Origin of the sequence: Halobacillus ihumii (assembly GCF_902726645.1) — a bacterium.
Lineage (GTDB): Bacteria > Bacillota > Bacilli > Bacillales > Halobacillaceae > Halobacillus_A > Halobacillus_A ihumii.
Genome location: NZ_CACVAO010000001.1, coordinates 460,608 through 518,278 on the forward strand (window position 1 = coordinate 460,608; position 57,671 = coordinate 518,278).

At 40.5% G+C, this 57,671-nt stretch carries 57 protein-coding genes and 2 other annotated features (1 of these 59 only partly in view); of the genes, 5 read left to right on the plus strand and 52 right to left on the minus strand.

Translation table 11 applies throughout. The features are described from left to right. Positions 1-34: 34 nt before the first annotated feature. From G6R08_RS02460 to G6R08_RS02515, 12 genes are all read right to left on the minus strand, one after another. On the minus strand, positions 35-562 hold the full coding sequence (locus G6R08_RS02460) for a metallophosphoesterase family protein (protein ID WP_163526522.1): 528 nt from the start codon (positions 560-562) through the stop codon (positions 35-37). Positions 563-575: 13 nt separating this feature from the next. Continuing rightward, on the minus strand, positions 576-1,172 hold the full coding sequence (locus G6R08_RS02465) for an XTP/dITP diphosphatase (RefSeq protein ID WP_163526523.1): 597 nt from the start codon (positions 1,170-1,172) through the stop codon (positions 576-578). Between the two features lie 4 nt (positions 1,173-1,176). Next, the gene (rph, locus tag G6R08_RS02470; RefSeq protein ID WP_163526524.1) at positions 1,177-1,935 is read right to left on the minus strand and encodes a ribonuclease PH; all 759 of its coding nucleotides are present in this window, start codon (positions 1,933-1,935) and stop codon (positions 1,177-1,179) included. 142 nt (positions 1,936-2,077) lie between these two features. Next, positions 2,078-3,178, minus strand: coding sequence for a GerMN domain-containing protein (locus tag G6R08_RS02475; protein WP_163526525.1), 1,101 nt, complete (start codon positions 3,176-3,178; stop codon positions 2,078-2,080). A gap of 341 nt (positions 3,179-3,519) precedes the next feature. After that, entirely contained in the window at positions 3,520-4,341 is an 822-nt protein-coding gene (gene racE, locus G6R08_RS02480; RefSeq protein WP_163526526.1) for a glutamate racemase, read from the minus strand. A gap of 8 nt (positions 4,342-4,349) precedes the next feature. Further along, on the minus strand, positions 4,350-4,811 hold the full coding sequence (locus G6R08_RS02485; RefSeq protein ID WP_163526527.1) for a MarR family winged helix-turn-helix transcriptional regulator: 462 nt from the start codon (positions 4,809-4,811) through the stop codon (positions 4,350-4,352). 198 nt (positions 4,812-5,009) lie between these two features. Next, positions 5,010-5,234 carry a helix-turn-helix domain-containing protein gene (locus tag G6R08_RS02490; protein ID WP_079530455.1) on the minus strand — a complete coding sequence of 75 codons (225 nt, stop codon included), beginning with the start codon at positions 5,232-5,234 and terminating at the stop codon, positions 5,010-5,012. Between the two features lie 95 nt (positions 5,235-5,329). Continuing rightward, on the minus strand, positions 5,330-5,980 hold the full coding sequence (locus G6R08_RS02495; protein WP_163526528.1) for a response regulator transcription factor: 651 nt from the start codon (positions 5,978-5,980) through the stop codon (positions 5,330-5,332). After that, positions 5,977-8,298 carry an ATP-binding protein gene (locus G6R08_RS02500; RefSeq protein ID WP_163526529.1) on the minus strand — a complete coding sequence of 774 codons (2,322 nt, stop codon included), beginning with the start codon at positions 8,296-8,298 and terminating at the stop codon, positions 5,977-5,979. The genes G6R08_RS02495 and G6R08_RS02500 overlap by 4 nt, the downstream gene beginning before the upstream one ends. Positions 8,299-8,424: 126 nt before the next feature. Then, positions 8,425-9,189, minus strand: coding sequence for a succinate dehydrogenase iron-sulfur subunit (sdhB, locus tag G6R08_RS02505; protein WP_079530458.1), 765 nt, complete (start codon positions 9,187-9,189; stop codon positions 8,425-8,427). A 15-nt stretch (positions 9,190-9,204) separates the two neighbouring features. Next, positions 9,205-10,956 (minus strand): succinate dehydrogenase flavoprotein subunit, encoded by a 1,752-nt coding sequence (gene sdhA, locus G6R08_RS02510; protein ID WP_163526530.1) that lies wholly within the window; start codon positions 10,954-10,956, stop codon positions 9,205-9,207. Positions 10,957-11,013: 57 nt separating this feature from the next. Next, positions 11,014-11,634 carry a succinate dehydrogenase cytochrome b558 subunit gene (locus tag G6R08_RS02515; RefSeq protein WP_163526531.1) on the minus strand — a complete coding sequence of 207 codons (621 nt, stop codon included), beginning with the start codon at positions 11,632-11,634 and terminating at the stop codon, positions 11,014-11,016. Between the two features lie 287 nt (positions 11,635-11,921). Here G6R08_RS02515 and G6R08_RS02520 point away from each other — a divergent pair, with 287 nt between their 5' ends. After that, positions 11,922-12,356 carry a YslB family protein gene (locus G6R08_RS02520; protein ID WP_240339636.1) on the plus strand — a complete coding sequence of 145 codons (435 nt, stop codon included), beginning with the start codon at positions 11,922-11,924 and terminating at the stop codon, positions 12,354-12,356. An 11-nt stretch (positions 12,357-12,367) separates the two neighbouring features. Here G6R08_RS02520 and uvrC read toward each other — a convergent pair whose 3' ends face one another. The 12 genes from uvrC to zapA all read right to left on the minus strand — a co-directional run bounded on the left by uvrC (position 12,368) and on the right by zapA (position 25,498). Next, the gene (gene uvrC, locus G6R08_RS02525; RefSeq protein ID WP_163526533.1) at positions 12,368-14,155 is read right to left on the minus strand and encodes an excinuclease ABC subunit UvrC; all 1,788 of its coding nucleotides are present in this window, start codon (positions 14,153-14,155) and stop codon (positions 12,368-12,370) included. A gap of 138 nt (positions 14,156-14,293) precedes the next feature. Next, positions 14,294-14,608, minus strand: a complete 315-nt coding sequence (trxA, locus tag G6R08_RS02530; RefSeq protein WP_163526534.1) for a thioredoxin — start codon at positions 14,606-14,608, stop codon at positions 14,294-14,296. Positions 14,609-14,774: 166 nt separating this feature from the next. Then, on the minus strand, positions 14,775-15,755 hold the full coding sequence (locus tag G6R08_RS02535; protein WP_163526535.1) for an electron transfer flavoprotein subunit alpha/FixB family protein: 981 nt from the start codon (positions 15,753-15,755) through the stop codon (positions 14,775-14,777). A gap of 28 nt (positions 15,756-15,783) precedes the next feature. Continuing rightward, the gene (locus tag G6R08_RS02540) at positions 15,784-16,557 is read right to left on the minus strand and encodes an electron transfer flavoprotein subunit beta/FixA family protein (RefSeq protein ID WP_163526536.1); all 774 of its coding nucleotides are present in this window, start codon (positions 16,555-16,557) and stop codon (positions 15,784-15,786) included. A 16-nt stretch (positions 16,558-16,573) separates the two neighbouring features. Continuing rightward, positions 16,574-17,347 (minus strand): enoyl-CoA hydratase, encoded by a 774-nt coding sequence (locus G6R08_RS02545; protein ID WP_163526537.1) that lies wholly within the window; start codon positions 17,345-17,347, stop codon positions 16,574-16,576. A gap of 14 nt (positions 17,348-17,361) precedes the next feature. After that, a complete protein-coding gene (locus G6R08_RS02550; RefSeq protein WP_163526538.1) occupies positions 17,362-17,952 on the minus strand; it encodes a TetR/AcrR family transcriptional regulator in 591 nt (196 codons plus the stop codon). 91 nt (positions 17,953-18,043) lie between these two features. Further along, positions 18,044-19,750 (minus strand): long-chain-fatty-acid--CoA ligase, encoded by a 1,707-nt coding sequence (locus G6R08_RS02555; RefSeq protein WP_163526539.1) that lies wholly within the window; start codon positions 19,748-19,750, stop codon positions 18,044-18,046. A gap of 212 nt (positions 19,751-19,962) precedes the next feature. Then, the gene (locus tag G6R08_RS02560) at positions 19,963-20,370 is read right to left on the minus strand and encodes a DUF350 domain-containing protein (protein WP_163526540.1); all 408 of its coding nucleotides are present in this window, start codon (positions 20,368-20,370) and stop codon (positions 19,963-19,965) included. A 23-nt stretch (positions 20,371-20,393) separates the two neighbouring features. Next, complete coding sequence (locus G6R08_RS02565; RefSeq protein WP_163526541.1) at positions 20,394-22,742, minus strand: endonuclease MutS2; 2,349 nt, start codon at positions 22,740-22,742, stop codon at positions 20,394-20,396. Between the two features lie 24 nt (positions 22,743-22,766). Further along, on the minus strand, positions 22,767-24,482 hold the full coding sequence (gene polX, locus G6R08_RS02570) for a DNA polymerase/3'-5' exonuclease PolX (protein WP_163526542.1): 1,716 nt from the start codon (positions 24,480-24,482) through the stop codon (positions 22,767-22,769). Positions 24,483-24,660: 178 nt separating this feature from the next. Next, positions 24,661-25,212, minus strand: a complete 552-nt coding sequence (locus G6R08_RS02575; protein ID WP_163526543.1) for a CvpA family protein — start codon at positions 25,210-25,212, stop codon at positions 24,661-24,663. A gap of 1 nt (position 25,213) precedes the next feature. Further along, complete coding sequence (zapA, locus tag G6R08_RS02580; RefSeq protein ID WP_420810365.1) at positions 25,214-25,498, minus strand: cell division protein ZapA; 285 nt, start codon at positions 25,496-25,498, stop codon at positions 25,214-25,216. 146 nt (positions 25,499-25,644) lie between these two features. On the opposite strand from zapA, the gene rnhC reads away from it, so the two are divergent. Then, positions 25,645-26,571, plus strand: a complete 927-nt coding sequence (gene rnhC / locus G6R08_RS02585; RefSeq protein ID WP_163526545.1) for a ribonuclease HIII — start codon at positions 25,645-25,647, stop codon at positions 26,569-26,571. A gap of 60 nt (positions 26,572-26,631) precedes the next feature. Here the strand turns inward: rnhC and pheT are convergent, their stop codons facing one another. The 3 genes from pheT to G6R08_RS02600 all read right to left on the minus strand — a co-directional run bounded on the left by pheT (position 26,632) and on the right by G6R08_RS02600 (position 31,169). Then, complete coding sequence (gene pheT, locus G6R08_RS02590; RefSeq protein WP_163526546.1) at positions 26,632-29,058, minus strand: phenylalanine--tRNA ligase subunit beta; 2,427 nt, start codon at positions 29,056-29,058, stop codon at positions 26,632-26,634. Positions 29,059-29,071: 13 nt separating this feature from the next. After that, complete coding sequence (pheS, locus tag G6R08_RS02595; RefSeq protein WP_163526547.1) at positions 29,072-30,106, minus strand: phenylalanine--tRNA ligase subunit alpha; 1,035 nt, start codon at positions 30,104-30,106, stop codon at positions 29,072-29,074. Positions 30,107-30,434: 328 nt separating this feature from the next. Then, a complete protein-coding gene (locus tag G6R08_RS02600) occupies positions 30,435-31,169 on the minus strand; it encodes a TrmH family RNA methyltransferase (RefSeq protein ID WP_163526548.1) in 735 nt (244 codons plus the stop codon). A gap of 101 nt (positions 31,170-31,270) precedes the next feature. On the opposite strand from G6R08_RS02600, the gene sspI reads away from it, so the two are divergent. Further along, on the plus strand, positions 31,271-31,486 hold the full coding sequence (gene sspI, locus G6R08_RS02605) for a small acid-soluble spore protein SspI (protein WP_163526549.1): 216 nt from the start codon (positions 31,271-31,273) through the stop codon (positions 31,484-31,486). Between the two features lie 32 nt (positions 31,487-31,518). On the opposite strand, the gene G6R08_RS02610 is transcribed toward sspI, so the two are convergent. After that, a complete protein-coding gene (locus tag G6R08_RS02610) occupies positions 31,519-32,604 on the minus strand; it encodes a M42 family metallopeptidase (protein WP_163526550.1) in 1,086 nt (361 codons plus the stop codon). 73 nt (positions 32,605-32,677) lie between these two features. Continuing rightward, positions 32,678-33,160 (minus strand): dUTP diphosphatase, encoded by a 483-nt coding sequence (locus G6R08_RS02615; protein ID WP_163526551.1) that lies wholly within the window; start codon positions 33,158-33,160, stop codon positions 32,678-32,680. 108 nt (positions 33,161-33,268) lie between these two features. Here G6R08_RS02615 and G6R08_RS02620 point away from each other — a divergent pair, with 108 nt between their 5' ends. Next, a complete protein-coding gene (locus tag G6R08_RS02620) occupies positions 33,269-33,670 on the plus strand; it encodes a sigma-w pathway protein ysdB (RefSeq protein ID WP_163526552.1) in 402 nt (133 codons plus the stop codon). An 84-nt stretch (positions 33,671-33,754) separates the two neighbouring features. On the opposite strand, the gene G6R08_RS02625 is transcribed toward G6R08_RS02620, so the two are convergent. The 23 genes from G6R08_RS02625 to citZ all read right to left on the minus strand — a co-directional run bounded on the left by G6R08_RS02625 (position 33,755) and on the right by citZ (position 56,743). Next, on the minus strand, positions 33,755-34,324 hold the full coding sequence (locus G6R08_RS02625; protein ID WP_163526553.1) for a TVP38/TMEM64 family protein: 570 nt from the start codon (positions 34,322-34,324) through the stop codon (positions 33,755-33,757). A 35-nt stretch (positions 34,325-34,359) separates the two neighbouring features. Beyond that, entirely contained in the window at positions 34,360-34,644 is a 285-nt protein-coding gene (locus G6R08_RS02630) for a DUF1294 domain-containing protein (RefSeq protein ID WP_240339637.1), read from the minus strand. A gap of 74 nt (positions 34,645-34,718) precedes the next feature. Further along, positions 34,719-35,075 carry a 50S ribosomal protein L20 gene (gene rplT, locus G6R08_RS02635; RefSeq protein WP_079530482.1) on the minus strand — a complete coding sequence of 119 codons (357 nt, stop codon included), beginning with the start codon at positions 35,073-35,075 and terminating at the stop codon, positions 34,719-34,721. A gap of 35 nt (positions 35,076-35,110) precedes the next feature. Next, entirely contained in the window at positions 35,111-35,308 is a 198-nt protein-coding gene (gene rpmI / locus G6R08_RS02640; protein WP_079530483.1) for a 50S ribosomal protein L35, read from the minus strand. Positions 35,309-35,337: 29 nt separating this feature from the next. Then, positions 35,338-35,841: a translation initiation factor IF-3 gene (gene infC / locus G6R08_RS02645; RefSeq protein ID WP_163526554.1), complete on the minus strand. Its 504-nt coding sequence runs from the start codon at positions 35,839-35,841 to the stop codon at positions 35,338-35,340. A gap of 79 nt (positions 35,842-35,920) precedes the next feature. Then, positions 35,921-36,050 (minus strand) — a sequence feature (ribosomal protein L20 leader region). 570 nt (positions 36,051-36,620) lie between these two features. Beyond that, positions 36,621-38,567, minus strand: a complete 1,947-nt coding sequence (gene thrS / locus G6R08_RS02650; protein WP_163526555.1) for a threonine--tRNA ligase — start codon at positions 38,565-38,567, stop codon at positions 36,621-36,623. A gap of 58 nt (positions 38,568-38,625) precedes the next feature. After that, positions 38,626-38,853: a binding site (T-box leader), on the minus strand. A gap of 37 nt (positions 38,854-38,890) precedes the next feature. Next, positions 38,891-39,718, minus strand: a complete 828-nt coding sequence (gene ytxC, locus G6R08_RS02655; RefSeq protein WP_163526556.1) for a sporulation protein YtxC — start codon at positions 39,716-39,718, stop codon at positions 38,891-38,893. Between the two features lie 96 nt (positions 39,719-39,814). After that, positions 39,815-40,750 carry a primosomal protein DnaI gene (dnaI, locus tag G6R08_RS02660; RefSeq protein WP_163526557.1) on the minus strand — a complete coding sequence of 312 codons (936 nt, stop codon included), beginning with the start codon at positions 40,748-40,750 and terminating at the stop codon, positions 39,815-39,817. 13 nt (positions 40,751-40,763) lie between these two features. Then, entirely contained in the window at positions 40,764-42,110 is a 1,347-nt protein-coding gene (locus G6R08_RS02665; protein WP_163526558.1) for a replication initiation and membrane attachment family protein, read from the minus strand. Positions 42,111-42,159: 49 nt separating this feature from the next. Next, the gene (gene nrdR, locus G6R08_RS02670) at positions 42,160-42,624 is read right to left on the minus strand and encodes a transcriptional regulator NrdR (protein WP_163526559.1); all 465 of its coding nucleotides are present in this window, start codon (positions 42,622-42,624) and stop codon (positions 42,160-42,162) included. 33 nt (positions 42,625-42,657) lie between these two features. Beyond that, a complete protein-coding gene (locus G6R08_RS02675) occupies positions 42,658-43,038 on the minus strand; it encodes a cytosolic protein (protein WP_163526560.1) in 381 nt (126 codons plus the stop codon). A 171-nt stretch (positions 43,039-43,209) separates the two neighbouring features. After that, the gene (speD, locus tag G6R08_RS02680) at positions 43,210-43,587 is read right to left on the minus strand and encodes an adenosylmethionine decarboxylase (RefSeq protein WP_079530491.1); all 378 of its coding nucleotides are present in this window, start codon (positions 43,585-43,587) and stop codon (positions 43,210-43,212) included. A 234-nt stretch (positions 43,588-43,821) separates the two neighbouring features. Further along, positions 43,822-44,856: a glyceraldehyde-3-phosphate dehydrogenase gene (locus G6R08_RS02685; RefSeq protein ID WP_079530492.1), complete on the minus strand. Its 1,035-nt coding sequence runs from the start codon at positions 44,854-44,856 to the stop codon at positions 43,822-43,824. A 139-nt stretch (positions 44,857-44,995) separates the two neighbouring features. Beyond that, positions 44,996-45,598 carry a dephospho-CoA kinase gene (gene coaE / locus G6R08_RS02690; RefSeq protein ID WP_163526561.1) on the minus strand — a complete coding sequence of 201 codons (603 nt, stop codon included), beginning with the start codon at positions 45,596-45,598 and terminating at the stop codon, positions 44,996-44,998. A gap of 12 nt (positions 45,599-45,610) precedes the next feature. Continuing rightward, positions 45,611-46,213 (minus strand): manganese efflux pump, encoded by a 603-nt coding sequence (locus G6R08_RS02695; protein WP_163526562.1) that lies wholly within the window; start codon positions 46,211-46,213, stop codon positions 45,611-45,613. Positions 46,214-46,274: 61 nt separating this feature from the next. Continuing rightward, a complete protein-coding gene (gene mutM, locus G6R08_RS02700) occupies positions 46,275-47,099 on the minus strand; it encodes a DNA-formamidopyrimidine glycosylase (protein ID WP_163526563.1) in 825 nt (274 codons plus the stop codon). 14 nt (positions 47,100-47,113) lie between these two features. After that, positions 47,114-49,762: a DNA polymerase I gene (gene polA / locus G6R08_RS02705; RefSeq protein ID WP_163526564.1), complete on the minus strand. Its 2,649-nt coding sequence runs from the start codon at positions 49,760-49,762 to the stop codon at positions 47,114-47,116. A gap of 227 nt (positions 49,763-49,989) precedes the next feature. Continuing rightward, entirely contained in the window at positions 49,990-51,744 is a 1,755-nt protein-coding gene (gene pnpS, locus G6R08_RS02710) for a two-component system histidine kinase PnpS (protein ID WP_163526565.1), read from the minus strand. Next, on the minus strand, positions 51,745-52,440 hold the full coding sequence (locus tag G6R08_RS02715; RefSeq protein WP_163526566.1) for a response regulator transcription factor: 696 nt from the start codon (positions 52,438-52,440) through the stop codon (positions 51,745-51,747). A 183-nt stretch (positions 52,441-52,623) separates the two neighbouring features. Further along, positions 52,624-53,100 (minus strand): MaoC family dehydratase, encoded by a 477-nt coding sequence (locus G6R08_RS02720; protein WP_079530499.1) that lies wholly within the window; start codon positions 53,098-53,100, stop codon positions 52,624-52,626. Positions 53,101-53,175: 75 nt separating this feature from the next. Continuing rightward, positions 53,176-54,114, minus strand: a complete 939-nt coding sequence (gene mdh / locus G6R08_RS02725; protein ID WP_163526567.1) for a malate dehydrogenase — start codon at positions 54,112-54,114, stop codon at positions 53,176-53,178. A 14-nt stretch (positions 54,115-54,128) separates the two neighbouring features. After that, on the minus strand, positions 54,129-55,403 hold the full coding sequence (icd, locus tag G6R08_RS02730; protein WP_163526568.1) for an NADP-dependent isocitrate dehydrogenase: 1,275 nt from the start codon (positions 55,401-55,403) through the stop codon (positions 54,129-54,131). 224 nt (positions 55,404-55,627) lie between these two features. Further along, on the minus strand, positions 55,628-56,743 hold the full coding sequence (gene citZ, locus G6R08_RS02735) for a citrate synthase (RefSeq protein WP_163526569.1): 1,116 nt from the start codon (positions 56,741-56,743) through the stop codon (positions 55,628-55,630). A gap of 237 nt (positions 56,744-56,980) precedes the next feature. On the opposite strand from citZ, the gene ytvI reads away from it, so the two are divergent. Then, positions 56,981-57,671, plus strand: partial view of a sporulation integral membrane protein YtvI gene (gene ytvI, locus G6R08_RS02740; RefSeq protein ID WP_163526570.1) — the 5' portion only. Its footprint extends 422 nt past the window's final position; only the first 691 of its 1,113 coding nucleotides appear in the window; the start codon lies at positions 56,981-56,983; the stop codon falls past the right edge of the window.

Genomic DNA, 57,671 nt, shown 5'->3' on the forward strand with positions numbered 1-57,671 from the left:
ACTGTGTATTTGTCAACAACTCTGCAGCAAAGAGTTAATTCTTTGCTGCTAGAGATGTTTCCATTCTCAACGCTGGCATAGGCTGTCCAGTCACTTGATAATATTGAAGTTCGATCTTATCAAGTGTTTCCCATTCCAGAATTGCGTAAGTCGGTTCTTCTCGATCCCTCGGCAGTCTGGCACTCCCTGGATTAATGAACAGTTTGCCATTCACTTTTTCCGCTCCTGCCATATGCGAATGTCCAAAACAAGCTACTTGAGCTCCAAGTTCATCTGCCCGGTAAGATAGGGGCATTAAAGTTGACTTAATTTGATGTAAATGTCCATGTACAACCAAAATAGTTATATCCCCAACTTTAACAATTTGTTCGTTCTCCATGTCGGTGTCGAAATCACAATTTCCCTTGGCATAATGAAAATCCTCTAACTCTTCTGACTGGGAACTAAGTTCCGAATCACCACAATGAATGAGTTCATCTACTTCATGCTGGTGGTGCTGTTTAATCTCCATCACTTCATTAGTTAATCCATGAGTATCACTAATGATTAGTACTTTTGGCATTATAAACACCTCTTTATGATAAATCCTGCAACCATTGTTCTATTTTTAGGATAGCATGCTTTCGGTGACTAATTGAATTTTTTTCATCAGAAGTATACTCTGCCATTGTTAGAACAGATCCGCTTGGGATAAATATGGGGTCATATCCGAAACCGTTATCGCCTGCTGGTGCCATCGCAATCCGCCCTTCACAGGTACCTCTTTCCACAAAAGTTTTTTGGCCAGGACGTGCAACAGCAACTGCACAGACAAAACGAGCAGTACGATCTTGCTCAGGAACATTACTCAATTCATTCATAACCTTTTCCACGTTCTTGCGGTCATCCTTATCTTCACCTGCATAACGAGCAGAGTAAATACCAGGCGCACCGTTTAGAGCATCAATTTCAAGACCAGAATCATCTGCAACGACGGGAATTTGGAATTGTTCTGCAATTGTCTCGGCTTTGATGATTGCATTTTCTTCGAAAGATTCGCCATCTTCAACAATATCGGCAATCTTCTGATCAAAATCCAATAATGATTTTACTGTGATTCTATATTTCGCAAACATTTCTTTAAACTCGTCAACTTTTCCTTTATTCTTTGTAGCGACAACTAATTCGTTCATAGGGTTATTTCTCCGTAACAGCTGATGATGTTTCAATAACCTCAGCCCATTTTCCAATTGCATCTTTTTGCAGCTTAGTAAGCTCTGCTACCCCTTCTTGGGACAGGGATATCATCGTCTGAAGTTGTGCCATGGAGAATGTGGCTTCTTCTCCAGTTCCTTGAAGCTCTACAAATTCCCCTTGTCCTGTCATGACAATATTCATATCCACGTGGGCCTTGCTGTCCTCTTCATAACAAAGATCCAGAATTTCTTTCCCATCAGGAAGGACCCCGACTGAAATAGCTGTTAAAAAGTCATTAATCGGAAGCTTTTTCAATACTCCTTTTTCAACTAACTTCCCAAACGCCAGAACAACTGCAACGAAAGCACCTGTAATGGATGCCGTTCTGGTGCCCCCGTCCGCTTGAATTACATCACAATCCACCCATAGGGTACGTTCACCTATACTATCCAAGTCAACGACTGCGCGTAAGGCTCGACCAATAAGACGCTGAATCTCCATCGTTCTCCCGGAAACTTTTCCTTTTGAAGATTCACGAATATTTCGCTGTTCTGTAGCACGAGGCAGCATAGCATATTCTGCTGTAATCCAGCCTTTCCCCTGTCCGCGTAGAAATGGTGGAACTCGATCCTCTACACTTGCATTACAGATCACTTTAGTGTCTCCAAAACTTATTAATACAGATCCTTCTGGGTGTTTAACATAATCTGTTTCTATTGTAATATTTCTTAATTCATTGACTGCACGTCCGCTTCTCATGGGCATGTCCTCCCTTTCATTCTTTCCAACTATACCTAGCCCATCTTAACATAAAAAAAGGTCTATAGACAGGCTGCACTCTTTCCTGTCTTATGTAAAAAATGGGCCACTACGTCATTAAAGTGGCCCGTGATTTTCTTTTTTATAAGCTTCCAGGTTCATTCGCTCCATTGATATCTGAACGTGTAACAGGTTCAGCCAATGACTCTCCTGCTTCATTTAAGACTTGTTCGACCCCTTCAACTTTTACTTCTACCGCTTCCACATCATTCACGTTGGTTAAGCTCATAACAAGACTGGCAAGAGCTTGTTCAGACACAGCTTTAGGTTCTTGTCCATTTAACAAAGCCTTATTGAAAGTTACACTCAACACCCCTTCATTAAGTTTGGCACTTGTGACTTGAGCACCTTCATTGAAAGGCCGAAGCAGGGACGTTCCAAGAGCTGGTCCCTCGAGGAGGGTCTGTACTAAAGAAGTGTACAAATCACCTTCTGTACTTACTCTCGTTGTTACCGGGACTTGATATACTTCGCTGTCACCTTGTTGAGATGGGAAGTAAACCGTTACGGCTTTACTTCCCACCACATCAGTTTGGTCGCCAACATGGACATTGATCCCGTCTGAACGGGAAACTCCTCCATTAATTGGAGTCCCGTTCACAGGCATTTCCTTAAGTTCATGTCCATTTATCCAAAGCTTCATCCGGTCCACATTATCAAACTGTGTAACTGTATAAGTCATAGCTTGCAAAATCTTTTGTTCTTCACCAGGCTGGTAATTTTTAAATTCTTGTGAGACGTCGACTACCATCGTGCCATTATCCTTTAAATTCAACCCTAAAATTTCTGTTCCAGCAGGCAATACTGCCTTAAAGCCAGTTGGCAATAAACTTGAGATTGGTCCATCTTTAACTAAGTATTCTAGTGCTTGGGTAGCTACCTCCTTAGACGCTGGCAGTTCTACAGTCTGAGGAACAACCATTCCATTAGAATCAATTAAGAATAATTCTCTTGCCACTGTTTCTGCAGCTTCTTCCTGCCCTTCTTCTTCAGCACTTGCTTCTCCACTGCCCTTTTCTGGCGGTGACTCCTTTGTATTCGTTTCAGGAGTTGCTGCCGTCTCCTCTTCAGGAGGAGCATCCATCTCCTCTAGTGCTTGCTCCCCTTCAAATAAACAACCCGACAGCAATCCTGTACTTAATAGTACGGCAATCGATAAGGGTTTAATTCCGCATGTTTTCATGCTATTCCCTCCCATGATAGTTTGTACTACCATATATACGAGCCATAATGAAGTTTAGACCACTGATTTTATGTTGAAGGCAAGATTTTTAAGAGAGTTAGTTGTGTTCAGAATTGTACTTAGTAGACTAACGAAAATTTCATCAGCTCTGAACTCACGTAAATAACCTTCAAAGCTTTGAGACAAAACTTGAAGGTTATTTACGTGAGTTCTTAATGAAGATGTACTTAGACTAAGCTGCTTCGAGGGCAAAAACGGCATTAGCCGATCAGCCTGTCTATTTATTAACCAATTCTCCAGGAAAAATAACTACGATTACTAAGTACTTGCATAACTTCAAGTTATTTTGTCGTCTTTTCAAATTGTTCAAGTTCAATAAGCTTTAATACTTGGATCGGCTCTTCAAACCACCTATTGGCCACCAATCTGAATTTTTCCATATCCCCGGTGGTATAAAATTCATGCACAGAGTGATTATCTTCCTGCTCTAAAGCGTTATGATATGCCAGAATTAAACTAGTCTCGCTGGCGGTTTCCTCACCAGAGCTAATTACATTAATGTGGCTTCCCATTTCCTTCTGCACTAAGTCCTTAATAAGTGGGTAATGAGTACACCCGAGAATTAACGTATCAATATGGTTCATCTCTTTTAAAGGTAATAAAGTGGATTTTACGGTTCCTTCCGCTTCCGGCCCTTCTAAAATTCCATTCTCCACCATAGGGACAAATGGAGGGCAGGCGAGACCATTTACTCGTATAGATTGGTCAATTGCCTTGAGAGCTTCTGGGTATGCCTGGCTTTTTATCGTACCTTCTGTCCCGATTACACCTACTCGTTTATTTCTACTGCCTTTGATTGCGGCCCGAGCTCCCGGTTCAATCACACCAATTACCGGAATCGGCAATGAGGACTGAAGTTCATTTAATGTATACGCGGTCGCTGTATTGCAAGCAATTATAAGCATTTTAATATCGCGCCGCATTAGATAATGTACCATCTGCCAGGTGAATTCCTTTACCTGATCTTTAGGCCGTGGTCCATAAGGGCACCTTAACGTGTCACCCAAGTATATAAATTTTTCTTTAGGAAGTTGACGCATCAATTCGCGGGCAACGGTCAACCCTCCAACTCCGGAATCAATCACACCTATCGGCTGTCCCATGAAATCCCTCATTTCTGTTTTTCCTTAGATGTCTCACGCATATTTTCATGAAGTACATGTAATAAACGGGTTAGTTGGTTCATTTCATCTTCTGAAACATCCTTGAGAACTTCTTGTAAGTAGTGTTGGCGTTTTTCTATTACCTCATGAATAATGTGTGTACCTTTTTCTAAGAGATGTATACGGACAACCCGACGATCCTTAGAATCACGGATCCTCTCCACTAACTCATTCTTCTCTAGACGATCGACAAGGTCCGTCGTAGTGCTGCACGCTAAATGAAGATGACTTGAAAGCTCACCTATTGTCAAATCTCCTTTATCAAGCAGCCACTGTAAAGCTACAAACTGCGGAGTGGTAATCGGGTAATGATTTAAGATTTCACGCCCTTGCTGCTTTATGATACCTGATATGTATCGTAATTCTTTTTCAACATCAGCAATTGATGATGATGCATGCGATTCTGTCACGATCAGCACTCCCCACACAATAAAATGTATTTCTAATACTGCCGCTTTATTTTGAAAAATTCAAGAATTATTATCGAATTGTCTAAAAAAAGTCAGAAAATTGTCTTTTCTTGTTAAAAACCCTTTCAGGTATGGATTGAAATCATTCATCCATTACCTGAAAGGCCCTACCCATTCCTCATACCAACACATCTACCTTTAGAGTTCAAGTTCCCCCATCCGTAATAACTCGACTACGGCTTGGGATCTTCCTTTAACCCCAAGCTTCTGCATAGCATTCGAAATGTGATTCCGAACTGTTTTCTCAGAAATAAACAGTTCATTAGCAATTTCTTTCGTAGTTTTGTCTTGCACTAGAAGCTCGAAAACTTCTCGCTCTCGCTTGGTTAGAATTTGTGTTGGCCTGTAGCCGTCTTCCTTCACAAGCGTACCCCTCCCTTGTTGTCTAGCTATTATTTTGAGGGGAATTATTTAGTCATCATATCTTATGTGCGAAAACATGGCCTCGTGTCGGCCGTTTACGATTTAGATACCAGTCCAAGTTCTTGAGCTTTAAATAAGGCCTCAGTTCGCGATTTGACCGTCAACTTGTTAAAAATTCCTGTTAACGTATACTCCACACTTCGCTGAGACATATGCAGGGACTGAGCAATTTCACGATTTGTTAACCCTGAGGCCACTTCCTTAAGGATAGACTGCTCTTTTTCATTAAGAGATGGCCCTGCTCCTTCATTCTTATTCACAGAATGACTGATGCTTGCTTCTGACCTTCTCAACTGTTTAAACAGATGAAGAGGGATCACCACTTCATCTCGAAGTGCACATCGAATGGCTGTAATCAGTTGTTCACTTGTAGCTGTTTTACTGACAAACCCATTAATATTAGCTTCAACCATCATATTAAAGTGGGTGTTAAGATCAAAGCCTGTATAAATCAGAATGGTTAAATCCGGGGAAGACCTCTTCAGTTTCTTCGCAAGATCTACTCCGCTAATTCCCGGCATATATAAGTCAAGCAGCATAATATCGTATGAATGATTCTTTATTAGCTCTTCTACTTCGCTCGCCTGGTCTGTGACATCGACTTTCATATCTTCTTCTTGTTCAAGCATTGCTTTTGTCCCAGCTCCTACAGCTGGATGGTCATCGACAATCAATATACGGGTCATACTCCTACCTCCTTTGATAATTCATAAGGAAAGGTAATGATTGATTTAAAACCTTCTCCTGGTGCGGTTTCTATTTCAAGGTGACCGTTTAATCCGTTTACCCGCTGTTCTATGCCTGATAGACCGATGTGAGAAAATAGGTCTCTCTGTAGGGAGTAATCCATTCCTTGGCCATCATCAGAATATAACAGCATGATTTGATGTGGATTGCTGGATAAACTTAGCTTTACAATTTTTGCATTTGAATGTTTAGTTGCATTGGTTAGCAGTTCCTGAACCACCCGAAAAATAGCTAATACATATTCCTGATCAAGCTTTGCGTCAAACCCGTCACTTGTAAAATAGACCGTAAAGTTTGAGCGTAATTGATATTGTTCTATTAAATTCTCGAGGGAATGAACCAAGCCCATCTCTTCAATAAAAGCCGGACGCAATTCATTACATGTTTCACGTATGAGATGAATACTGTCTAAAAGTGATTCTTTATAAATAGAAAGCTCTGCTTCCAAGGTCTTCGGTAAATCCGGCCTTTTGTTAATTAAATCGTCCATCCTTCTGTACAAATATAACTGTTCTTGCAGGACTGTGTCATGAAGATCAATAGACAACTGTTTTCTCTGATTTTCTGCAATTGTAAATAACAATCTTGAGAGCCAGGTAGGAGATTTATGAGTTTGGTCACTTCGTAAAGTTCGTAACTCTTTTACCAAATCCTCAATTAAGTTCATGTTCTCAATGGCAATATTGGCGTTATGAGAGATAGTTTGTAAATACGTTTTTTCATCTCTGTTTAAATTCGTATAATCTTTCTTCCCCCTGCACCAAAGCATGGTTACTTTATCTAAAGTAAACCCTACAATTACGCCAAATCCTTTATCTGTTTCCAGAATTGAGCCGATATCATATTGTCGATTCGGAAAGTAGTCGTCAAAATGATCAAGTATGTCAGTAGGGATAGGATCATAAACACAATACATTTTCCGATGATTATGAATAGAATATATATACATCTCCCGTACTTTTAAAACATTTCCTATTTCCTTTCGCATTACTTTCATTAAGTCAACGGCATTTGACTGTTCTTTCATGTCTTTGGACATTCTGTGCATACTCTCTTGATAACTGTATTTAGCCACGAACAAGAACTTTTGCAAACGGAAGTCCAGTCCTTCTTTGACCGATAACAATAAAATGAGCAAAACATGTACAGCCAGATAGATTTGCAAATAATCAATCATTGCAAATTCTCCCTTTATATAAATAGAGAGAATGCAAGGTATTAATACACTTGGAAGTGCAGACAATAAGGCATAATAGCGAATACGACCTATGACAAAGGTGATGTCAATTAACCTTTCCCTCGTTACTAAATACATAAATGTAATGGGTAAGGCGATCAAAAATAAAGCAGCTATTTCCAGGGGAATAATTTTCTCCTTAATCGTCAGCGCAGGAGTTAAATATAAAAAAATGTATGGAAAGAAAGCTACCGACATCCCAACACTCATATACTTAAAAATAGTTCCAACAGAAGTATCCTTGTAACTGAACAATCCTTTATAAATAATGAAAAATAATATGATGTAAAGGCCTAACAGTGAAAAGGAGGGCACCTTGTAAAAATAACTAGGGTAATTAGTCGTTATCAAAAAGTAACATTCCAGTACTGTTACCAAACTGACAAGAACATACAAAATTTGATAAATTTTCTTAGAAAACCAATATACTTTTAACTCAGCAAAGTAATTATAAAGAAATTGAATGAGTACAACGGGTGATAGAATAAAGAGAATAGAATTAAGAAAAATACTGTACAAATCATCCCGAACTGCTCCACTATTACTTAAGTATCCTAAAGCAATGAGCAAAAAATAGAGAATTAATTGATTAGCTGAAAACCGCTTTGCCACTTTTCTCTGCACAATCCTTGAGATCCAAAATGCTGCAATTAAAAATAATAAAGGCAAAAGAATAAATAAAGTCCAATGCAGCAAGGTAGATTCATTAATCGAAGAATAAGTCACTTTTTTGCTTGATTTTTCAACAGTAAACGATTCAGCGTTTTCCAATTCGTGGAACATACGGACCGTATAGTAATCTTCAGGTGATTTCCCTTCAACCGCCGTTAATACAGCTCCTATTTCTATCCCATTTTCATCAGCCCAAGAGCCTTCTTTAATTTCAGAGATGACCAGGGCTCCATTGTGATTCCTTTCTAAATCAACTCCAATTAAGGGCTGAGACAGAGATATTAGGATAATATAACAAGCTGATAATAATATAAATGATACGAGTGCAGTTTGTTTCCAATTTGACATGCTCATTCTCACCTCTGCATGAATTCAATCCTATCTATTATACTATGACATTTCAATACTTTAAACAAAGAAGTGCCCCAGCCTAACATCGTAGTTAGGCTGGGGCACTTCAGTACATTTCATCAATTAAACTCGCTCATCACTTCCAAAGAAGCTCTTGAACGATTCAATGGCTGTGTCACGATTAAGTGCAGCAATTGAAGTTGTCAAAGGAATTCCTTTAGGACATGATTCCACACAGTTCTGCGCGTTTCCGCATCCCATCAGGCCTTCCTCGTCCATGATCGTTTGCAATCTTTCACTCTTATTCATTGCCCCTGTTGGGTGAGCGTTTTTCAGGCGGACCTGAGAAAGTGATGCTGGTCCAATAAAATCAGACTTGCTATTTACATTGGGACAAGCTTCTAAGCAGACCCCGCATGTCATACATTTAGATAGTTCATATGCCCACTGACGCTTGCTTTCCGGCATTTTTGGTCCTGGTCCAAGATCGTAAGTCCCATCGATTGGCACCCAGGCTTTTACCTTTTTCAAGGAGTCAAACATACGGCTTCTATCGACAGCTAAGTCACGGTTTACCGGAAATGTTGTCATCGGAGCTAATTTGATTGGCTGCTCTAACTGATCCACAAGTGCTGTACAAGATTGTCTTGGCGTTCCGTTTATCACCATAGAACATGCGCCGCAAACTTCCTCCAGACATCCCATTTCCCAAAATACTGGCGTTGTTTCTTTTCCATCAGCATTCACTGGATTTCTACGGATCTCCATTAATGCGGAAATAACGTTCATATTTTGACGATAGGGAATGTTAAACGTTTCTTCGTAAGGACTAGATTCGGGATCGTCTTGGCGCGTAATGACAAACGTAACCGTTTTATTTTCGCTCATGATCATTGTCCTCCTTTATTTACTTTTCGAGTAATCGCGTTTACGCGGCTCGAGTAAGGATGTGTCTACTTTCTCATAGCTAATTACAGGTTTATTATTTTCTCTATCGTAACTTGCTATTGTTGTTTTTAAAAATTCTTCGTCATTACGTTCAGGGTAGTCTGGTTTGTAGTGAGCCCCGCGGCTTTCGTTACGATTGTAGGCACCCTGTGTAATCACACGGGCTAATTGAAGCATGTTCCAAAGCTGACGTGTAAACATTGCTCCCTGGTTACTCCAGCGTGATGTATCATTAATATTAATTCGTTCATATCGTTCCATAAGTTCAACGATTTTTTCATCTGTTTTAAGCAGCTTGTCATTTTCCCGAACAACAGTCACGTTGTCTGTCATCCATTCACCAAGCTCTTTATGGATTTGGTAGGCATTTTCGTCGCCGTCCATGCTCATAATCTTTTCAAACTTCTCTTGCTCTTCTTTCAGTTTTGCATCAAATAGAGATGAGCTCATATCATCAGATATGGTTTCAAGCCCTTCTGTATATTTAACAGCGTTAGGTCCAGCTACCATTCCGCCATAAATGGCAGACAGCAATGAATTAGCTCCCAAGCGGTTTCCACCGTGTTGACTATAATCACACTCTCCTGCAGCAAAAATACCAGGAATATTCGTCATTTGATCAAAATCTACCCACATACCACCCATAGAATAATGCACGGCAGGGAAAATTTTCATCGGTACTTTCTTAGGATCGTCTCCTACAAACTTTTCGTAAATTTCAATTATTCCGCCTAACTTAACATCCAACTCTTTAGGATCTTTATGAGACAGATCAAGATAAACCATGTTTTCACCATTGATACCAAGCTTCTGATTTACACACACATCAAAAATTTCCCGTGTAGCGATATCACGAGGCACTAGGTTACCATATGCTGGGTACTTCTCCTCTAAGAAATACCACGGCTCACCGTCTTTATAAGTCCAGATTCGTCCACCTTCACCACGAGCTGACTCACTCATTAGGCGCAGCTTATCATCACCAGGAATAGCCGTTGGGTGAATCTGAATGAATTCACCATTCGCATATTTTACTCCCTGCTGATAAAGCGAACCCGCAGCAGAACCTGTATTAATTACAGAGTTCGTTGATTTACCAAAAATAATTCCAGGTCCTCCTGACGCCATGATAACGGCGTCTGCCGGGAATGCTTTGATTTCATGATCTTTAAGGTTTTGACCAACAACCCCGCGGCCAATACCATCCTCGTCAATAATGGCTGAAAGGAATTCCCAGTTCTCATATTTAGTCACCAGACCATTAACTTCATGGCGGCGAACTTGTTCATCAAGAGCGTACAACAACTGTTGTCCAGTTGTAGCTCCGGCAAATGCAGTACGGTGATGCTGTGTTCCGCCAAAGCGGCGGAAATCAAGCAAACCTTCGGGCGTACGGTTAAACATAACACCCATACGGTCCAACAGATGAATGATGCTTGGTGCTGCATCGCACATAGCCTTAACGGGCGGCTGGTTAGCTAAAAAGTCGCCACCATAAACCGTATCATCAAAGTGTTCCCAAGGTGAATCACCCTCACCTTTTGTATTAACAGCGCCGTTAATGCCGCCTTGAGCACAAACAGAGTGAGAACGCTTTACCGGCACTAGTGACAGCATATCGACATGTACACCCTGCTCTGCTGCCTTAATAGCTGCCATAAGTCCCGCAAGACCTCCACCAACTATAACAATATTTTTATTCGACATGATTGAACCTCACTCCCTTAACTTTCAATAGATCAACGTTCAAGTAAAATAAATGTTTTAAACACCATAAGCGAACTGAATTAAAGTACGAACACCTACATAGGAAATAGCTATGAAAATGATAATGCTCGCATAAGTCATAATACGCTGTGAACGCGGGGATACTGTAATACCCCAGCTGACAAAGAATGACCAAAGCCCATTAGAGAAGTGGAATGTAGTTGAGATGACACCTACTATGTAGAACCAGAAAAAGAATGGCTCACTAAGAATGCCTTCCATCAACTGATAGTTAAGGTCTGCCCATCCTAGTCCGATGGCAATTCGAGTCTCCCATACATGCCACGCAATAAAAATAAGCGTAATGATCCCAGTAATACGTTGTAACATGAACATCCAGTTTCTGAAAAAACCAAAGTTCGACAAATTACTCTTCGCTGTGAATGCAATATATACTCCGTAAATTGCATGGAATAATAGTGGTAAAAAGATAACAAATATCTCCAGTACGTAACGATAAGGCAAGCTCTCCATTACATGGGCTGCTGAGTTAAACGCCTCTGGTCCACGAGTTGCAAAAAAGTTCACAGTTAAGTGCTGGATCAGAAATATCCCGATTGGGAGTACCCCTAATAATGAATGTAATCTCCTGTTAACATATCCGCGTGTTCCTGCCATGTTTACCCCCCTCGAGATGATAACGATTAGTATATGTACATTTTTCAGAAAGTAAAGCGCTTTAAAAACGCATTTAAAATATAGGAAAACCCCTTTTCCTCGACAAAAACTGCCAAATGTACAATTTGTGACACGTTTATTGTACTTCTATCATTTCATAGCGTCAAGAAAAGGAACTACAATTTACTTAAATATACACATTTTTTCTAATTGATAAAATCTCAGATTACTGTTGCTACTTTTTTAAATTCAAGCGATAATAATTGTTGTAGAAAGGAATGAGCGTCATGAGAGAAACAGCTAAGCTATCCACCCTCAACATCTCATCGCTAGTGTCTACTGGCGCAGGGTTTGATTTGCTGCGTTACTATACGTTGCCCGATTTTCTTGGAAAAGATGCCCCTTACCTCTTATATTTTATGGGGAAAAACATCGCTCGCGAAACAACCCTTGAGACATGGGATGACCTTTATGAATTTTTTCAATATATGGGGTGGGGTGAACTCCAGCTGATCAAAGAAAAGAAAAAAGAAATTATATTTCATTTATCAGGCCACATCATTGAAAAGCGTTTAACACAGGAACTATACAACGTTGATTTCCGATTAGAGTGCGGATTTTTAGCTCAGATAATCCAAGTTATTACCAGTGATACATATGAATGCTTTGAACAAGTAAATAAGAAAGAAAATATGGTTGAAATAACCGCGATTAAAGGATAGAAGCCACCTGATTACTCAGCTGGCTTCTCTTCATTTAGATGACTTAATATTTGATCCGCTACCGGTTCCGGTATTCCTAAGCGAGTTAAGTCCATTGGCGCTGCCTCTTTAATCTCTTTGACAGACTTGAAATGACGTAACAGCAGTCTTCTGCGTTTTTGCCCGACACCAGGAATGTCATCAAGTTCGGATTGAATAGCGCCTTTACCACGCAGTTGTCTATGAAAAGAAATGGCAAAGCGGTGTACTTCGTCTTGAATTCGCTGCACTAAATAAAATTCCTGTGAATTTCTATCTAAATCAACCAACACCGGTGGGTCTCCATACAAAAGCTCACTCGTCTTATGCTGATCATCTTTTGCCAATCCACATAAAGGAATATCCAGCCCAAGCTCATTTTCGAGAATGTCCATAGCTGCACTCATCTGCCCTTTCCCTCCGTCTACTACAATAAGGTCGGGTAAGGGGAGTCCTTCTTTTAGTACACGAGTATACCTTCTGCGGATAACTTCCCGCATTGTGTCATAATCATCAGGACCCTTGACATCACGAACTTTATATTTTCGATAGTCCTTTTTACTTGGTTTTCCATCGATAAATGCAATCATAGCCGAAACAGGATCGGTCCCTTGGATATTTGAATTATCAAAGGCTTCAATACGGTGAGGAGTTTCTATATTCAAATGATTGCCGAGTGACTCCACAGCTTTAATCGTCCGCTCCTCATCTCGCTCAATTAAAGCAAACTTTTCTTCTAGAGCAATACTTGCATTCTTCTTAGCTAATTCTACTAACTCTTTTTTTCTCCCTCTCATAGGAATGAGAACCTTCGTATCGATTGCTCCTTCTAATACTTCTCTATTCGTCCCTACAGGCACGAGTATTTGTTTCGGGTAAGGGTGGTTCTGATGCAAATAGAACCGTCCAATATAACTAAGAAACGTCTCTTCTGGATCATCAAAGAATGGAAACAAAGCTACATCACGCTCAATCAATTTACCTTGTCTTATAAAAAATACCTGTACACACATCCACCCTTTATCATAAGAATAGCCGAATACATCACGGTCTACCTCATCATTTAAAGTCATTTTCTGCTGCTCCATGACTGATTCAATATGTTCAATTTGATCTCGTAATTCTTTTGCCCTTTCAAAATCTAGTTCTTCAGAAGCCACATACATTTGCCGCTGCAAATCTTTCTTAATTTCTTTATGGCCTCCGTTTAAAAAGGACGTAATATTCTGTACAATTTCCTGATTTGTTTCTTCAGACACGGGAAACTCACAAGGACCCAGACATTGATGCATATGATAATAAAGGCAAACACGATCGGGCATAGTGTTACACTTTCTTAGTGGATATAATCGGTCCAGCAGTTTTTTAGTTTCCCTAGCTGCAATCACATTAGGATAAGGGCCGTAATATTTTCCTTTATCTTTTTTAACTTTTCTCGTAACAATTAACCTCGGATGTCTTTCAGCCGTAACTTTTAGATAAGGGTAAGATTTATCATCTTTTAAGAGCACGTTGTATTTAGGATCATGCTTTTTTATTAAATTCATTTCCAAAATGAGAGCTTCCATATCTGAGGTTGTTACGATATATTCAAAATCATTAATTTCTCTTACAAGCCGTTGGGTTTTCCCATCATGAGCTCCGGTAAAATAAGAACGGACCCGGTTTTTGAGTACCTTAGATTTACCTACATAAATTATGGTGTCATTCTTATCTTTCATAAGATAACACCCTGGCTGATCAGGCAAAACCGCTAACTTTTCTTTAATAGTTGTGTTCATAATCAATTCACTCCAACTTATTAGACATGCCTATAGCCAATCCATCACACTTTTAGTCCAAAAAGGGAGTTATGAATAAATTCCTTCGAAAAAAAGCCACGCTGCAGGGCAACGCGGCTACTGACACTTCTACTTTCACTAAGAATGCTTAGTAACTAATTCAGCTAATGCTTCTTTAGGTTGAAAGCCGATTACTTGATCAACGACTTTTCCATCTTTAAAGAGAAGTAGTGTTGGAATACTCATAACACCGAACTTACTTGCTGTTTCCTGGTTTTCATCAACATCCAATTTTACTATTTTTACTTGGTCGCTCATTTCTTCATTTAGTTCTTCAAGCACTGGAGCGATCATTTTACAAGGACCACACCATGGTGCCCAGAAATCTGCTATTACAAGACCTTCGTTTGTTTCTTCAGTAAAATTCTGATCTGTTCCTTTTACAATTGCCATCGTATATTCCTCCTCGATCATGTATTCTGTTAAGAGTATATCATTTTCTATTTTACGTGACTAACAATATGTTTTTATAATGTAGGCCGACCCTGCGCGGTTAAAATGAATGAGAATTTAAAAAAGCCAAAGCAAGCAAGGCTTAGCTTTGGCTTATTCTTTATAATTATGCATTTACTTTCAATTGTTTCACTTCTTCAACAAGTTTTGGCACAACATCAAAGAGATCCCCGACAATTCCGTAATCAGCAACGTTAAAGATATTAGCTTCTGGATCTTTGTTGATTGCGACTATTACTTTAGAGTTTGACATACCAGCTAAATGCTGAATTGCTCCCGAAATTCCACAAGCAATATACAAATCTGGTGTTACCACTTTACCTGTTTGGCCAATTTGCAGTGAATAGTCACAGTAGCCTGCATCACATGCACCTCTTGAAGCGCCTACTGTCCCACCCAGAACTTGAGCAAGTTCATCAAGTGGCTCGAAGCCTTCCGCACTTTTCACACCGCGTCCACCAGCTACAATAACTTTAGCTTCGGAGAGATCGACTCCATCAGATGATTTACGAATGATATCCTTAATAATGGTACGAATATCCTTAATATCAACATCCTTTGCAATAACTTCTCCCTCTAAAGCATCATTCCTTTCAAGGGATGGTATGTTATTCGGACGGATGGTTGCAAAGACCAAACCATCTGTGATTTCTTTCTTCTCAAAAGCTTTACCTGAATAAATCGGTCTAGTGAATACAATAGTACCGCCTTCAGCCGCAACTTCTGTAGCATCAGAAATCAGCCCGGATTCAAGTTTGCTTGCAAGTTTTGGTGTTAAATCCTTTCCTTGTGAAGTATGTCCCATAATAATTCCTTCTGGTGACTCTTCTTCAATTACAGGATAAATTGCTTGAGCATGACCTTCAGATGTATACGTTTTCAAATTATCGTGTGAAACTGTCACAACTCGGTCAGCGCCGTAGTACACCATTTCCTTACCCATCTCATTCAGATCTCCTGCACCACTTAGAACACCAATTACTTCTCCTCCATCACTAACAGTCCTTGCTGAAGCAATAGCCTCAAAGGTGACATTTCGAAGAGCCCCTTCACGTATTTCACCGATTACTAATACCTTTTTACCCATAACAAATCTCCTTTCCTGTCTCGATTATTTAAAGTACTTTCGCCTCAGTTTTTAATAAGGATACAAGTTCTTTCACTTGATCTTCTGTTTCACCTTCCAACACCTTGCCTGCTTGTTTTTCAGGTGGTAAGAAGATTTCTGTCGTTTTTGTTTTTGGCTCAACATCATCTTCCTCTAGATCCAGATCATCAATCTCTAACTCTTCAAGCGGTTTCTTTTTAGCTTTCATGATTCCCGGTAATGAAGGATAACGAGGTTCATTTAGACCTTGTTGACAAGTTACTAGAATTGGCAATGAAGTTTCTACCTTCTCTACATCCCCCTCCACATCACGTTCAATGTTAACGGTTTCACCATCAACCGATATACTAGTGATCGTAGTAACACAAGGGATATCCAAACGTTCAGCCAATCTAGGACCCACTTGCCCGCTTGCCTCATCGATGGCTACGTTTCCTCCTAAGATGATATCTACTTCTCGATCAGCAAAAAATGCTTCTAAAATTTTGACTGTTGAGAACTGATCACCGTCTTCTAATTCATCTTCCGTATTTATTAAGACCGCCTTATCTGCTCCCATTGCAAGGGCAGTACGCAGCTGTTTCTCTGATTCCTCTTCTCCAATTGTTACAACGGTCACTTCGCCACCGTGTTCATCCCTGAGATTAATCGCTTCCTCGACAGCGTATTCGTCGTAAGGGTTAATTATAAATTCTGCGCCATCCTCTTCAATGCGCCCGCTATTAATCGAAATTTTTTCTTCTGTGTCAAAAGTACGTTTTAGTAATACATAAATATTCATTATGATTCCTCCTAATCTATTGGTCTTTAAATGCTGGTTTCCTTTTCTCAATAAATGCCTGTATGCCTTCTTTAGCATCTTCATTGCCAAAGACTTCACCAAACGCTGCCGCTTCAGCTTTGTTACCATCCGAAAACTGACCAGTGTGAGCATATGGAATTAATTTCATTATTTGATGAATAGCAGGACCGCTTTTGGCTGAAACCTGCGCAGTGAGTTTCTCTGCTGCTTCAAATAATTCTTCCACAGAAAAGCTCTGATTAGCAAGCCCTGCAGCAACTGCCTCTTTTCCACTGATAGGAGCACCTGTCAGGATCATTTCATATGCCTTCGCAGTACCAACATATCTAGGCAAGCGCTGTGAGCCTGCAAACCCGGGCAGTATTCCTAAGTTCAGCTCTGGTAACCCTAATTTCGCATCCTCTGCTACGTAGCGTATGTGACAAGCCATTGCCAGCTCAAGACCTCCTCCAAGCGCTGCCCCATGAATGGCAGCTATAATGGGGATGTGAAAGCTTTCCATGCGATTAAACAATTGTTGGCCTTTCCTTGAGAGCTGTTCAAAATCAGAGGCACCCTGTAACGATGTGAATTCCTTAATATCCGCACCTGCTGAGAAGAACTTATCCTCTCCTTTTATAAGGATAGCTTTAATGCTCTTATCCATCTCTACTTCATCAAGTACTTTAGATAAATCATTTAATAGTGTACTAGATAAAGCATTAGCTGGAGGACTTTGAATCGTAACTCGTGCAAGATGGTTTTCTTTCTGCAAATAGACGGTAGACACTAGTATCACTCCTTTTACGATTTATGCAATGCCAGTCCGTTGATAATAAAACTATGGACTTCTTTAGCTTGATCTCCTATGTCATAACGAAGGTCTTTCATAACCCAATTGGTTACCGCTTCATCCATCATGCCGAAAATAAGCTGACGAACGAGTTTCCGGTTTAAATCATCACGAAACAGCCCCTCTTCTATTCCTTCTTCCAATATTTGATCAATCACGGCTAAATACCTCTTTAACACTTGATTAATCTTAGACCGTAATTCTTTATTGGATTGCCGAAGTTCCAGCTGCGTAACAATTGCTAAGTGATGATCGGCAGCCAGCTGCTCGAAATGAGTTTCCACCAGGGTAAGCAGTTTCTCTTCAGCTGTCTGCCTCGAAGTTGTTTCTTGCTCAATTCTTTCAATGAACTGTCCCATTTTATCCTGAAATAAAGAGATTAAAATATCCTCTTTATTTTTAAAATAGAGGTAAATGGTCCCATCAGCCACCCCCGCTTTTTTGGCGATTTTTGAAACTTGCGAAGAGTGGTACCCATTTTCAGCAATAACGACAACCGCTGCGTCGATAATCTGTTTATATTTTGGTTTATCTTTTTTCATAAATTTCCCTGCCTTTATTGTGAAAATGAATGAATGGTCATTCATACCTCATATTACATATTTGTATTCATTCTGTCAACAATCTATGAAACTATGAGTTTTGCAGATTGTTTTCTTCCATCTTCTTATTCTCTTCGTCAACAAGTGTCCGACGTAGGATTTTGCCCACCGCTGTTTTAGGCAGTTCATCACGGAATTCATAAATACGCGGAACTTTAAATGCTGCCATACGTTTACGGCAGAACTCATTCAATTCTTCCTCTGTTACGTTATGGTTCTGCTTTATCACTATAAATGCTTTAACGGTTTCCCCTCGATAGGCGTCCGGCACTCCGATAATAACTGCTTCTTGAACTGACTCATGCTCATAAAGGGTTTCTTCAACTTCGCGAGGGTAAATATTGTAGCCTCCAGCAATAATCATGTCTTTCTTCCGGTCAACGACAAAGAAATAACCATCTTCATCCATCCGCCCCATATCACCAGTACGGAACCAGCCTTCTTCACTGAGTACTTGATCCGTGTCCTCTTTTCGGTTCCAATACCCTTTCATGACTTGCGGACCTTTTATGACAATTTCTCCTACCTCCCCTATGGGAACTTCTTGATCCGTTTCCATACTGACAATCTTAGCTTCGGTATTCGGCCATGGTACTCCAATACTTCCGCTTATACGATTTCCCCAAATAAAATTTGAATGTGTTACAGGAGATGTTTCTGTTAAGCCATAACCCTCTACCAGTCTCCCTCCGGTAACGCTTTCAAATTTCTCCTGCACTTCAACGGGAAGCGGTGCAGATCCGCTAATACAAGCCTCGATAGATGATAGATCATACTTTTTCAAGTCGGGATGATTTAAGAGGGCTATATAAATAGTTGGGGCACCCGGAAATAGGGAGGGCCTCTGCTTTTCTATAGTTTTCAGCACATTTCCTGGATCAAATTTAGGCACTAAAATCATTTTTGAACCCATCATAACAGACAGATTCATTACAGAGGTCATCCCGTAAACATGAAAGAATGGTAAGACGGCAAGAACTACTTCTTTGCCCTTTTCACACTTATGCATCCATGCCATTGCCATCTGTGTGTTTACAACTAAATTATAGTGACTTAGCATTACCCCTTTTGGAGACCCCGTAGTACCGCCTGTGTATTGTAACAGGGCTATATCCTCAACCGGATCTACTTCCACTGGAGATACTTGCCCACTGCTATTATCCAAAATATGCTTCCACAAATGAGTGTCGGATGATTGCTCAGGTTTAACGAGGACCTGATGCTGCCGCTTTTGCACGAAAGGATATAGTTTGTTCTTCGGAAAAGGGAGGTAATCCTTCACACCAGTAACGATAATATGTTCCAGAGAGGTGTTCGGTTTAACATTTGCCGCTTTCGGATATAAAATATCCAGACAGACAATCATCTTTGCCCCGGAATCCTTCAACTGGTATTCAAGTTCTCGCTCCATATACAATGGGTTGGTCTGAACTACAATACCGCCAGACATTAAGATCGCATAATAAGCGATCACTGATTGAGGACAGTTAGGCAGCATTACGGATACACGATCGCCTTTTTCTAACCCTAACTTCTGCAAGTAACTCGCAAAGCTTCGGGTCTCGTCAAAAATCTCCTGAAAGGTCATTTCCTTCCCCATGAAGTAAAGCGCTTTCTTTTTGCCGTATAGCATTACGCTTTCCTCCAAAAAGCTGTGAAGCGGACGTTTATCATAGTCTACTGATGCAGGAATTTCAGGCGGATAATTTTTGAGCCAGGGACGTCGACCACTCTCCATAAAAAACCCTCCCTCTTTGTATTACTTTTATTATACCGTTATCGGCTTGAAATTAAAAATATATAATTAAAATTTTGCAAATATTTACTTAAAAAAGCAAGTCCTTTCAAAAAGAACATGCTTATAACAAAACATATACAATTCCAATCACAATAAAAAGTGAAGCAATTACGATCAATACTTTTGCTAAAGTCTCCATACTATTCCACCCTTCATATGATGTTAGCCCCGATGACATATGACAATCCTGCTGAAATAATAAATGAAATAAAACCAACAGCCCGGTTATCTTCAGCGATCTCGTCATCAATTCTGAAGGAAGGAGTAAGAAATTCAAATATGAAGTAGCCAATTAACAAAAGAATAAATCCGAATAACCCCCACCCCATAGTCTGGAGAAGGGAGTCATTCTCTTGAATGGAAAATCGAAAAATATTGGCGATGCCAAATATTTTTCCTCCGGTTGCCATAGCTACAGCTAAATTGCCATTCTGAATTTCTCTCCAATTATTATAGGTGGTTACTAATTCAAATACAGCCATAAATACAACAACACACAGAACTACAACACTATAACTTGCTGCAGTTTCAATAAGGGCATGTTCCCAGAATCCTGTCATAAAAAGCTCTCCCTTTTACGAATTTACTTTAATTCAAGCACTGTGACCCCGCTGCCGCCTTCATTCATCCCACCAGCTCGGTACGAGTCAATCTGGCGATGGTTTTTCGCATAATTTTGGACAGCTGTTCTCAATGCGCCTGTTCCTTTCCCATGGATGATGGAAACACGCGGATAATTCGCTAATAATGCGTCATCAATATATTTTTCCAACTGATTTAAAGCCTCTTCGTAACGTTCGCCTCTTAGATCAAGTTCTGTTTTAACATGGTAGCCTTTCCCTTTCACAGTAGCCATCGGTTTTTCCTTATATGGTTGTTGAGCTTTTACAAATTCTAAATCGTTCCGTTTTGCCTTTACCTTCATCATGCCCACCTGGACCTGGTATTCATTGCTGTTCGTTTGCTCCAGTATAACTCCTTGCTGATTTAACGTAAGTAATTTCACTTCGTCCCCAGCCTTTAACTCTTTATCTTCCTGTTTAGATACTGGTTTCTTACTGATGTTTTTCTTATTTGCCAAATTCGGTGTAGTTTCATCCAACGCTTTTCTGGCTTCAATCAATTCGTGGTCTTTAATCTCTGCTTGGTTCTTCATTTGTCGAAGCTGATGAACAATCTCTTCAACTTCTTGCCTGGCTTTTTCGACTGCTTTCTCAGCTTTTGTTTCAGCTTTAGTATATAACCGTTCTCGTTTCTCCTCAAATTGTTTCCACTGCGTTTGCAAATCACGATATAATTCTTCTGCTTTTGTTAACGTTTCTTCCGCTTCATCATAGTCTCGTTCAGCATTTCGCGTTGATTCTTCCAGTGAGGCAATCATATTCTCCACGCTTTGTGAATCAATTCCGACCTGCTGCTTAGCGGTTTCTATAATCGTTTCATCTAAGCCAAGTCTTCTCGAGATCTCAAACGCGTTACTGCGTCCCGGAACTCCGATAAGGAGACGATAAGTCGGCTTCAATGTCTGGATATCAAACTCTACGGAAGCGTTAGTAACTCCCTCCCTGTTATAGCCATACGCTTTCAGTTCTGGGTAATGAGTCGTTGCAACTACCCGAGCCCTGCGACCAACAACCTCGTCCAAAATGGACATGGCTAAGGCAGCACCTTCTTGGGGGTCTGTCCCTGCTCCTAGTTCATCGAATAAAACTAAAGTGCGTTCATTGACATGCTTCAATATTTCCACAATATTAGTCATATGAGAGGAAAAGGTTGATAAACTTTGTTCAATTGACTGCTCATCCCCAATATCTGCATAAACCTGTTCAAACACAGCCAATTCACACCCATCCATTGCAGGTACCTGGAGACCAGATTGGGCCATTAGTGTAAATAAGCCTAGCAGCTTCAAGGTAACTGTTTTACCACCAGTGTTTGGCCCTGTAATGACAATTGAAGTGAAATCAACCCCTAATTCAATATCATTAGGGACAACTTCTTCTGGATCTATGAGGGGATGTCTTGCTTGTTTAAGACGAATGCGGCCTTCATCGTTCATAGTTGGCATAGCGGCTTTCATTTCATTGCCTAGTTTTGCCCGGGCAAACATAAAGTCAACATAGGCAAGTATCTCAACATTAGAATAGAGGAAGGATTGCTCTTCAGAGATAGCAGTAGACAAATCTGTTAATATACGCTCCACTTCCTGGCGCTCTTGTACTTTTGATTCTTGTAACTGATTATTTAAATCAACTACTACTTGTGGTTCGATGAATAAAGTTGCTCCAGAAGCAGATTGATCGTGAACAATCCCGCCTATGGAACCTCGATATTCTTGTTTTACAGGTAGTACATAGCGTTCATTTCTAATTGTTACGATGGCATCTGATAACATATTCGATTTCGACCTGGTGAAAGTCTCCATCTTATCACGGACACGACTTTCCGAGGTTCTAATTTTCGAACGGATCGTTCTCAATTTATCGGAAGCACCGTCCATCACTCCCCCGTGCTCATCAATACAGGTTCTAATTTTTCTTTCTAGTTCTGTGAGGGGGACGATTCCTTCGACAAGGCCCCTCAGTATCGGCATATCAGGTTCTTCCAGCTCTTCAACAAATCGTTTTAGCTGCTTCCCCCCATATATGGTGCTGGCAATATCAAGACATTCGATGGCACTAAGCACGCCTCCAATAGTTGTGCGCTTAATGCTCGGTTTAATATCGAAAATTCCGCCCAACGGAATGTATCCTTTTAGACGGATCACCTGTGCGGCCTCATCTGTCTCTTTTTGCCACTGTGTGACTTCCGTAAGTTCAGTTGAAGGTTTCAATGCAAGTGAACGTTCCTTACCGAGCGAGGAAGCTGCTTGCTCTGCTAATTGTTCAATAATTTTTTTATATTCTAAAACATGAAGGATTCGTTTGTTCATGTTCATAATTCTCCTTTATTCATACTAATCCCTGCCAAGTCGTTTCATCAACTGCTGTGTCGTCATTGTATTTAGAACGGATTCCTTACGCAGCCATCCTTTTCTAGCGGAGCCTACCCCAATTTCCATATGGTCAAGCATTGGATAGCTATGGGCATCCGTATTAATAGCAATCGTTACACCAGCATCCTGCGCTTTTATTAACCATTCCCAGCTTAAGTCCAGGCGATTAGGATTCGCATTTAGTTCCAAAATAGTACCCGTCTGTCGGGCCCCTTCAATTAGATTTTTTAATTGTACTTGATAACCAGATCTGCGGCCAATTAATCGTCCAGTTGGGTGAGCGATCATATCTACATGCGGATTCTGAAGCGCTGTGTTAAGCCGATGCATAATCTGGTCTTCAGATTGATTAAAACTGGAATGGATAGAAGCAATAACAAAGTCCATGTCCTTTAGAAAACTGTCTTCGAAGTCTAACGAGCCATCTGGAAGGATATCCATTTCAACTCCGGCAAATATATGGAAGCCTTCCATTTGATTATTAATTTTATCAATCTCCTGCTTTTGCATTCGCAAACGCTCTTCATTTAACCCGTTAGCAATCCTTAAATACTTGGAATGATCTGTTATAGCGATGTATTCATACCCCATATTTTTGCTTCGTTCTGCCATTTCTCTTATTGATTGAGCACCATCACTCCAAGTTGAGTGCATATGAAGGTCGCCGCGAATATCATTTGGTGCAACAAAGGAGACAGACTCTTGGAATGCTTCAACTTCTCCCTTATTTTCACGTACTTCAGGAGGGATGTAGTGGAGTCCAAAATGTTGAAAAAACTGTTCTTCTGTTTTAAAGGTCAGCACTTCACCTGTCTCCGCGTTTTCTACTCCATACTCACTTATTTTTTCTTGCTTTTGCTTGGCCAGTTGTCTCATGGCTACATTATGTTCCTTTGATCCGGTAAAATGGTGCAAGGTAGAAGCAAACTCTTTAGGTTCGACAATGCGAAAATCCACGCCTATATCATATCCTTCATCGACAATAATTGAAACTTTTGTATCACCGGAGGAAATAATTTCTTTTAATTCCGGGTAAGCAAGTAATTCTTCTTTCGTTTGTTCAGGATATTTTGAAGCAATAATAAAATCGAGATCTTTAATCGTTTCTCGCTTTCTCCTTAAGCTTCCCGCTACGGAAAATTTTTTTATCGTTTCAGATTGATTCAAAAAGGCTTCAATTTTTTCTGCAATAGGCAGCATAAAAGCAATTGGAAGTCTTTCAGGCCTTGTGCCGTACTCCTCCAGCGTTTTCAATATTTTCTCTGCAGATTTCTTTCCAAAGCCTTCAAGCTGTTCTACCTTTCCTTCCTCAAGGGCTTCCTTCAATGATTCAGCATCAGTTACTCCTAATTGTTGATAAAGCTTGGCAAGTTTCTTTCCACCTAAGCCCTGGATATCAAGCAGGGGGACTAAACCCGCCGGTACTTCTCCCTGCAATTGTTTTAACGTTTCAGATTCACCTTCATCAACGTACTCTTGAATGACCGATGCAGTGCCTTTACCGATGCCTTTGATCTTAGTAAAGTCGTTGATTTCATTCAACGAATGGTCGTTTCTTTCTAATGCCTGGGCAGCTTTACGGTAAGCTGATACTTTAAACGAATTTTCACCTTTCAATTCAAGATAAACTGCAACGGTTTCAAGTAATTGAATCACTTTCTTTTTATCAATTGTCATTACCTTGTCCACCTTTCACATTTAAACAGTTGAGGATAAAAAGAAAAGGCCGCTATGAAATTTTCACAGCGACCTTTCCATTACTAGCAAATAATAGGTGAGCAGTCACATCAAACTTAACTGACGTTCTCTTCAACTTCGAATCGCTCACATGTACACCATGGAGTAACAATTCGTACTACTGCAGCAAGCTTATCATATGGTCCACCCACATAGTTTTGATTTGACTGGATAGGATGGGAGTACTCTCAATAATAAACTGGGCTAAAAACGAACCGTCCAAAGCGTTCTGGACAACACTTAAAGGTACTAATGCCGCTATGTATAATAGAATAAACAAGAGAAAGTATCTTTCTACAAACCCTAAAATGCCGCCTAACAGGCTATTTATTGAACTGAGTACAGGTAGTTCTGCAACAAAGTCCAGCATAGATGCAAGAATCTGCAAAATAATTTTAACCCCAAAAAATAAAATAGCGAAGGCTGCAGCATTATAAAATGCTTGTTCTAAAGGCAGGTTTTCCGTAAATACTGCCCAGGTGGCTCCCTCTGGGAGTTCAGGGTAGGGAACCCACAAAATAAGTTTAGGTGCTAGATTGTCGTAATACATTACAGCGACGATAAAAGCGGCAATAAATCCTATCAAATGAAATAACTGAAGGATAAAACCCCTTCGAATGCCTACCATAACGCCAAAGAATAGAATAATCAAAAGCAATATATCAATCATGTTAGTCGTCGTCCTCTTTCTCTATCTTGTCAATATAATTCATTAATTCCGTACACTCTTCTTTAAGTTTAATATATTCATTCATTGTATTAACCGCTGTCAGGACTGCAAGTTTAGATGTATCTAAACTTGCATTAGCTTCATGTATTTCACGCATTTTCTGATCAACAAGACTAGATACCATGCGGATATGGTGCGGCTCTTCATGTCCAACAATAGTGTACGAGCGATTGTTAATCTCAACGGTGATTCTTCTTCTATTTTTATCTGATTGGGACACATCCATACCCCCTTGATTCTCAAGTCCTAAGCATAATAGTAACATGAAGCTGAACATTTGGGAAACCAAAAAGTATTATTACCTCTGTTCTGTTCATGTTTCTAATTTGCTATACTGATTTTATACTTTTTTTAAATAGAAGGGACTTAACTATGTCACAAGTTGTTTTAACCTTACCCAAAGAAAAACTTCAGGAAATGCAAAGTTATTATAAACAAAGTCTAAAAGCCACACCACAAAATGCTGCCTTTGCAGCGAAAACACCAAATTGTACAATCACAGCTTACAATTCTGGAAAAGTGCTCTTCCAGGGGAAAGCTCCGGAACAGGAATCACACAAATGGGGGAATTCTACCGTTCAAAACTCCTCTAAAAAGTCAGTACCAAAACCCACTCATCGATTTCATCCTGATAAAGCGTTGTTTGCACAGTCTCATATTGGATCAGATGAAGCCGGAACGGGAGACTTTTTCGGTCCGATAACCGTTGCAGCAGCATATGTAAAAGATCATCAAATTGGCCAGTTGAAAGCAATTGGTGTAAAAGACTCAAAACATCTCAGTGACAAACAAATCACGCACATCGCTAAACAAATTGTAGAAATGAATATTCCCTACAGCCTCTTGCGCTTAGATAATATGAAATATAATCAATGGCAGGAAAAGGGCTGGACACAAGGTAAAATGAAGACAATGCTTCACCATAAAGCATTAGAAACCTTACTAGCAAAAATAGCGCCCGAGCAGCCGGCTATTCTTGTTGACCAATTCTCTCAGCCAGACGTTTATGCAAAACACTTAAAATCTGAATGCAAACAACTCCAGAGGGACATATTCTTTATGACCAAAGCAGAAAGCTATTCCACATCTGTTGCTGTGGCTTCAATCATTGCCAGATCGAGCTTTGTAAAAGCGATGAATCAAATTGAGATGGACACGGGGCTTCCTGTTCCCAAAGGGGCATCAGGGGCCGTCGACAAAGCTGCAGCAAAGATTATAACCATTTACGGAGAAGATAAACTGCGCGAAATTGCCAAGATACATTTTGCTACTTTACAGAAAGCTCGAAAATTAACGTAAGTACAAACAAAAGCGTGCCATAAAAATGGCACGCTTTTGTTACGCTCTACTCCCTACGAACTAACCACGCAGTTCAGCACGATGAGTTTGCTTAACAGCATCAAGAATTTGGTTATGAGCTTCTTCCACTTCTTTATCCTTTAATGTTCGTTCAGGATTTAAATACACTAAATTGAAGGCCAGTGATTTCTTCCCTTCGTCAAGGTGGTCGCCTTGATAAACGTCAAAGACCTGCACCACTTGAATGAGTGGATCTCCTGCTTCGACAATCGTCTTTTCAATTTCAACTGCAGGAATGGATTCGTCCACAACTAAAGCGATGTCACGACTCACTTCTGGGTATTTAGGTATCGGTCGGAAACCTTCTACTTTCGTGTACATGTTGAGGAGCTCCTCAACATTCAGATCAAACACATACGTTTCTTTTAACCCCATTTCTTTCTGGAGTTTCGGATGAACTTGCCCTAGGAATCCAAGCGTTCTCTCCCCTGACTTAATAAGAGCTGTTCTGCCAGGATGCATATGCTCAATCTTTCCTTTTTCAAATGAAACAGCCAGATCCAGCTTAGCAGCCAGCCCCTCTACAATCCCTTTAACGACGAAAAAGTCAACAGGCTTTCTCTCTTGCTGCCATAAATGACTTACCCATTCACCTGTTAATGCTCCTGATGCTCGCAGTGTTTCAACAGGCTGTTTTGTAACGCGTTCTTCATTATTAATAAAAACTTTCCCAATCTCATAATAGCCCAGGTTATTTTGTTTACGTGCAGTATTATAAGCTAGAGATTGAAGCATCTCAGGGAGTAAGCTTAATCGAAGATGACTATGATCTTCACTCATGGGCATAGCCAATTTGACAGGATGATTGGCCTGATTAGCAATTTCCTCGCTTACAAGCATAGCGGCTCTTGTTTCACTAGTAAGCGAATACGTAATAGCCTCATCTAAACCTGCTCCTTCAAAGTAAGTCTTGATGTCACGCTTTAACTTCTGAACCTGCGATAGCCCGCCAGCTTGTGAAGCACCTTGCGGGAGAGTGTACGGCAGTTGATCATATCCGTAGATACGTGCTATTTCTTCAAGCATATCTTCAAACTGGGTCACGTCTCCTCGTCTCGTCGGTACAGAAATATCAAAATCATCCCCGGAGTTAGTAAATGTAAATTGAAGACGCTTGAGAATATCGGCAATCTCTTGATTAGAGATATCTGTCCCTAACCGCTCATTTATGCGCTGTGAATGCACGGAAATTTCCTGCTCAGTCCGATCTAGTTGATCAAAGCTAACTACTCCTGAAAGAACAGTGGCTCCTGCATATTTTTCTAAAAGTTCACAGGCTCGTTTGCCGGCTCGTTCCACCCGATTTGGATCCACGCCTTTTTCAAAACGGGTGCTTGATTCACTTCGCAGCCCATGATCCTTAGAAGATTTCCTTACTACAGCAGGATCAAAATAAGCGGCCTCCAGCATAATCGTTGTTGTGCTCTCGGTAACTTCTGATTCAGCGCCCCCCATTACTCCTGCAATTGCCTGTGGTTTCGTCCCGTTCGTAATGACTAAATGATCGGTTGTTAATGTCCTTTCCTGATCATCTAACGTCACAATTGTTTCACCATCTTCTGCTTTACGAGTCACGATTTCTTTGGACCCGAAACGATCGTAGTCAAAGGCGTGAAGCGGCTGGCCATATTCAAGCAGCACATAATTTGTGATGTCCACTACGTTATTGATCGGGCGGATGCCAGCGGCTGTTAATCTATTTTGCATCCATAAAGGGGACTTCCCTACATTCACATCTTTGATTATGAAAGCACCATAATAAGGATTAGCCTCTTGATCTTGAACTGTCACAGAAAGATACTCTGATGCTTTCTCTGGAACAGGATGGACTTCTTCTTCAGCCAATTCATACTCACGCCCCAGAGCAGCTGCCACTTCATAAGCTACTCCAGCCATACTTAGGCAGTCTGCCCGGTTTGGCGTTAAACCAAGCTCGATGATTATATCATTCAGATTCAGTAATGAAACAGCATTTTCACCTGCTTGCACCTCCTCAGGGAAAACAAAAATTCCATCCTGGTATTCTTTCGGGACATCTTTTTCATCTACACCTAATTCTTGTAAGGAACAAACCATTCCGTTTGATTCTTCGCCGCGAAGTTTTGTTTTCTTTATCTTAAAATTACCTGGCAGCACAGCACCTGGAACTGCAACAGGAACATACTGACCTTGTGCTATATTAGGAGCGCCGCATACAATTTGTAATGTTTCTGTTCCTACATTAATTTGACACAACGACAATTTATCTGCATTTGGATGTTGCTCACATGAATTAACGTAGCCGACAACAACCCCTGTAACTTCTTCCGCAACAGGTTCTACACTCTCTACTTCTATGCCTGTTTTCGTTATAATTTCAGCAAGGTCTTCCGGCTGATAATCGCGAACATCAATATATTCATTTAGCCAATTTAAGGATACTAACATTTCCTTAACCTCCTTACGCTTTATGGTATTGTTTTAAAAATCGTTGATCGTTTGTGTAGAAATGACGAATATCATCCACGCCATACTTCAGCATTGCAATTCGCTCCGGCCCCATTCCAAAGGCAAATCCAGAATATTCATCTGGATCGTATCCAGCCATTTCAAGTACATTAGGGTGCACCATGCCAGCCCCGAGAATTTCAATCCATCCTGTGCCTTTACAAACAGAACAGCCGCTTCCTCCGCACATTTTACAAGAGATATCCATCTCCACTGAAGGTTCAGTAAACGGGAAGAAACTTGGACGAAGCCTGATTTCCCGCTCAGATCCAAACATTTGCTTAGCAAATGCATCCAGCACTCCTTTTAAATCGCTCATTCGTACATGTTTATCAACGAGCAAGCCTTCTATTTGAGTAAACTGATGGGAGTGGGTCGCGTCATCTGTATCACGGCGATACACTTTTCCCGGGCAAATCATACGTACTGGCTCTGATCCATTCTTCTTTCCCATTGTTCTCGCCTGTACGGGGGACGTGTGGGTTCTAAGTAAAAGCTCCTCAGTAATGTAAAACGAATCTTGCATATCGCGAGCCGGGTGACCTTTAGGCAGATTCAGTGCTTCAAAATTGTAATAATCTGTTTCCACTTCAGGCCCCTCTTTTATTTCAAATCCCATTCCGATAAACAAATCTTCAATTTCCTCTACAATAGAAGTTAACAAATGAGGGCCACCAACTTGGATAGGACGTCCCGGCAATGTTACATCAATACTTTCCGTCTCTAGTTGCTTCTCAAGAGCCTCGTCTTCAAGGCGGGTTTGCTTAGATTCGATTGCATGGGCTATCTCTTCTCGGACATCATTTGCAAGTTGACCGATAACCGGGCGTTCCTCTTTAGAGAGCTTCCCCATCCCTCGTAATACTTCTGTAATTGGGCCTTTCTTGCCTAAGTACTCTACACGAATGTCTTTAAGGGCTTGCACTTCTTCAGAATGTTGGACTTTACTCAATGCTTCTTGCTTCAATTCCTGTAAACGTTCCTTCATGGATTGCTCCTCCTTCAATATCAAAATAAAAAAAGCCTCATCCCCTCATAAAAAAGGGACGAGACTTATTCAATCGTTTCGCGGTACCACCCTTGTTGACACATCATTGTGCCCACTCAAGATCTTAGATAACGGATATGAATCCGGTACACCTGTCACAGATGCCAGCTCCAGAGTTGAAATTTCAATAATGGCCACGATAGAAATGCTTTCAGTCTAAGGCATTCCTTCCCTCAATCGATGCTGCCCTTATTTACTTAGCTCCTTCTTTGCTATTTACTATATAACTGTTCATTAATTATAGATAAAGACGATGAGTTATGCAAGCCTATTCTTTTAAATGATACATTAAAATACCAGCAGCGATTGCCACATTTAATGACTCTGCCCTGCCATAAATCGGGATATAGACTTTCTCACTAGCACAAGATAACAATTCATCTTGAATACCCTGTCCTTCATTACCGACAATTAGAGCAGCTTTCTCGGGCTGCAGTACCTTTTTATACGGTTTAGCATCCTGAAGAGCTGAAGCCCAAACCGTAACACCGGCAGCTTTCAGATTTCGTATAACTTCTTGTAATTCCCCTTGATAAATCGGGATATGAAACAATGATCCTTGCGTTGAGCGGATTGTCTTTTCATTAAAAGGATCCACGCAACCTTCTCCAATCACTACATGATTAAAACCAGCAGCATCAGCCGTGCGAATTAACGTCCCGAGGTTCCCCGGGTCTTGCACAGCATCAATTATCAAGGTTAATGCTTGAGGCTTGAAGGATTCAACTTTTCGCTCAACCACCGCTGCAATGCCTTGAGGGGTTTGAGTTTGCGAAATAGCCTGGAAAACTTGCTCGCTTACATCTGTAACTGGCATTTCTGTGTCCAGAACAAAAGATTCCCCTTCTCTTCTAATCAGTTCCACTACTTTCCAGTCACTTTTTTGTGCTTCCTCTACCAAATGGCGGCCTTCGACTAAAAATGTTCCAGTTCTCTCTCTAAACTTGCGCTTATGTAACTTTTTCCACTCTTTCACTTTCGAATTACTGACAGATGTTAACATATTATGGTTTCCCTCGTTTAAAATGAAGTTTTCCTTAATCATACATAGCTTATTCTCATTTGGTCAAACTAAACATAACTCAAAAGTGGAGGTAGACAAAAATGGACTTAAACTTAAGAAAAGCAATCTTGTCTAACGTTTCAGGACACAATACAGACCAGCTTGAAGCTACTATTGTCGATGCTGTCCAAAATGGCGAAGAAAAGATGCTCCCAGGCCTTGGCGTTCTATTCGAAATGATCTGGAAAGAAGCTAACGAAGGTGATAAACAAGAAATGCTTGAAACCCTAGAACAAAGTCTGCAAAAGCAAGCATAAAAGCCACCCCTTTGGGGATGGCTTTTTTTGTTTTAATCAAACGTAATTTCTTTTACTTTTTTATCGTCTAGTCGTTTAATAACTTCTACAATTAAATGAACCGCATTCTCGAAATCATCCCGATGAAGCATAGCCGCATGAGAATGTATATAACGTGTGGCAATGGTTATGGATAGAGCTGGTACCCCATCATGAGTTAAATGAATAGCTCCTGAATCTGTGCCGCCTCCAGCCATGGAGTCAAATTGATACGGAATAGCATTTTCATCGGCTGTATCGACTACAAAGTCTCTTAGTCCTTTATGAGATACCATAGAGGCATCATAGAGAATAATTTGCGGGCCATCTCCCATTTTACTTTGAGCATCCCGCTCAGAAACACCCGGAGTATCTCCTGCAATACCTACATCAACGCCAAAAGCGATATCCGGATTAATTAAATGAGCGGACGTACGAGCACCTCTTAGACCAACTTCTTCTTGTACCGTCCCAACACCATATACAATGTTTGGATGTTTCTCAGACTTTAGACGTTTGAGTACTTCGATCGCAATGGCACAGCCGATTCGGTTATCCCACGCTTTGGCAAGCAGCATTTTCTCATTTTTCATTTGTGTGAATTCAAAATATGGAACGATAGAATCTCCCGGTACAACACCAAATTCTTTTGCTTCTTCTTTACTGGAAGCCCCGATATCAATAAACATGTCTTTAATTTCGACAGCTTTCTTACGCTGATCAGCAGGTAGAATATGTGGTGGCTTTGAACCGATAATTCCCGTCAGATTCCCTTCACGCGTCATGATGGTTACGCGTTGGGCAAGCATCACCTGGCTCCACCATCCACCGACGGGCTGAAAGTAAATGTAGCCTTTGTCATCGATACGGGTCACCATGAAGCCTACTTCATCCAAATGACCTGCGACCATGACTTTAGGGCCCTTTTTATTTCCAACCTTCTTAGCTACCAAGCTGCCAAGATTGTCTGTATACACCTCATCCGCATAAGGAGTGATGTACTTAGTCATAACATCCCGTGCTTCACGTTCGTGCCCTGGAATTCCATTCGCATCCGTTAAATCTTTAAGCATTGTTAGTGTTTCATCTTTTTTAGCCATATGTATAATTCCTCCTTTTGTCTCACTATTCCCTATTATATAGTTTTTATTATGAATTCACAAAAAATTACGTCTAATATCCTTGATCCTGACGCTCAAAGTTCACTTCATTTTTTTCGATATACGCCTTTTGTAATTCTTCGGCTTGGAAGCCAAGCGTTTTTCCTAGTGATAAAAAGGCAGCAAACAACTCAAGATAGCTTGTCTTATCTTTTTGCAGTTTGAAATTCTCGATAGCAGTGAAAATAGAAAGAAAAGCTTCTGTTTGATTCATCTTTTCATTAAGTGCAGAGCCCTGATAACGGTAACCGAGGTCTAATCCCAGCGAAAGGATGAAATGCAGCCCATCCACGTACTCTTCCAGCACAACTTCTTTTGGACTCGCTGGCTTATTACTCCAAAATTTAAAACAACGGGTTTCGTTCGCTAGCTCACCGATTTCAACTAACAGTGCAAGTATTTTATGATCTACAACATTAATCTCTTGCAAATCATGTGTATGCGTAATGTAATCATCTAGTTTTTGCTGCATGTGATAAAAAGATTCCCAATTCATATTGATCCCCCTAAAAAAATTCTTCACCATAAATGTATCACTTTTTGAAACAAAACGGGACCGTAACACGTACATGTGCTAATAATCAATCTCAGGGAGAAGGTAACTATGATAATTATACTCTTTCGAATCCTATTAATTATAGCCATATTGTTTATTATTTACACAGTCTACAAATTCATGATAAACCCAAGAAGAAAGCTCGATCATGCTCAACAAAAAAATGAGTTTTACTTTCACGACACCGCTGAAAATACAAAGCAGAATTTCTTAATCACCTATAAAGGGTTGCTGTTTGAAGGAGAAAAGTATCTCGGAACTACCGAGGAAGCCTTTGAAGTTGTTACGATTAATATTTTTACCCAGCATCCGGAAAAGCTGAAAGGGTTAGAGAGGAATGATTTATACTTCCTTGAAGAGCAAGTTTTAATGAGGTATCCCTATGCAAGAATTGAATGGAAATATCCAATCAACCGATTAAATATACGCCCTATTCATGAGGACCAATAACGCATGAACAGCTTATGTTCCGTTAGAATGATCATTTTATAAAAAAAAGGTCAGTGCCCGGAACAGTGGGTACTGACCTTTTTTTTAACTGGTTTGAAAGAAATCCTGCCAAATCAACACTTCATATTTCTTCCTTAATAAATAACATGCAAGGGCCAGAAATCCAGAGAATAAAAACAGCATAGGGATGGATAAGAGGGTAATCCATTGTCCTACTGAAGTGTATACAACCGCCAACGGAAAATTGGCCAGCAGCGAAGATTTAGTATAATCCTTAAAATCTTTACTCATTTCAATTAAACAATAAGATAATAAATGAAAATGAATGAATGGAATTAAACGGAGAATGGCTACCTGCCTGACCGTTAAGTGAGCTTTTCGTTTATTCCACTTCTGATACATGGCCTGCATCTTCTTTAGTCCAAAGGGAACGAGTCGAATCATACGATAAAATAAGACACTGGAAAGCAAGGTTCCAATTACTGAATAGGCAGTTCCAGCAACTGGACCGAATAGCATACCACCCGTGATACAAACGAGCATGACTGGCAAAAATAGTAAAGGTCGTAACAAATGGATCGCAATAAATAATAGTGGTGCCCATGCTCCTTGATGTTCTACCCATGCCAGAACGGCAATTGATGTTTCGGCCATCCACTTCGCCTCCCTGCCTACAGATTATGACAGTATTATGGAAAATAGAACCACATCAACGCGAAGAGACCTAACAACTGGATCACTGCTATTATGGGCCACCCAATACAAAAGCGGAAATAATTCGTTTTGTGTCGGAATACTTTTATGCCGGCTGCTCCGCCACATGCTCCCCCCGCTAGAGCAAGTATCCACAAACGCTTTTCAGGCACTCGCCACTGCCTTTTTTTAGCTTTGCTTTTGTCAATCCCCATTAAAATAAAGAGCGCACTGCTGGAAATAATAAAAACAAACAGAATCCAGTAAAATATGACCATCATTTATCCTCCGTCCATCACGAAAAAAACCATTTCCAGGCGAACGGAAATGGCTTCTTGTATTTAACGATCTACTTTTATTTAAGTGCTGATTTTGCTTGCTCAGCTAAACTTGCGAATCCTTTTTCGTCCTGGACAGCAAGTTCCGCAAGCATTTTGCGGTTCACTTCAACACCAGCAAGTTTAAGTCCATGCATCAAGCGGCTGTAAGAAATGTCATTCATACGAGCTGCTGCATTAATACGCGCAATCCAAAGTTTGCGAAAGTCGCGTTTTTTCTGACGACGGTCACGGTATGCATACTGACCTGACTTCATTACTTGTTGTTTTGCTGTTTTGAATAGAGCGTGCTTTGAACCATAATAACCTTTTGCTAGTTTAAGGACACGATTACGACGTTTACGTGTCACTGTTCCACCTTTAACTCGTGGCATTGGAATTCCCTCCTATATGAATCTGCATTCTTTAATTATTTTTTCGGAAGCATATGCTTGATACGACGGAAGTCTCCGGCAGATACCAATGTTGCCTTACGCAATTTGCGTTTTTGCTTCGTAGATTTATTGGCAAATAAGTGGCTTGTGAACGCATGAGAGCGTTTCACCTTTCCACTACCAGTTTTTTTGAAACGTTTCTGAGAACCTTTATGGGTTTTCATCTTAGGCATTGACAATTTCCTCCTTTAACTGATTCAGCTTACTTCTCCGCAAGAGGAGCAAGCATCATAAACATATTGCGACCTTCCATTTTTGGTTTGGTCTCAATAGTAGCAACGTCCTGGCATTCTTCAGCCAGACGTTCAAGAACTTTCTGGCCAAGTTCTTTGTGGGTAATCGCACGTCCGCGGAAACGAACAGATGCTTTCACCTTATCGCCTTTTGTTAAGAATTTACGAGCATTACGAAGCTTCGTATTGAAGTCATGCTCTTCAATCCCTGGGCTTAAACGAACTTCTTTAAGCTTGATAATCGTTTGATTTTTACGAGCTTCTTTTTCTTTCTTTTGCTGCTCATAACGGTACTTACCGTAATCCATGATTCGGCAAACCGGAGGCTTCGCATTCGGAGCCACCATGACAAGGTCAAGGTTCGCTTTTGCCGCAATGTCAAGTGCTTCATTACGGGATTTAACCCCGAGCTGCTCACCGTTTACATCAATGAGTCTTACTTCACGTGCGCGAATTTTCTCATTAACATTCATGTTATCCTTGCTAATAGTCAGCCACCTCCACATAATTTTGAAACTTATATAAGATCCGTCATCGACAAGTGGTTTTGAATCCATAAAAAAAGTGTCGGCACACAGACTGCACCCACACGTTTCCCTTATAGAATACAAAGGATAAATAACCTGCCAACAGCATATGTTTGCGTCGATCAGGTGAGAAGCGGGTGCTTCTTCTTGTCTCAGATCCGTTCATTCAGTTACCTAAATAATAGTAGCACGCTGTTTACTATATGTCAACAGCTATTGCACGGCTTGGTTGATTTACACTTCGGGCAGTCGCTTTCCGCGGGCAACGCTTCAGCTTCCTCGGAAGCAAAAACCGCTTCCTGTGGGATCTTCAGCTGTTGCTTTTCCCGCAGGAGTCGACTGCCCTACGCTTCAATCAATCGACATACCAGCGAATCTCCTGCGGGAAAGCGAAAACGACGATTTCCCGTGGTGAGCGTTCTTTGCAAGAGAGGAAGCTGTATAAACAAGGAAGTTCGGTGAAAACCGGCACGTCCAGTTCCAACACCGAACTACCCCGCGTCCTACAGGGCATGTGCCCATAGTCCCCACATTGAGCTACCTCATCTCCTGTGATGACGCGGAAAGCGTAGTGTATTCCCGAGGCCGTACTTCAGACGCAGTTTATAGTTCTTAAAGCAACAAATTTTACGGAAAGAGCCTTTCGGAAAAGCTTCATAAGATTTAACGATGAACAAGGGTAAAAGTTTCACCAAAAAGCTCAACTGGCAATACTTTTCACACCACTATTTATTTAAAAGCTTTAAATCAATTTCATTACGAATTTCATCTTTAAAGGTAGACACAGTCTTCGTTTCTGATTTTTGTTCACCGTAGCGACGGACATTTACGGCATGATCTTCAATCTCTTTATCCCCAACAACGAGCTGAAATGGAATTTTTTGAGTTTGAGCTTCGCGAATCTTATATCCTATTTTTTCATTACGCTCATCCACTTCAACTCTTACACCTGCTTCTCGCAGTTCATCTTCAAGCTGTTTCGCATAGTCAAGGTGAACCTCAGCTGAAACAGGTATGATTTTGGCTTGAACTGGGGCGAGCCAGGTTGGGAAAGCTCCTTTATACTCCTCGATTAAGAACGCCACGAATCGCTCCATCGTAGAAACAACACCGCGGTGAATAACAACCGGGCGGTGGTCCTTTCCATCCTCGCCAACATACGTCAGGTCAAATCGTTCAGGAAGATGGAAGTCCAGTTGTACAGTGGAAAGCGTTTCTTCTTTTCCAAGTGCTGTTTTTACTTGAACATCAAGTTTTGGACCATAAAACGCTGCTTCCCCTTCGGCTTCCACATATTCAAGCTCCATGTCTTCCATTGTTTCCTTTAACATAGCCTGAGCTTTGTTCCACATTTCATCATTATCTACATACTTTTCTTTATCCTCAGGATCACGATAAGAAAGCCGGAAACGATAATCATCGATACCGAAATCACGATAAACCTCTTGCACGAGACGAACGACACGTTTAAATTCATCCTTCAGCTGATCCGGCCGTGCAAAGATATGAGCATCGTTTAGGGTCATAGCGCGGACACGCTGTAAGCCAGCAAGAGCTCCCGACATCTCATGCCGGTGCATTGTTCCCAGTTCAGCAATACGGACAGGGAGATTACGATAACTATAAAATTCATTTTTATACACCATCATATGATGCGGGCAGTTCATCGGGCGCAGAACTAAATCTTCATTATCCATTTCTAATGTCGGGAACATATCCTCCTGATAGTGATCCCAGTGCCCACTTGTTTTATAAAGATCAACACTCCCCAGTACAGGTGTATACACATGGTCATAACCTAAACGTTCTTCCGTATCAACTATATAACGCTCGATATTACGACGGATTGTCGCCCCTTTCGGTAACCAGAGCGGTAAACCTTGACCAACCTTTTGATTAACTGTAAACAGCCCTAGCTCCTTACCTAATTTACGATGATCTCGTTCTTTTGCTTCCTCCAGAAGGTGTAGATATTCCTCAAGCTGTGCTTTTTTCTCAAATGCTGTTCCATAAATTCGCTGTAGCATCTTGTTATCGCTGTCCCCACGCCAATAGGCACCAGAGATGTTCAGTAATTTAAATATTTTAATTTTACTCGTTTGAGGAACATGAACACCACGGCAAAGGTCGAAAAACTCCCCTTGCTTATAGATGGTAAGAGTTTCTCCTTCTGGAATATCCTGAATAAGCTCAAGTTTTAAATCATCACCAAGCTCTTTATATTTTTCTATCGCTTCTTCACGGGTCAGTTCAATTCGCTCAATCTCCAGGTTCTCATTAACAATTCGCTGCATTTCTTTCTCAATTTTCGGCAAATCCTCAGGTGTTAAGGAGACATCAAGATCGATATCGTAGTAAAATCCATTTTCAATCACAGGACCTACGCCAAGCTTGACCTCGCCATACAGACGTTTAATAGCTTGTGCCATTAAATGGGCTGTAGAATGGCGCAGGATATCAATTCCCTCCGGATTTTTATAAGTTAGAATCTCAACTGCGCCGTCCTGTTCAATGGGACGTCTCAAATCGTAATCTTGCCCATCTAATTTTATTGCTAACGATTGTTTTTTCAGCCCTGGCGAAATCGACTGGGCGATCTCTTCTCCAGTTGTTCCTACAGGAAATTCCTTTTTATTACCGTCTGGAAATGTAATGTAAATTACTTCTGCCATGTTGCCACTCCTTTTTTCATAAAATTAAAAACACGCTCGCCCCTTCTGCTAATAAAGCAAAAGGGGCGAGCGTGTTTACTCGCGGTTCCACCCATTTCCCACAAAAAACTCTTTGTGGCTTCATTCATCCTTAACGCGGACCAAACGCTGTTTACTACTCATTTCTTTTCATAAACAGAGCTCAGAGGTGGTAAACAGCTAATTCGTCAAGGAAGAGTTTTCAGCCGATGACTCTTCTCTCTATTCAAGCGTCCATTAGAGTTCTTGTCCTCATCAGTGCAGTTAAATATATGTAGGTATTATAGCGGTAAACAAGAACGAAATCAAGCCCAATCGAAAGGAAATTCCGAATGGGGCTTACAGGACGCTTTTTCTTCAAACAAATTTGTCAGCAAATCAAGCTTTGAATCTTCCAAGTGGTCAGAATAAATAATAAGCTCGTCCGGTGCAAAAATAAGAGCTGGGGTAATTCCAAAATTAATTGGTAATTGTGTTAGAAAAGGGTCTGGATATTGCTTTAAATAAAGAATGAGTTCATCCCGACTTACCTTATTTCCTTCATCATGAAAGTAATGAAGCGTATCGTCATGGAATACATGTAACACCTGAACTCCCGTGTCTCTATTATTGATCCCACGCCTCCATGAATCAACCATTAGTTGATGAGCCTCTTCCAGCTTGTATTCATCCAATACCTTCCCTGTGAAATCCACTAATTCTTCATATATTTCTTCCAGACAAAAAGCACTTAACCAGTCAAAATCAACATAAAAACGGCCAGATAGCTTTTTACTTACACATGTTTCGATCACCTTTTCTAAATCAGGGATTATAATTCCTGCTGGAGGTTCCAGCCTGAGCTCATTGCTTAACTCTATAATCCGTTTGATTTCCTGCTTTTCTTTATAGTGGAATACATGCTTGAGTACACCCTCTGTCCATGGTGACAGCTTTTGATCCGTAATCACTCTTGTCACACTTTGAACAAAGTCATAAAAAACCTCACTCAACGTCAGCTCAGTTTCTATTAATAACTTGTTATGTGAGATATCCTTAACCATCCATGGGCAGGAGTCATCTATTTGAAGTTCTGTAATCACCTGATGGAAATAAAAAGCCACTTTTCGACTGGAAAACTGTATACATACCAACACACTTCCCCCTCATCACAAAAACATCCCCACCTTCAGTGAGCATTTATTAGACTATTACGTCTTATACATATGATAAGAAGGAATGAAACATGCCTATTGACCTCGTCGATTCTGTCCCTCAACAGGAACACTATCACTTAACTGCCGTACACGTTCTGTAATTCTCTGGGCTTTAACCTGGTCAATATCTCCTCGGTTGCTCGTCATTAAAACTTTCTCCAGTTCATTAAGCGAATAATTAGAAGTGAAAAATACCGGGAGGCGTTCCATCATTCGATATTGTAATATGGACCCCAGAATTTCGTCTCGAAACCAGGCAGATTGAGATTCTGCCCCTATATCATCCAGCATGAGCACAGGTGTTTTTTTAAAGGCATCAATCTTGTTATTCATAGAATCATCTTTTATGGAGGCTTTCATCTCCCGAACAAATTCAGGCATATAGATTACCATCGAAGCAATATTTTTTTTCATTAACTCGTTTGCAATGACACCTAGAAAAAAAGTCTTTCCCACTCCAAACGGGCCGTGAAAATACAACCCCTTGCTCGGAAGCTGCTCATCTATTTTTTCAAGGTACTGCACGGTATTTTGGATAGCCTGGCCGCGAGCATCATCATTAAAGTCTAACCGCTCAAGATTAGCTTCCAAAATTTCCTTTGGAATATGAAGGCTGCTTATTAAAGAGCGCTGATGCCGTTGTTGTTCTTGCTGCAGTTCTTTACGACATTTATTATAGACAAGCTTGATCTCTGTACCTGTCACCTCTAACTGAGGAACGTGGCCTGGTAGAATATTGATACATGCTTCGCGAGAAGGACACTTTTCACAGTCCTTTGACTGTGTTTGGTACTCATATAGTTTAATGAGCTGTTTTTCCAGCACGTCTTCAGTTAGGGAAGGATGGTCCCTGACCAGCTGTTTTATCTCTGTTGAATTCAGAACTTCCCGCTTCATATGGCTTAAACGTTGTTGAAATTGTTTATGATTTCGCATCCACTTTTGTAAAGATTGTTGAATGGGTTCCACGAATTACTACACCTCACGATCCATTTCCTTTATTCGACAGCTTACGTATCCGCTCAGCAATATCCTGCTTGTTGATCTGAACCGCAGGCTGTTTCTCTTTAGGCTCCCCGCGCTTCTTAAACCAATCCGGGATAACTTCCTGATTGTTTTTCCGATATGTGTTCTTTTGTTTTCCCCATTGCTGATACTTCTGATGTTCAGCCTTGGCCAGGTTCATTGCCTGTCTTACAGTAGATACATTCTTACGTGCCCAATGACTGGCGATCTTTTCAAGATAAGGTTTCGATAATTTCATATCCGTTTTTAACAACACATAGTGAATCAGTACATTCATAACCCCGGGCTTGAGGCCTTGTTCCGTCATAATATCGCGGATTATTTTCATTTCCTGTTCAGAGGCTTGATTACCGCTAGATAAATCCTCTAACAGTTCCCTTGGTGAGATTTCCTCGAGTAATTGAATAAATTGCTCTTCCTTACTCCCAGATTCTTGGCTGGAGCCAGGAACTTTTTCACGCTCGTCAATACTTCCATTGTCTCCAGCGGGACGATCTTTTATAAAGTCATGACAGGCAGCTTTAAGTTCCTCGACAATCAATTCATTCTCCTCATTAATCGCCCAGATAATCGCCCGTTCAATTTCACTGGACGTTAAGTTATATAACGCTACAAGCTGTGAAATAATCCGGCGGTGATCCCCTGTAAGAATCTTTTCACTCGGATACATTCTCTGCTTTAAGGCATGATGCAGCCAATTAAAATCTACACGGCTGTCCAAAATGGCCGGCCCGCGAGTTCCAGTACCCTCTCTTCGCTGCGCTGATTGTTTTTGCTGATCCAATAAAGCTGAAGAGGGGTAGACTCCATGAAATACACGATCAAATGTCTCCGTTACTTCTTCATAATCTTCCAAAGAAATAGAGGGCTTAGAAAAACGACTGCGCAATGAATTAAATTTATCTTCACCCATCTCATGTCTCAACAACAAGGAAAGCATATCATCATTAAAAAATTCCTCCGGGGAAAATGGGGATCTGATTTCATATAGGTAAACAGTTGTTGATTCCTTTTTAGATAAATATGTTCGCAATAGACCTAACGCCTCGAGCTTTTGCCTGGCCTTATAGATTTGATCTAAAGGGGTCGACAGAAATGCCATGACTGCATGGTGGGATTGGACAAGCCCCTGGTCGCACGTTTCCTCTTCATTTACTAAAAATTGATATAAGGAAATAGCAAGCTTTCCTATTAGAGGTTGATATAAATGGGTTAACGACGATTGAGCGGATTGAGGAGCTGAACCTGTTTGAATGATTGTAAATCCGTCTATTGGTAAAAGCTTTCCTATATATCGATCCATGGGTAAGATCCCCCCTTTATCTGAAAAAGAAAATGAGCCACAGTCCGGCTCATCCTTTATCTTCATGTTTAATTAATTCTTTCAGTTCATCTATAAAAACATTAATATCTTTAAATTGACGATATACTGAGGCAAAACGAACATAAGCAACCTCATCAATTCCTGAAAGGCGCCCCATAATCATTTCACCAATATCCTTGCTTTGTACTTCTGAGACTCCGCGATTTCTCAATTCCTTCTCAATATCAAGAGTCACAGCTTCCAATTTTTCAACAGCAACCGGTCTTTTTTCACAAGCACGTATTAGTCCACGCATAAGTTTCTCACGGCTGAATTCTTCTCTAGTTCCTTCTTTTTTTACGACGATTAAGGGAACTTCCTCAATCCTTTCAAAGGTCGTAAAACGAAAATCACACTGTTCACATTCCCTTCTCCGCCTGATCGAATGTCCTTCCTCGATTGGCCTCGAATCCAGCACCTTCGTACTTTTATAGTGGCAATTTGGGCATTTCAATACAATCAACTCCACATGTTCTTCGATTCATTCTCATCTTTCCGACGATTTCAGGGAAGGAAACTGACGATCAAGCTGTTCATAAAGCTGAAGAATTAATCTGTCGCTGAATCCAAAGTCTACTGGGCCGCCTGAATCACTCGTCACAGAAAAATCAACAGAGGTTTGAAATGGGCGCACCATAATAATGGTTGCTACGATAAAAGCTTTTCTGCTTCCCTTATAGTTCACAGTAATCTCACCACGTTCATTTGAAACAGCTGCTTTCTCGGAAGGAGCAGGAAATAAATCTATTACCGCTCTGAACACATCATCCTTCTTGGCTTTATAATAGTGTGTCTTGAGTCTCTTATCATGAGGATCTTCCCCTGTTTCTGCATGATTACTTAAATACCTGGAAATAAATGATTTCACATACCTTACTCCTTCAAAACAAATTCGACATCATCTGATTATATTTTAACACGTTTTAGTAAAAAGAAAAGTGAAGGTTACCGAGGAAGGCACGGAACTTGAAAGGTGTAATCATGACCAATTCAACCAACAAAAAAGCCGCACAGCATAAACTGTACGACTTCAAAATCCCTATAGAGCACGAGACTGCTGCACTTCAACAGGCCCCATTCCTCTTGGAACTTCCACTGTTTCATTGCGGCCAGCCTCTAACGCTTTGATAATAAATTCTGCTGCAACATTAGGGTCGATACGATCACCACAAGTATACACATCAATACTTGCATATCCATGCTCTGGAAAGCTATGGATCGTTAAATGTGACTCTGAAATAATAACAACCCCGCTGACCCCGTGTGGAGCAAATTTATGAAAGGCAACTTCCCTCACTTCCGCTCCTGCTTTAAGTGCTGCATCTACAAAAGTTTGTTCGATATATGACATATCGTTTAATTTATCTTCATTACAATCCCATAATTCGGCAATAACATGTCTTCCCATTGTATCCATTTTAGGATCCCCCTTTTGATCAGTAGCAAATTCACTTCCAAATGTCCAACATGCTCTACCACGGGGGAAAGTTAGTCCTGAGAGGTCCTAACCCTTTGAGCAGACATGAGGTCAAATAATATTCAGAAGTTCAAAAAAAGTATATATGGTTTCCTGCATTAATGCAAGACACATTTTCTATTCTCTCACGGGGTGGTTCCCATTATAGATACAAAGACATGTTAATTCCACTAATTAAGATACTCTAACCTTTTTATCCTGGCTTAAAAAGCTGCCGACATATTTAGCTAAATCTACAACTCGGCAAGAGTACCCCCACTCATTATCGTACCAAGCTAACACTTTAACCTTACGATCCTCGATAACTTGTGTAGACAAGCCGTCAATTATAGCTGAGGAATCTGAAGTTGTATAATCAACGGAGACAAGTGGTTCATCACTATATTCAAGAATCCCCTTCATTTTGTCATCAGCCACTTTTGAAAAAGCAGCATTTATTTGTTCTTCTGTTACATCTACTTTAAGGTCAACTACTAAATCAACTAAAGAAACATTTGGTGTAGGGACCCTTAAGGCCATACCATTTAGTTTCCCTTGCATGGATGGGATAACCTCACCAAGAGCCTTAGCAGCACCCGTGGATGTTGGAATAATAGATTGTGTGCATCCTCGCGCACGACGAAGATCCTTATGCGGATTATCCAGGTTCTTCTGGTCGTTGGTAAAGGCATGAACCGTTGTCATCAGTCCATTTTCAATGCCAAATTGATCTTCTAACACTTTAACGACTGGGGCTAAACAATTAGTCGTGCAAGAAGCGTTTGAAATTACGTCGTGCTGTCCTGGTTCATACGCTTCCTCATTTACTCCCATCACAATTGTCGCATCCACTTCTTTACCTGGGGCTGTAATGATAACTTTCTTTGCTCCAGACTGGATATGCAGCGATGCTTCTTCTTGTGTTTTAAACTTACCTGTCGCTTCAATCACAATATCTACATCTAATTCATCCCACGGCAATTCTAAAGGATTTCGAGTTGCACAGAGTCTTATTTTTTTTCCGTTAACAACAATCCCATGATCTATCGCTTTAATGCTCCCCTCAAAACGTCCATGAACACTATCATATTTCACCATGTGTGCAATCGTTTCAGCAGGATAACTTGCATTAACAGCAACTAATTCAATCGTGTCGTCTAACACAGCCTTTCGAAAGACCATACGACCTATTCTGCCTAACCCATTTATTGCGATTCGTGTTTTCCCCATAAAGCAAGCCCCCTATATATGATATACTTTTAATCATTTTCACAAAATTAGTATAGCACATTGAAAGCGGTTTTGCAGAAATATCATCATTTTTTTTTTTGAAAAAAACTAACCTGATCAAGAAAGAATTCTTGTCAGGTTAGTTTATGATATTCCAATTCTCAAGTATGCTTTTTAATTGCTTAAAACTTTCTTCGACGCTTCCAGAATTATCAACTACAGCGTCAGCCATCTCTGCTTTTTCAGCAACGGGGATTTGAGAACTCATTCGTTGCTTGGCATCTTCCACGCTTGACCCATCACGTTCCACCAGCCTTTGTAATTGCGTGTCCTCATCTACGTATACGACAAGCGTCCGATCGGCGTAATGGGCCAGTTTACTTTCGAATAATAACGGAATATCAAGCACAACGGCGGAATGTTTGTCTTTTTTATAATGATCTCTTTGTCGGAGCATCTCTTTTCGGACTTCAGGATGCACAATTTGATTCAATATGTCACGTTTTTCTTTGCTTTCAAACACTATTTTCCCCAATCGTTTTCGATTGATCGTCTTATCTTCATGCAATACTTCATTTCCAAAAGCATCAATAATTTTTTGATAAGCAGACTCTCCAGGATCAACTACTTCTCTGGAAATGATATCTGCATCTACTACAGGGATCTTGAAGTTATGAAACATTTCAGAAATTGTACTTTTACCACTGGCTATACTTCCAGTTAATCCAATTACAACTGTCATATAGTATCCTCCTCACACAAGCTTAATCAGTCCAATAATAATGAGCAGCATTCCTGGAAGCATTGAAATATTGTTGATTTTCTTGCTAAGTTTCGCTCCACTCTTCACACCTGCTAACAACATAAAGGTCGTCATGACAACGATTAGACAAGCCGTTAAGATAGGATTTATTCCTATGAATGAACCGCTGAACCCTGCTGCAAAAGTATCTAATGAGAGGGCAAGACTGAGAAGCAAAAGCTCCTTGCCTTTTATTTGACCTGATCTGTCTAGGTCGGCAGCTTCAGGTGATTGTAATACCTTGGCAGGCTGTGCCCAAACATTATCCTCTTGTTTTGGTTTCTCAGGCTTTCTTAAACAATGGAAAAGAAAAAACAGTCCAATTACGATCAGTGCTATGGCCCCAAGTCTTTCAGCATAAGCTTGATCCATGAACAGTTTAATCCATTCTCCTAAGGAGGCAGACAACAAATAGCAGCAACCTGATAATAAGGCAATGGCACAAATTCCTTTTTTCGAAATACCAATTCTTTTTAAACCAATCATACAGCCGATCCCAAAGCTATCCACGGTAACAGCCAGGCCGAAAAGAAATGGGAATAGAACGATGCCCAATACGGTTCACCTCTTAAACATCAAATGTGTGACATAGTATATGGACTCTCTTTACGACCTGTTACTTCTGACAAGCTGGGCAGACATGGGTGCCCCGACCGCTTACTTTTAACTTTAAAATTGGAGTACCACAGTTCAGGCAATCCGTATCCTGCTTTCCGTAAACTCGTAATTTCTGCTGAAACATTCCCATCTGTCCCTGACTGTTCAGATAAGACCGAATGGTCGTGCCTCCCTGTTCTACTGCTTCTGTGATGGTGTCAATACTTGCCTGTCTCACCCGTGAAGCTTCCTCTTTAGTAAGCTGGTTCGCCAATCGTTCAGGATGAATACCGCTGCGATAAAGTGCTTCATCAACATAAATATTGCCTAATCCTGCTACGATCGTCTGATCTAGCAGCACAGCTTTCATATTTCGCGTTGTTTTATTAATTCTTTCGTAAAAGTATTCGATTGTAAAAGCGGGATCGAATGGGTCAGGACCCAATTGATTAAGCGGCTTCTGATCCCATTCTGTTCCTTTTTCAAATAAATGCATCGTGCCAAATTTACGAACATCGTTATATCGGAGTTCAGTTCCATCAGTAAAGTGAAAGATGACATGGGTATGTTTCGGCTTCTCGACCAAAGCATCGTACACACCAAACTTACCTTCCATTCGCAAGTGGGAGACCATTGAAATATCATCCATTTTGAAAATGAGGAACTTTCCTTTCCTTTCAATATCACGAATCGTTTGATCCTGTACCCATTGCTTAAAATCATTTGGATCTTGCGGGCGTTTAATAATATTTCCCCAATATATTGAAACGTCTTGTATTTTTTTATTTAAAACGAGTTGCTTTAATGTTTGTCTGACCGTTTCCACTTCAGGTAGTTCCGGCATGCTGTTCCCCTCACTTACTTCGCGTCATACCAAGTTGGTCCATAAGAATAATCCACCTCTAAAGGCACTTCTAATTGCACTGTATTCTCCATGGCCTCTGCTACAACATCTTTTAATTTTTCAATTTCGTCTTCTGGCACTTCTAAGATCAGTTCATCGTGTACTTGGAGTAACATTCGTGCCTTGAAACCTTCTGTTTTCAAGCGATTAAATAAATCGATCATTGCCTTTTTAATAATATCTGCTGCACTTCCTTGAATAGGTGTATTCATAGCTGTACGTTCAGCAAAACTTCGCTTATTAAAGTTTCGGCTCGTTATATCAGGCAAGTATCTTCGACGTTGCATAAATGTCGTCACATAGCCTGACTGTTTTGCTTCCCGAACAGACTCGTCCATGTATTCTTTTACGCCAGGATAACTATTTAAATATTTTTCAATAAAGGTCTTTGCTTCTTTACGGGAGATCCCTAAACTCTGAGATAAACCGTAATCACTAATGCCATACACGATCCCGAAATTGACGGCCTTGGCTTGACGTCTCATTTCACTTGTAATTTCATTACCAGGCACATCAAATACTTCACTGGCTGTCTGAGTGTGAATATCTTTTCCTTCCCTAAAAGCCGTGATTAATTTTTCATCTTGAGCAATATGAGCTAAAACTCGCAGCTCGATTTGAGAATAATCACTTGAAAACATAAGCCACCCTTCTTCTGACGGTACAAAAGCCTGTCTGATCTTCCTTCCCTCTTCAAGACGAATAGGTATGTTTTGCAAGTTAGGCTCGATGGAACTAAGTCGCCCTGTTTGAGCAAGGGCCTGATTAAAACGCGTATGAATCATATTAGTCGAGCCATCCACAACCTTCAGTAATCCTTCGAGGTAAGTAGATTGAAGCTTACTCAACTGCCTGTATAACAGAATCTTAGGAATGATCGGATGCTGATCTTCAAGTTGTTCCAGGATGTCTGCTGAGGTTGAATAACCTGTCTTTGTCTTTTTAATGACTGGTAGTTGAAGATCTTCAAACAGCACCGGCCCTAGTTGTTTAGGTGAATTCAAATTAAACGATTTCCCTGCCAGTTCATAGATTTCTGCTTTGAGTGTTTCAAGCCTTTCTTCAAGCTCACCTCTCATCTGTTGAAGGCGTTCCACATCGACCTTCACCCCCTGATGCTCCATTTCCGCTAAAATCAAAGCTAACGGCATCTCAAGGTTCTTATATAAATCCATCTGTTCGTTTTGTTCTAACTTTTGTTCCATAATATCTTTAAGTTTATATAACATATTTGCTTTACGAACAAGATGCTTATGGAAAACCTCCTCAGAATCCGGGAGTTTCACTTTAGCTCCCTTCCCATAAACTTCCTCATCATACTGCACTGCATTTTCATTCATTCGATGACTAATCGATGGAATATCATGGTTATTTTCTGAAGGATTAAGTAGATAAGAGGCGAGCAGTAAATCAAAACTGATTCCTTTCGCTTCAATTCCATGGCGCTTTAGGGCCACTACTGTTTGCTTTGCATCAAAGACCCATTTTTCTTTCGTTTCATCCATCATCCACGCTTTAAAACCTGAGGACTTTTCAGCATCATCCATCGAAATAAAGTAATGCTTGTGCTTATTAACAAAAACGATCCCTTCAACCGGAGCCTGATGATAATTATCCGAAAGCATTTCTACAATTAAAGCTTCTTGGCCAGACAACAATTCTTCGTCAACCTCTGTTATGATCGTAACATTTATTTCCGGCCAATCATCATCTTGATCGCTCGGTGTAGTATCTTCTTCAGGTGAAGCTACACGATCCATAAGTGACTGAAAGCCTAGATTGCGGAACAAACCACTCACATTCTTACTTTCATATCCCCCATAACGTATATCTTCAAGACTGATTTCAATAGGGGCATTTCTCTCGATGGTAACAAGCTGTTTACTCATAAATGCTTCTTCCTTATTAAGTTCAAGCTTTTCTTTCAACTTTTTCCCGCTAACATCTTCCAGGTTGTCATACACATTCTCAAGCTTATCGAACTGACTTAGAAGTTTCACAGCAGTCTTCTCGCCCACACCCGGAACGCCTGGGATATTATCTGAACTGTCTCCCATCAGTGCCTTTAGATCGATAATTTGATCTGGACGAACCCCCATTTTTTCTTGCATAAAAGCGGGGTCATAGGCATCAACAGTCGTAATCCCTTTCTTAGTCAGACTTACTTGAATACGATCTGAAACGAGCTGCAATAAATCCTTGTCTCCTGAAATAACTTTTACTTCAAGATTGCCTTCGCCAGCTTGAGTGGCTAGTGTTCCGATGATGTCATCAGCCTCATAATTTTCAAGCTGGTAATATGGAATAGCAAACGCGTCCAATAGTTCTTTGATAACTGGAAACTGTTCAGACAGTTCAGAAGGCGTTTTTTGCCTCCCGCCTTTATAATCCGAATACGTTTTGTGACGAAAAGTAGTTTTACCAGCATCAAATGCGACTAATAAACGATCAGGCTTATCCTCTTCTAAGATTTTTAACAGCATCGTTGTAAAACCATAAACTGCGTTCGTATAAACTCCCTTATCGTTATTCAATAGAGGCAGCGCAAAAAATGCTCGATACGCTATACTGTTTCCATCTATTAGTACGACTTTTTCCGCCATTCGCTCAACTCCTCAAGTATATGTACGTCTTTGCTCTATTCTACCACGTTTACTGGCAGGAATAAAAAAACAAAAGTGTAAGCAGACACGACAGTGGAAATTCGGTTAAGAACGTAAAAAAGAGCAGAAGCACGGATCGCTTCTGCCCAATAAGAGAAAACACCTTGGATGAAAGGGTTTCATTGGTAATCGTACCAAATCTTTATAAAGGATACTTTAAAATAATATTAATCATTTGTAAACTTCTTCGGCAGAGTAATAGCAAAGGTTGTACCTTCGTTCACTTCACTTTCAACCTTGATAGATCCCTGGTGAGCTTCAACAATGTGCTTTACAATAGCAAGACCGAGCCCGGTGCCCCCTGAATTGCGGCTTCTTGCCTTGTCTACTCTGTAAAACCTCTCAAATATTCTGGAGATTTCTTCCTCAGGAATTCCTACCCCATTATCTTTGATAGAAATTGTTACGGATTCTCCATGATCTTGCAGAGATACTTGCACCAGTCCTGTCTCCCCTGTATAGTTAACAGCATTTGTAAGTAAGTTCAAAAAAACTTGCTTTAACCTGCTTATATCCCCTTGAATTTCAGCTTCCGCGTCAAGGGATGTTTCAAGACGAATGGATTTTTGATCTGCCTGATGTTCTATGAGCGGAAACAGTTCTCCTAGAAGGTTCCGCAGTTCGACCTCTTCAACAATTAATTTAAAATCATCTCTTTCTACCCTCGAGAGCTCCAGCAAATCTTCAATAAGCGATTGGAGACGTCCACTCTCTTTCAGGATGATCTGCATAAACTGTTCCATCATAGCTTCGTCTTTCATCGCACCGTCCAGCAGCGTCTCTGAAAATCCTCTGATTGAAGTAATAGGAGTTTTCAGTTCATGTGATACATTGGCTACGAAGTCTTTACGCATTTGTTCAAGTTTTTTCATCTCAGTAATGTCATGAAAAACAAGGACAATCCCTTTCCATTTATTGTTACCGCTGAAAATAGGCGCACCCGTCACTTCAAAATGCCTGCGGTCAATATGAACCGGCAGAGCAAATTTTTCGCTAATTGTCTCTTCAAACATATAGATCGTCTGTACTGTTTCATGAATGGCTGGATAAGGGATGGCATCATGGTAAAGGTAACCTATATATTCTTTCTGAATACCGCCAAAGCTTTCAAGAAAGGCTTTATTCACAAGAAGAATATAGCCCTTTTCATCTATCAAAATCAGGCCATTTCCCATATTATTAATAACTGCTTCTAACTGTGTTTCCTGCATTCCCTTGGTACTCATCATATCGTGAAGGTTCCTGGCAAGGACATTAATAGATCGACTCAATTGACCCGCCTCACCAAAATGACCCTCAAAGGTACGGGCGTTGTAGTTTCCTTCAGCTAGTTCTGTAGCCGCCTTTGAGGCAGAACGAATCGGCCGAATATACTTAGAAAAGACATTAAATACGACTAAGAATATAGCAATAATTCCAAGCAGCAAAGTAAACCCAATGAGCAGCCAAATGTTTTTCGTAATATCTGCTAATGACTGAACTGGTGAAAATACTACGAGAGTTCCAGTTACACCTTCTAAATTCATTTGGACCGGGTAATAGAAAACAGCTTCTCCTAATTGACCCGCTCTCTTAGGAAATTCGTTTAATTGGATATTAGTTATAATTGATTGTTTTGAATCGTTTTGAATCATCGGCAGGGTCTCAAGCGTATCTATAATAACTTCACCTTGATCTGACACCAGTAAGATTCCCGTATTGAGCTGCATGCTAAAATCATTAAGAGAATTAGTAGTAAGCTGACCATTTCCTGAAAGTTCCTTAAGATAACTGGCAACGTATTCACTCTCCACGGTAATGCGCTCTTCAAAGACATTAATAAAATAACTTCTAGTAAGCTGAGCTAATAAAATTCCTAATCCGACCATGACGATAATAACAACAATCATATAGGTCAGAAGCGGTCTTTTATTGATTTTCATTTACTTTGGCTCCTCCATCTTATAGCCCAATCCGCGAATTGTTTTGATATAGACAGGCTTTTTGGTATCCGGTTCTATCTTTTCACGCAAATGACTGACGTGGACATCCACAATTCTAGTATCTCCAACGAAGTCATAATTCCACACAGCACTTAGCAATTGATCCCTGGATAAAACTCGTCCAATATTTTGAGACAGATAATGAAGCAGCTCGAATTCCTTCGGAGTAAATAATAATGAATTTCCTTTAATTGTTGCTTCATACTGTTCTGGATAAATGATTAAATCAGCAATTTCAATGTACCGTGAATCCTGTCCCATCGGCTCGCGTATCATTCTACGTAAAATTGCCTTAATGCGGGCTACTACTTCACGCGGGCTGAAAGGTTTGGTTAAATAGTCGTCCGCTCCTAATTCCAACCCTAATACTTTATCGAACTCATCATCTTTAGCTGTAAGCATTAGAATAGGGGTTTCCACTTGATTCTGCCGGAGCTGTTTACATACTTCCATACCGTCCATTCCCGGAAGCATGACGTCCAGTACGATCATGTCATAAGTCGTGGCTAATGCTTTCTCAAGAGCTTCTGGGCCGGTATAAGCAACATCGGTTTCATACCCCGCCTGATCGATATTGTATTTTAACAACATTACAATAGATTCTTCATCATCAACTATGAGTATTCTTTGCGACACTTCGATCACCTCAATCTACAGGATACGTTCATGTTCATCATACAATGAAGTTTACACGGTGAACACGTATCTTTACAACTTTTACTTAAACTTTACATTTCTGACAGCTGCTAAAGTGATCACATTCTAATCAATAAAGGTGCCCATGAAAAAAGCCAGCTTCTGCCGGCTTTTTTTTAAACTCTAAGAAAAATTTTCCAAAGAGCTTGCGTTCATTGATTTGGGTTCGAATGGAGGCTGAACAGCTAACGTCCCTTCCACAACAACATCTCCTTCTTCGTCATATCCGACAACTTCCATGTCAGCAATATGTTCTTCCTTATGGATGGATTTCACTTCAAGCCTTAGTCGAACTTCACTATAATGATAAACAGGCTTTGGATAGGAAAGTTGTTGTCGCGTAATATGACTTCCTGGACCAGGTAAATGCATGGAAACCATAGATGATATCATTCCAAATACCATAACGGTAGGAACAACAGGACGTTTAAAAGGTGTTCCGGAAGCATAGTCATGCTGAATATATAATGGATTAGCATCGTCAGTTAAACCAAGATACATTAGCAATTCTCGATCTTCTATGGTAGAAGTTGTTTTAAACGTTTCTCCGACTTTTAGGTCATTGATTTTTTTACCCAGTTTTCTTTTTTTACCAAGCATACTTTCACCCCTTTTGAAAGCGTTTTCCTGACATTTTAGAAAAAAAGCTCGAGGCGTGCCCCGAACTTTTTTCTTTTAGTTTAATACATTGAGAACGTTTTTAACAGAATCAGCAGACTGATCTAATTGTTGTTTCTCCTCTTCTGTTAGTTCAAGCTGTATCACTTCTTCAATTCCGTTTCCACCCAAAATTGTAGGTACCCCAAGGTAAATGCCATCATAACCATATTCACCTTCGAGGTAGGCAATCGCTGGAAGAATTCTTCTCTGATCTTTAAGAATCGCTTCAGCCATTTGTACTAATGAAGCTGCTGGAGCATAGTAGGCACTGCCATTTCCAAGTAGTCCTACAATTTCTCCCCCACCTTTACGTGTGCGTTCCACAATCTCATCCAGACGATCTTTGGAAATAAGTTTTTCTAATGGGATACCACCTGCAAATGAGTACCGTACTAGTGGAACCATGTCATCCCCATGTCCGCCTAATACGAAGCCAGTAACATCTTTAATGGATACGTTGAGCTCTTCTGCAACAAATGTGCGGAAACGAGAAGTATCCAGTACACCAGACTGACCAATTACCCGGTTCTTAGGAAGGCCAGCTTCTTGGAACACAGAATAAGTCATCGCGTCAACCGGGTTGGTTAACACAATTATATAGCAATCAGGTGAATATTTAACAATTTCTTTTGTCACGCTTTTCATAATCTTGGAGTTTGTACTAACGAGGTCGTCACGGCTCATTCCTGGCTTACGGGCAATACCTGCTGTAATGATTACTAGGTCAGAGTCTTTTGTATCCTCATAGTTGGATGTACCTTTTATGTTTGCATCGAACCCTTGTACAGGACTCGCTTCAAGCATGTCTAAGGCTTTTCCTTTTGTCGGCTCTTCCATATCGGGAATATCTACTAATACAACATCGCCTAGTTCTTTTTGAGCTGCCATTAATGCAGTTGTAGCACCAGTAAAGCCGCTGCCAATTACAGAAATTTTATTTCTACGAATTGCCATTATGATCCCCTTCCTTAGTCCATGTTTTTAATTAAAGCGTCACCAAACTCAGAGCATTTCACTTCAGTAGCACCATCCATCATACGTGCAAAGTCATAAGTTACAACTTTACTTCCGATTGTTTTATCCATAGCTTTAGAAATAAGCTCTCCTGCTTCTCTCCAGCCTAGATGATCAAGCATAAGAACACCGGAAAGAATTACAGAAGAAGGGTTTACTTTATCCATTCCTGCATATTTAGGTGCTGTGCCGTGTGTAGCTTCGAAAATAGCATGCCCTGTCTCAAAGTTGATGTTGGCTCCCGGAGCAATTCCAATTCCGCCAACTTGTGCAGCAAGCGCATCAGAAATATAATCCCCATTCAAGTTCATTGTCGCCACAACGTCAAATTCTTTTGGACGAGTCAGGATTTGCTGTAAGAAGATGTCTGCAATTGCATCTTTAACGATCATTTTTCCTTCAGCTTCTGCTTTATCTTGTGCTGCATTGGCAACATCTTTTCCTTCTTTTTCTACGATGCGATCATACTCAGCCCACGTGAATACTTTATCACCATATTCTTCTTCTGCCACTTCGTAGCCCCAATTTTTGAAAGAGCCTTCTGTAAACTTCATAATGTTGCCTTTATGGACGAGAGTTACATTTTTACGTCCCTCATTAAATGCATAATCGATGGCCGCGCGTACAAGACGTTTTGTACCTTCTTTAGAAACAGGCTTAACACCAATACCTGAAGTTTCAGGAAAACGTATATTATGTACACCCATTTCGTTTTGAAGGAAATCAATGACCTTCTTCACTTCAGGTGAACCTTCCTGCCATTCGATTCCTGCATAAATATCTTCCGTATTTTCACGGAAAATAGCCATATCTGTGTCTTCCGGACGTTTAACCGGAGATGGTACACCTTCAAAGTAACGTACAGGACGAAGACAAGTAAACAAGTCCAGCTCTTGTCTTAGTGCCACATTTAATGAACGAATTCCACCGCCAATTGGTGTCGTAAGCGGTCCCTTAATAGCAATTTTATAATCGCGAATTGTGTCAAGTGTAGCTCCTGGAAGCCATTCACCTGTTTGGTCATAAGCCTTTTGACCAGCAAGTACTTCTTTCCACTCAATAGACTTTTTACCGTTATAAGCTTTATCAACAGCAGCTTCGATCACCTTGCTGGCTGCTGCCCAAATATCTGGTCCAATTCCGTCACCTTCGATGAACGGGATAACCGGACGGTCTGGTACGTTCAAATTACCATTCTGTTCTACTGAGATTTTCTGTGATTGTGTCAAAATAAACCCTCCTGAAAATTAGTATCTGGGATAAAGCATCCTTTTCAATCATACGTTAAAATAACCCGAATAAAAAGTCCAGAGATAAAAGCTTACAATCAAAGCACCGGAACCCTGGTATTTATTCAGATTTTCTTGAAAGATGGTGCGTCCGATCATTCTTAGAAGAATTTCACGTTCGCCCAGCAAAAAGTTGTGCTTTTCATTTAAGAATCAGCTCTATTTCAGCGCTCGTCGATCGGCTTATACGTTTGTCCTTTAGGTCCTACGTACTCAGCTCTAGGGCGAATTAAACGATTATCTGCATATTGCTCTAGAATATGTGCAAGCCAGCCAGAAACACGGCTTACCGCGAAGATAGGCGTAAAGATATCGTGATCGATTCCAAGGCTGTGATAAACGGATGCAGAATAAAAATCTACATTGGCAGGCAAGCCTTTATTTTCTTTAATGTAATCCTCAATTTTAATAGACATATCATAGTATTTAGAATGCCCAGTAAGTTCTGTCAGTTCGCGGGACATTTCACGCAAGTGCTTGGCACGCGGATCGCCGTTGCGATATACACGGTGGCCCATGCCCATAATTTTCTCTTTGTTTTCAAGTTTTTTCTCAATTGCTGGAATTGCCTGATCTACAGAACCAATCTCTGTAAGCATCTTCATAACACGTTCGTTCGCACCACCGTGAAGCGGCCCTTTAAGTGCACTGATCGCAGCGGTTACGCCTGAATAAACATCAGAAAGTGTAGCTACACAAACTCGTGCAGTAAATGTTGATGCATTCAATTCGTGGTCCGCATGAAGAACTAATGCCTTGTTAAAAGCTTCGACTTCGATATCTTCCGGATCCTTCCCGTTCATCATATATAAGAAGTTCGCTGCAAAGCTAAGATCTCTCTTAGGTTCTACAGGGTCTTTGCCATTACGAATGCGGGCAAAAGCTGTAACAACTGTCGGAATTTTTGCTTGTAAACGAAGTGCTTTACGTTTATTTGCTTCTTCTTCCATAACATCTGATTCTGGATCGAAAAGACCAAGCATGGACACCGCTGTTCGCAGTGCAGCCATTGGGTGAACAGTAGAAAGATCATACGACTTTAAGTGATCCACTACTTCACTAGGAATATCCATATTCGAAATAAGTTCGGTTTTAAACTGATTCAATTCGTCCAAAGTCGGAAGTTTTTGATTCCAGAGCAAATAAACAACTTCTTCAAAACTGGAGTTGTTTGCTAAATCATCGATATCATATCCAACATAGGTTAATTTGTCATTGATAATTGAACTGATCGTTGATTCTGTAGCTGTAATTCCTTCTAAGCCTTTTGTAGATGCCATACAATCTCTCCTTTTTAATATGTTCCATTGTTTCATTATCGGTGAGATAAACACTTGATAATCGACCTATAAATGGATTGAAATTCATCCCCACGGCTAATTATAAAGGATTCTGAGTTGAATGTGAATTGAAACCGTTTAATTTACGATATTTTATAGACTATTGACGATTTTTGCAAACAATTGGAATCCCTGTAGGTCTGCTTAAACGAGTTTACAATGTTAGGTGGGACAAGCATGAATAAGTTTCGCACTCAGCAAATTATTCGCTTTTTTATCGTTTGCGCCGGCACGGTGATCTGTATTATTCTTTCCCTTACATTGTGGGAATATTTGTATCCTTTTATTTTTGCCTTTATCATTTCGTGGGCGTTACAACCCTTTATAAAGATTTTTGAACAGCGGCTTCGTTTACCGAGAACGCTTTCCATTCTACTTTTACTCCTATCAATTGCTGTTTTGACGATTGGTTTATTAACCTTAATTGTCGCTGAACTTATTGACCAAATGCAAGGATTATTGTCAGGCGGCGCCCAACATTACTTACAAATCATTAACACTTTACACGATCAGCTTCTGCAAATGATCCAGCCTCCGCTGAGTTATATTGATCGCTGGCTCGGGATGATCGATTCTTCCTGGCAGCAGTCCATTTATCACTCGGCAGATATGTTTCGTGAAAAGCTAAGTGTAACCGGGATGGAATGGATGAACAATATTTTGCAATTTCTCAGCAGCGGGTTAGCGGGAGTACCTGAATTTACAATGACTTTAGTCGTCGGTATTCTTTCTACGTTTTTCATTAGTAAGGATTGGGACAAAATCCATGATTATCTTACGAAAAAAATGGCCCTTTCTGTCCAACAACATACGTCAGCTGTGTTTTCAGATTTTAAATACACAGTCAGCGGTATTATAAGGGCACAAA

Excerpts from the sequence above, each read along its gene's own strand:
- G6R08_RS02460 (WP_163526522.1), bottom strand. The coding sequence starts at position 562 with ATGCCAAAAGTACTAATCATTAGTGATACTCATGGATTAACTAATGAA.
- G6R08_RS02465 (WP_163526523.1), bottom strand. The coding sequence starts at position 1,172 with ATGAACGAATTAGTTGTCGCTACAAAGAATAAAGGAAAAGTTGACGAG.
- rph (WP_163526524.1), bottom strand. The coding sequence starts at position 1,935 with ATGAGAAGCGGACGTGCAGTCAATGAATTAAGAAATATTACAATAGAA.
- G6R08_RS02475 (WP_163526525.1), bottom strand. The coding sequence starts at position 3,178 with ATGAAAACATGCGGAATTAAACCCTTATCGATTGCCGTACTATTAAGT.
- racE (WP_163526526.1), bottom strand. The coding sequence starts at position 4,341 with ATGGGACAGCCGATAGGTGTGATTGATTCCGGAGTTGGAGGGTTGACC.
- G6R08_RS02495 (WP_163526528.1), bottom strand. The coding sequence starts at position 5,980 with ATGACCCGTATATTGATTGTCGATGACCATCCAGCTGTAGGAGCTGGG.
- G6R08_RS02500 (WP_163526529.1), bottom strand. The coding sequence starts at position 8,298 with ATGTCAAATTGGAAACAAACTGCACTCGTATCATTTATATTATTATCA.
- sdhB (WP_079530458.1), bottom strand. The coding sequence starts at position 9,189 with ATGAGCGAAAATAAAACGGTTACGTTTGTCATTACGCGCCAAGACGAT.
- sdhA (WP_163526530.1), bottom strand. The coding sequence starts at position 10,956 with ATGTCGAATAAAAATATTGTTATAGTTGGTGGAGGTCTTGCGGGACTT.
- G6R08_RS02515 (WP_163526531.1), bottom strand. The coding sequence starts at position 11,634 with ATGGCAGGAACACGCGGATATGTTAACAGGAGATTACATTCATTATTA.
- G6R08_RS02520 (WP_240339636.1), top strand. The coding sequence starts at position 11,922 with ATGAGAGAAACAGCTAAGCTATCCACCCTCAACATCTCATCGCTAGTG.
- uvrC (WP_163526533.1), bottom strand. The coding sequence starts at position 14,155 with ATGAACACAACTATTAAAGAAAAGTTAGCGGTTTTGCCTGATCAGCCA.
- trxA (WP_163526534.1), bottom strand. The coding sequence starts at position 14,608 with ATGGCAATTGTAAAAGGAACAGATCAGAATTTTACTGAAGAAACAAAC.
- G6R08_RS02535 (WP_163526535.1), bottom strand. The coding sequence starts at position 15,755 with ATGGGTAAAAAGGTATTAGTAATCGGTGAAATACGTGAAGGGGCTCTT.
- G6R08_RS02540 (WP_163526536.1), bottom strand. The coding sequence starts at position 16,557 with ATGAATATTTATGTATTACTAAAACGTACTTTTGACACAGAAGAAAAA.
- G6R08_RS02550 (WP_163526538.1), bottom strand. The coding sequence starts at position 17,952 with ATGAAAAAAGATAAACCAAAATATAAACAGATTATCGACGCAGCGGTT.
- G6R08_RS02555 (WP_163526539.1), bottom strand. The coding sequence starts at position 19,750 with ATGGAGAGTGGTCGACGTCCCTGGCTCAAAAATTATCCGCCTGAAATT.
- G6R08_RS02560 (WP_163526540.1), bottom strand. The coding sequence starts at position 20,370 with ATGACAGGATTCTGGGAACATGCCCTTATTGAAACTGCAGCAAGTTAT.
- G6R08_RS02565 (WP_163526541.1), bottom strand. The coding sequence starts at position 22,742 with ATGAACAAACGAATCCTTCATGTTTTAGAATATAAAAAAATTATTGAA.
- polX (WP_163526542.1), bottom strand. The coding sequence starts at position 24,482 with ATGACAATTGATAAAAAGAAAGTGATTCAATTACTTGAAACCGTTGCA.
- G6R08_RS02575 (WP_163526543.1), bottom strand. The coding sequence starts at position 25,212 with ATGATTGATATATTGCTTTTGATTATTCTATTCTTTGGCGTTATGGTA.
- zapA (WP_420810365.1), bottom strand. The coding sequence starts at position 25,498 with ATGGATGTGTCCCAATCAGATAAAAATAGAAGAAGAATCACCGTTGAG.
- rnhC (WP_163526545.1), top strand. The coding sequence starts at position 25,645 with ATGTCACAAGTTGTTTTAACCTTACCCAAAGAAAAACTTCAGGAAATG.
- pheT (WP_163526546.1), bottom strand. The coding sequence starts at position 29,058 with ATGTTAGTATCCTTAAATTGGCTAAATGAATATATTGATGTTCGCGAT.
- pheS (WP_163526547.1), bottom strand. The coding sequence starts at position 30,106 with ATGAAGGAACGTTTACAGGAATTGAAGCAAGAAGCATTGAGTAAAGTC.
- G6R08_RS02600 (WP_163526548.1), bottom strand. The coding sequence starts at position 31,169 with ATGTTAACATCTGTCAGTAATTCGAAAGTGAAAGAGTGGAAAAAGTTA.
- sspI (WP_163526549.1), top strand. The coding sequence starts at position 31,271 with ATGGACTTAAACTTAAGAAAAGCAATCTTGTCTAACGTTTCAGGACAC.
- G6R08_RS02610 (WP_163526550.1), bottom strand. The coding sequence starts at position 32,604 with ATGGCTAAAAAAGATGAAACACTAACAATGCTTAAAGATTTAACGGAT.
- G6R08_RS02615 (WP_163526551.1), bottom strand. The coding sequence starts at position 33,160 with ATGAATTGGGAATCTTTTTATCACATGCAGCAAAAACTAGATGATTAC.
- G6R08_RS02620 (WP_163526552.1), top strand. The coding sequence starts at position 33,269 with ATGATAATTATACTCTTTCGAATCCTATTAATTATAGCCATATTGTTT.
- G6R08_RS02625 (WP_163526553.1), bottom strand. The coding sequence starts at position 34,324 with ATGGCCGAAACATCAATTGCCGTTCTGGCATGGGTAGAACATCAAGGA.
- G6R08_RS02630 (WP_240339637.1), bottom strand. The coding sequence starts at position 34,644 with ATGATGGTCATATTTTACTGGATTCTGTTTGTTTTTATTATTTCCAGC.
- rplT (WP_079530482.1), bottom strand. The coding sequence starts at position 35,075 with ATGCCACGAGTTAAAGGTGGAACAGTGACACGTAAACGTCGTAATCGT.
- rpmI (WP_079530483.1), bottom strand. The coding sequence starts at position 35,308 with ATGCCTAAGATGAAAACCCATAAAGGTTCTCAGAAACGTTTCAAAAAA.
- infC (WP_163526554.1), bottom strand. The coding sequence starts at position 35,841 with ATGAATGTTAATGAGAAAATTCGCGCACGTGAAGTAAGACTCATTGAT.
- thrS (WP_163526555.1), bottom strand. The coding sequence starts at position 38,567 with ATGGCAGAAGTAATTTACATTACATTTCCAGACGGTAATAAAAAGGAA.
- G6R08_RS02665 (WP_163526558.1), bottom strand. The coding sequence starts at position 42,110 with ATGGATCGATATATAGGAAAGCTTTTACCAATAGACGGATTTACAATC.
- speD (WP_079530491.1), bottom strand. The coding sequence starts at position 43,587 with ATGGATACAATGGGAAGACATGTTATTGCCGAATTATGGGATTGTAAT.
- G6R08_RS02685 (WP_079530492.1), bottom strand. The coding sequence starts at position 44,856 with ATGGGGAAAACACGAATCGCAATAAATGGGTTAGGCAGAATAGGTCGT.
- coaE (WP_163526561.1), bottom strand. The coding sequence starts at position 45,598 with ATGACAGTTGTAATTGGATTAACTGGAAGTATAGCCAGTGGTAAAAGT.
- mutM (WP_163526563.1), bottom strand. The coding sequence starts at position 47,099 with ATGCCGGAACTACCTGAAGTGGAAACGGTCAGACAAACATTAAAGCAA.
- polA (WP_163526564.1), bottom strand. The coding sequence starts at position 49,762 with ATGGCGGAAAAAGTCGTACTAATAGATGGAAACAGTATAGCGTATCGA.
- pnpS (WP_163526565.1), bottom strand. The coding sequence starts at position 51,744 with ATGAAAATCAATAAAAGACCGCTTCTGACCTATATGATTGTTGTTATT.
- G6R08_RS02720 (WP_079530499.1), bottom strand. The coding sequence starts at position 53,100 with ATGCTTGGTAAAAAAAGAAAACTGGGTAAAAAAATCAATGACCTAAAA.
- mdh (WP_163526567.1), bottom strand. The coding sequence starts at position 54,114 with ATGGCAATTCGTAGAAATAAAATTTCTGTAATTGGCAGCGGCTTTACT.
- citZ (WP_163526569.1), bottom strand. The coding sequence starts at position 56,743 with ATGGCATCTACAAAAGGCTTAGAAGGAATTACAGCTACAGAATCAACG.